Here is a 57,128-nt window from a genome sequence, read left to right on the forward strand (position 1 = left end):
TACACCGAACGTGTCCCATGGGGCGTCGTCGTCGCCATCACGCCCTGGAATGCGCCCCTTTTCACCGCCGGGTGGAACTCTGCTGCACCCCTGGCTGCCGGCAATGCGGTGATCATCAAGCCCAGCGAATTCACGCCCGCCACCACGGTGCGACTGGCTCAGTTGGCTCACGACGCCGGGCTCCCGGACGGCGTCTTCAACGTAGCTACCGGATTGGGTCAGACCGTTGGCGCAACCCTTACCACCGACCGGCGTGTCGGCAAGATCAGTTTCATTGGTTCCGTGCCTACCGGACGTCGGGTTGCCGTGGCTGCTGCTGAGGCCGGCATCCCGGCACTCCTGGAACTTGGCGGTAAGAGCGCCAACATCGTCTTCGCCGACGCCGACCTGGAGAGGGCCGCCGATGGCGCCATCTCCGCCATCTTCTCCGGTGCCGGCCAGTCCTGCGTCGCGGGCTCCCGCCTGCTGGTGGAACGAAGCGTCCACGCCAGGTTTGTCGAATTGGTTGCCGACCGGGCTGCCCGGCTCCGCGTCGGAGACCCGCTGGACTCCGATACCGAGGTGGGTCCGATCATCACGGCTCCGCAGTTCGCCACCGTTACCTCCCTGATCGAAGCCGGAATGAACGACGGCGGTCGCCGGGTTACGGGCGCGGCCCTGCCGGAGGCGCTGACAGGCTCCGGCCTTGCCGGCGGCCACTGGGTGATGCCCACCTTGTTGGATGGCGTCACCCCTGCCAACCGGTTGGAAACCACAGAGGTCTTTGGCCCGGTTGTAGGTGCAGATGCGTTTGATACGGAGGCGGAAGCCATAGCACGGGCGAACAACACCAACTTCGGCCTGGCGGGCGCCGTGTGGACTTCCGACATTTCGCGGGCGCACCACATCGCCCGCGAAGTCAAGGCCGGGACGTTCTGGATCAACTCCTACAAGACGATCCACGTAGCCGTCCCGTTCGGTGGCTTTGGCGATTCAGGCCACGGCCGCTCCTCAGGTCCGGGCGTCCTGGACGAGTACACACAAACAAAGGCGGTCTGGGTTCCCACACGGGCGGCCGGATCTCCTTTCCCGTCCCTGTCCTACTAGCAGGAATGATCATGGAAATCACCAACACCACAGCATCTGCCGACCATCTGCGCGTGGCCCTGGAAGGCGGCGTCGCGACCTGGAAGCCCAGGGTGCAGAAACTCTCAGAGAGCCTGCACGCCAACCCCGAGATCTCCTTCGAAGAAGTCCAGGCTGCCGAGGCCATAACCTCCTTGTTGGCCGAGGGTGGCTTCGAAGTCACCAAAGGAACGGCAGGCCTCCCCACCGCATTCACGGCAACCGCCGGAACAGGTGAACTGGTAGTGGCTCTGTGCATCGAATACGATGCCCTGCCCTCCGTAGGCCATGCGTGCGGACACAACCTGATAGCGGGGGCCTCAGTGGCGGCAGCGTTGGCCTTGCTCCCCCACGTCGACCAGCTCGGCATCACCTTAAAGGCCATTGGCACACCGGCGGAGGAGCATGGTGGCGGGAAAGTATTGATGCTGGAACGCGGCGCCTTCGACGGCGTTGGCCTGGCACTGATGGTCCACCCGGTTCAGGACGGTATCACCTACAACCCCGCCGGAACCACCGCCCAGGCCGTGGGCAGATACGAGGCAGTCTTCACCGGCAAGGCCGCCCACGCTGCGGCCGCCCCTCATATGGGCGTGAACGCGGGGGACGCGGCGGTGCTCAGCCAAGTGGCAATTGGCTTGCTGCGGCAGCAGATACCTGGCGATCACCGTGTAGCTTGCTATGTGGCTGAGGCCGGTCACGTTACCAACATCATTCCCGATCACGCCGTGGTGCCGTTCGAATGCCGCGCCTTCACGCTCCCCGAGTATGAGGCGTTGCTTGAGCGAGTCAAGCGTTGCTTTGAAGGGGCGGCCCTAGCCACCGGAACCACCCTAGAAATAACGGCAGCCGAGCCCCTGTACGAACCGCTGATCCAGGACGGGGACCTTGCCCGCCATTGGACGGCAGCCATGGACTCGTTCGGCAAGGACACCTCACCCGCAGCAGGCATGGGAGGCGGCTCCACAGACATGGGCAACATCTCCCAGGTCATCCCATCCCTGCATCCGTGGCTCAGCATTCCCGGAGCAAATGTCCCCATCCACTCGCATGGCTTCGCGGCCCTTGCGAACACTCCCCAGGCGTACGCCGTGATGTTCGAGGCAGCCACAGCGCTGGCATGGACAGTGGCGGGCGCCGCAACCAATCCCCAGCAGAGAGAACGCTTCGTCCAAGCGGCCTACCGCCCCGAAGCCCTGATCCAGGAAGCAACATCATGAGCACCAGCACCGAAACCGCGCGGACGGATAAAGCCGGCCCCAGGCTTACGCTTCCCATCGCCGCGCTGGCCTTTGTCATCGCCCTTGCGGTTCAGTTCATCGGCCAGGCCAAGATTGATCTTGGCATTGGCGCGATCATCATCTTCCCGATGGTTTGGGGCTTGATCCTCGGATTGCTCGTCTCCATCCAGAAATTCAAGCCTCTTGGCCTGGACCTTCAGCGGGTGGCGGCCGCCCTGGTGGGAGTGGCAGTTTTGCTCCTCGTGGCCAGGCTGGCCTTCAACATCGGCCCGAGCCTTCCCAGCCTCATCAAGGCGGGCCCGGCACTTCTCCTTCAGGAAGTGGGCCATTTGCTGGGCACCATTGTCCTGGCGCTTCCGCTTGCCGTGCTGTTGCGCATGGGCAAGGCGACTGTCGGCGCAACCTTCTCCCTGGACCGCGAACCTTCGTTCGCCATGGTTTCGGAGAAATACGGTCCTGATTCCGACCAATACCGCGGCGTCCTTGCCATGTACGTCTTCGGAACCCTGTTCGGCGCCATTTTCATCACGCTGCTGACTTCACTGGTGGCCAACTGGAAGATCTTCGATCCACTGGCCCTCGCCATGGGCGCAGGCGTCGGTTCGGGATCCATGATGGCCGCCTCGGCAGCAAGCATCATCGCCGCGTACCCGGCTGACCAGGAAGCCATTCTCGGCATGGCCGCTGTCTCCAACCTCATCACCACCATTCTGGGCGTTTACGTGGGCATCTACATTGCCCTCCCCGTGGCTGACAAGTTCTACAAGGTGCTGACCCGGAACAAAGAAGCGCAGAAGGTTACTGCCGGCACGGCGCCGCAGGTCCGGACCGAAGCAGAGCTTGCGCAGGACGAAGTCCAGGCTGAAGAGAACCGCCGCTTCCGGGAAGAAGTCGCAAAGTCATCAGCCGCCATGAAATTGCCATTGTGGCTATCCCTGTCCGTATTGACGGTGTTGGGAGTTGGCACTGCAGCCGTGGCCGCCAAGGGCCTGAGCCTGTCCATCCTGGCCGGCTACGGCATCATGCTGGCTTTGGTGCTCGTCAGCCTGTTGCTCGCCAAGATCACCAGAAAGATCTCGGCCATCGTCTTCATCACTACCATTGGCGCCTACATTTCGAGCCCCTGGTTCTTCGGCGCCGGCGTGCTGAACGAAGCGGTCAAGACCGTGGATTTCCTCTCCATTGCCACGGTGATGCTGACCCTCGCGGGTCTTTCACTCGGCAAGGACATCCCGTTGCTGCGGAACATCGGTTGGAAGATCATTCCAGTCGGCCTGGTGGCCATCACCGCTTCATTCATCCTCTCAACGGTGATCGCGGAGTTCGCCCTGGGCCTCTGGCATTGATCATTTTCTGAAACTGCGGACAGGCCTGTTTCCCCACCCGGGAAACAGGCCTTTTCGTGCCCGGCCACTCTGGCGAAGGACTGGGATCGGGACGAGAATGGGGTGGTGGTCCCTCCTCGCACCGGCGGGGGCGGCGACACCATGAATGACGCCGCCCGAAAGATCCAGCGCGTCTATCTCACCTTGACGCTGGGCAATACCATTGCGGCCTCCTTCATCTGGGGCATCAATACGCTGTTCCTGTTGGATGCCGGGCTGAGCAACCTCGAGGCGTTCGCCGCCAATGCCTTCTTCACCGCCGGCATGGTTCTCTTCGAGGTCCCCACTGGAGTCATCGCCGATGGCTGGGGCCGCAGGGTTTCCTTCCTCCTGGGCACGGTAACCCTGGCCGCATCCACGTACCTCTACTTTGTGCTCTGGCAGATTTCGGCCCCGTTTTGGATGTGGGCCGTCGTGTCGGTGCTGCTGGGCCTCGGTTTCACGTTCTTCTCCGGCGCCGTGGAGGCTTGGCTGGTGGATGCCTTGCGGTTCTCGGGCTACGAGGGTGGGCTGGAATCAGTGCTCGGCCGCGGTCAGATGGTGCAGGGCGTAGCCATGCTGCTGGGCTCTGTGGCCGGTGGGGTCATTGCCCAAGCCACCAATCTTGGGGTGCCATTCCTCCTTCGCGTTCTGGTTCTGTTGGCCATGTTTGCTGTCGCCTTTGGGCTCATGCACGACGTCGGCTTCACTCCTGAGCGTTCGACGCACCCTCTGCGCGCTACGCGCGCAGTGCTTTCGGCGTCGATCGACAACGGCTTGAAAAACCCGCCCGTGCGCTACGTGATGCTGGCCGCCCCCTTCAGCGCCGGCGTCGGAATCTATGTCTTCTACGCGCTGCAGCCGTATTTGCTTGATCTCTTCGGCGACCCCAAGGCGTATTCCATCGCGGGCCTGGCCGCGGCAATAGTCGCAGGCTCGCAAATCCTGGGAGGCTGGGTTGCCCCGCACGCCCGGCAGCTGTTCCACAAGCGCACGTCGGTGTTGATTCTTGGCGGGTTGGTGGGCGGCGTGATCCTCCTGGTCCTTGGCGTCACCCAAATCTTCTGGGTGGCACTGGCCCTGCTGGCACTCTGGGGCGTTGTGGGTTCGGCAGCGACGCCGGTCCGACAGGCGTATGTGAACGACATGATTCCATCGAAGCAGCGAGCCACTGTCCTGAGCTTCGATTCGCTGATGGGCTCCAGCGGCGGCGTGGTCATCCAACCGCTCCTCGGCCGGGGAGCTGATCTCTACGGCTATTCCGCATCCTTGGCCATGGCGGGTGTCATCGAGTTCATCGCAGTGCCGTTCCTGCTGGCCAGCCGGAAACAGGGTGCGCCGGCCGATCGGGCCAGCACCGCCGAAACCCGAACGGACACGGAACCATTGGCGTGAGCACGGTCTTCGGTGTGAGGGCGGACGGCCAGACGGCGGCTAGTTGCCAAGGGCCGGCAATGGCGCCAGCAGCGCATCCTGCAGCTGGGGACTGACACCCTGAGGAACGTCGAGCTCAACTGCCAATGCGAGCAGCGCACGGCTGAAGTAGTTCCTCGCAGCGGCAGCAAGCGTGATGTCCGCTATTTCGCGGTCACTGAAGCCTGCGTCGCGAAGTCGCTGCGCGTCGTCGTCGTTCATTCCGGCCGCATCGGTGCTTAGCTTCACGGCGTAATCCATCATGGCCACCTCCTCAGGAGGCAGCCCTGCATCCCGGTAATCACGGGCAATGGCACACAAGTGGTCCTCGTCGATGATGGTGAGCGACTTCTTGCCGTGAGCCAACCGGCAGTGGGAGGAACCAATAGCCTGGGCTGCGGCGAGGGTCACCAACTCGTAGCGCCGGAGGCCCAATGACGAACTGATGGCCCGGGTCAAGGACTCCCAGATGGCGTGAGCTTCCGGGTTCAGGCTCATGGCTTTGGTGTGGCTGGGAACATAGCCCATGGAACGGATATCGGCTTCGTAGATTTCGGCCGTCAAGCCTGTAGCCTCAGCTTCAGACGGTACGTTGAGGATCGACATGGGCGCAATTGTGGCCCTGCGTCGAACGCTTGTAAATGCCCCATCGCTGCGAATACGGCCCAAGTACGCAAGACTGGGACCAACCACTACTGAAAGCGCGGTTGGCTCGTGATCTCCCTCCAGCAGGACCCCCAAGGCTTTATCCGGATGAGCAGGCATTTTCCCGCCACCGTTTCCGTAGCCATCGTATTTGCCGATGGAACCCATGAAGTCTTCACTGGGCGGCGACTCAACGAAATTTACGATGAAGCGCTGGCGTCCTACCGCGCAGGGAATCACCTGGATGCCAAAGGATTCAGCCGAGGGCCCAAGAAGAAGGTCCAGCAAGGCATCGAATTTGTGCCTGTCACGCCAGGCATGTCCAGCTAACCGGGCTTCATCCAAACGCTGTTTCGGCTTTTTCCCGATGCGTGCTTGACGCAGAATGGCGTCCACGGCCGGGCCTCAAGCCGGCCCTCCGGAATAGCTACTGCACAGATTTCGCACAGCCCGTAACTGCCCGAGGCTATCCGCTCCAGAGCTGCGTTGATCTGATCCAGGCCAACGCGGCTCTGATCCATGAGTGCGGACGCCTGCGAGAGTTCGAATGCTATGGTGCTGCCCTCGGGATCGTGTTCGTCATCCACATTGGAGTCCTGTCGGGCAAGGCTTACCGAACTGATGTCGCTTTGCAGGGCCTTCAGCAGTTCGAGTTTGCGATCACGCTCCTCCTCAAGGAGAAGCCGAAACCGCTCGGCATCAACCATGGCGGGTCATAGTTCCACTGTGCCGCTTTCGCCCACGCTGAATCGGGAATGGGTGACCTTGGACTTAATCCATTGAAGTACCGTCGCAGCTGTTCCGCCCGGGCTGGTCCAGTATTCGGCCGATTCAGAGTCAACGCGCAGGAGGCATACTTCCGGAGTCTCCGGCCCATCCGGATACCATGCCTCCACAACCGGGTTCCACATCTCATGGATCTTTTGCCGGTCAGTGACAACCTCCGCAGTTCCAGCGACGGAGACCCACTCGGTGTTCTTGCCGAAGGAAACGTTGACCCGGGGATCTTGACGTACGTGCGCAACCTGCGAGGTTCCAAGGCCCGTAAAGAACCACATATCGCCGTCGTCCTTGACGTCCTGAACGGCCAGCGGCCGGCTGACCAGGGCGCCGGCTTCGTTGACCGTGGTCAACATGCCAATTTTGGCGTCATTGATAATGTCCACGACCTTGCTGATTCCCTGCTCTTCAGTCATGCCTCGCCTCGCTTCTCTTTCCACCGGGGACTTTCCCCAAACGGTCAGCCTATTAGTAAGCCTACTGATTTACTAGGCGGACAAGGAATGTCGGAAGCAGGCCAAAAACCAGAAACACACGTTTCCAGGGAATCATGCCGGAGCGTTGTCCGTTCTCCTTGATAGTGACATGCCGACGGCGGTCAGGCCTGCCTCTTGGGGGCGGGCGAAGCGACGGGAAGTTTGGGGACTGCCATGACGTTGAATGAAACGATCGCCCGTATCCGGGCTGCGCACCTTATGGTTCGCGACGCCAAGGAATGGGACGGACTCGCCGCCGGCCTTCTGCAGGCCTACGCAGCCAAGGACGAAGACCTGATTGAACAACTGCAGCCGCCGTTTCTCCAATCCTGGCGTACTGTCACGAGGTACGTCCTCCGTGACACCTTTGACCAAGCCGGCATCTCGGTCAGTGAGCCCAGCGACTCCTGGGGAATAGCCGTCCTGACCTCCGACGGGAGAACTGCTGAACCTCTTCTCAGCCTGGCTGACCATGCAGGGCTACAGGGAGCAGGGCTCCAGGGAACAGCCACCGCCACCCTGAATGGCCGACGACTGTTGACATTCTCGGAAACGATGACGCACTACGCGGAAAGCCTGGAGCCGCTCTTCGCCAGGCAAAGCGCTTAGCTGGTACCCGGGAACAGCCTGTCAATCTCTGGTCAGTGGACCATCGATGACCCGGGGAACGTACTCGAGCAATTGGGTCCGCCCGTCGAAGGTCCGGCTGTCCACCATGTCCAGCGCGACATCCGGGTATCCGTCGTAGATTCGCTCACGTCCGGTCTTCCCGGTGATCACGGGAAAGACAACCAGCCGATACCTGTCCACCAGTCCGGCTGCCAGCAAAGAACGACAAAGGCTCAAGCTGCCCAGCGTACTGAAGGTACCCGACCGAGTCCGTTTCAGTTCCCGCACCGCTTCCACCGCGTCGCCGGAAATCAACTCCGAGTTGGGCCACACCAAGGGTTCCTTCAGCGTGGAGGAAAAGATGATCTTGGGCATGGCAGCCAACCCCGTCAAGCTGGCCCCTTCTTCCTCCGAAAACCCCGAATTGTCTTCAGAAGCCTCCTCCGACATACTCGACATCACCCGATAGGTGTTGGCGCCCATGAGGGTAGTGAAGTCCTTCTTGCCCTCCTCCTCAAGCCACGCAAGGTATTCGGGCCCTTCCAGCCCCCACCAGCCGGGCCACCCCTCGGCGGATGCATATCCATCCAGGGAGATGATCAAGTCCACCATCAGGGTTGCCTTCGTATCACTCATCGCAGTCTCCTCGGTTTGACCGTGCGTGTTGACCCTGCGCGGAAATGCTAGCCCCGGAGTGATCAGGCATTCAAGAGGTCCACCCTAGAGGAGGAGAAGGACGAACCCCCCGAGGGTGCTTATTATGCCAACCCCGGTGAGTATCCAGCCCAGAATCAAGACGGTGTGATCGTGATGGGGTGGCCGGAGCGAGCATCGGGAGGGATGGCAGAGGTCGTAATGAACCACTACGGATCCCGAATAGGCGCTCCCGTCGTGGGCAGGGATGTCCAGCAGGACTTTTTGTTCCTCGTTCGACTGATCCAGCCATTGCACTCCCAGAAATCCTCCGGCAGCGAACTGTTCGGCGTTGGCGGTCCCCCAAGCGCACCGGCGCTTGGAAAGGATCCAGGCGCTGATCAAGAGAGGCACGCCCGGCACAAACCCCACCCATGTCATCATTTCCAGGATGGGGCCAAGAACATCCACGGATCCGGCCATACAGTCGATCCTATGTGCTGGTGGCCAGTGCCGGCAGGGGGTGCATCCGGTGACTCAGAACGTCCGGTCAACCCTGGAGCGCCACAGCAGGAACACGAAGTAAGGTGCGCCCACCAGGGCGGTCATGATGCCGGCAGGGATCTGGGCCGGCGCGATGACGGTCCTGCCGATCATGTCTGCGAACATCACGGTGCAGGCGCCAATAAGTGCTGCCACAGGCAGAACGCGCGAGTGCCGTGCTCCCACCAAGGTCCGGGCCGCATGTGGTGCCACCAATCCGACGAAGGCAATCACGCCCACGGACGAGACAGCACCCGCCGTGAGCAGGACAGCCACGGAAAGCAGGAGCAGTCGCGAACCGGAGAGTCCGATGCCGAGCACCCGGGGCGAATCGTCGTCCACCGCTATCAGATCCAGGTCGCGCCTCATACCGGCCAGCAGGGGCAGCGAAACCAGCAGCGCAAGGAGAGGCGGCAGGACGGAGGCAAAGTTGCGGCCATAGGTGGAACCTGACAACCACGTCAGCGCCTTGGTCTGGTTGAACGGGTCCGTACTCACCAACAGGACAGTGATCATCGCGGCCAATCCCGCGGAGACGCCGATGCCAATCAGCACCAATCGGTTCTGTTGAAGCCCGCCTCGGAATGCCAGCCCGAAGACCAGCAGCGCGGACAGCGCGGCTCCCCCGAGTGCGGAGCCGGTGACCACCCACGAACTGGCCGTCGGGACAGTGGTGATGACGATGATTGCTGCGAGCCCGCCACCGCCGGATACGCCAAGAATGCCGGGCTCGGCGAGGGAATTCCGGGATACCGCCTGGATCAATGCGCCGGCCAGCGCCAAGGCGGCCCCGGCAAGGACCGCAGCCACGACGCGCGGCATACGGGTTCCCAGCACGGCACTGACACGGTTTCCGGACTGGCCAGTGAGCCAATTGATGAGGTCGCCGAGCAATAGTTTCGCATCACCCAGCAAGGCCCCGGCCACCAGGAGGCCGGTCAGCAGGACCAATAGGCTTATCAGCACAGCCAGGAAGAACCGCCGCGAACGAAGCCGCGCCAATGTGTCTCCGGCAACGCTCAGTCCGGAATCGGACATCCTCATGGCCAGGATCACCAGGAAAGCAGCACCAAAAACCGTGGTTACCGCACCGGTCGGCACCTCCACACCGGCCTGTGCACCGAACAACCCACGAACCAGGACGTCAGCGCCGATAACCACGACTGCACCGGCCAGCCCGGAAATGGGAAGCAACGCCCTGTGCCTGCCCAGGCCACGGAGGCGGGAGGCCAGGAGCCGTACGATCGCAGGGGCGCAGAGGCCCACGAAACCAATCGGACCGGCGATCGTTACCGCAGCCGCAGACAGGACAACTGCAAGCACGACGGCGCCAACCCGGGCCAGGCGCGGATCCGCACCGGCCAGCCGGGAGGCGTCGTCGCCCAATCCGAGCAGGTCCATCCGGCGGGCCAAAAGAAGCAGGCCGGCGATGGCCAGAAGGATTACCGGCGTGAACTGGGCCAACTCATCGGTACGCGATTGCGCCAGGCTCCCCTGGCCCCAGGCATAAAGACCGGTGGTTTCCTGGCTGAACAACAGCAGCAGTGCACTGGTGGCGGAATGCAGGCCCAAGGCAAGGGCAGTGCCCGCCAGGACCAGCCGGATGGGGCCGCCGTTGCCGTTGGCTCCCCCGCCGGACAACGCCAGTACCAGGATCGCCGCGGCGAGGCCGCCGATGAAGGCAACACCGCCTGAAAGCAGCGACGGGAGAGTCAGCCCAAACGCAGCGATGGCCACGATGGCGAAGTGCGCGCCGGCATTGACTGCAAGGGTATCGGGAGAAGCCAGGACGTTGCGGGTGGCCGACTGCAGTGCTGCACCGGCCACCCCCAAAGCGACGCCGACCAAAAGGCCAGCGAAAAGTCGCGGAATGCGCGAGGCGACCAACACTGCGGTGTCTTGGTCCGACCCACTGCCTGTGACCAGCCCCAGCAACTGGAGAGGGCCGACGTCGGCCGTTCCCTGGGTGAGGTGGATCAACGAGAAGACAGCCAGGATAACAATCCCGAAGCCAGCCACCAGGAGCGGTCCAAAGCGGCGGCGTGACTCCTGTCCTGTCGGGGCGGCGGGCACGGGAGCACCCGCCACGGCCGTGGGAACGGTCATGGCGGGCCTCTTCACAGTGTCAGTCATGGTGCGGAGGTACTACTTGGTCAGGGAAGCGACGATGGCGTCGACGTACTGCGTCATCGAAGCAGGGCCGCCGAACATCCAGATACCGTCGGCGAGGCGGTGCACCTTGCCCGAAGCGACGAACGGAAGCGACTTCCAGACGGCGTTGTCGGTCAGCTGCTCAGTGAAGTCACCGTCGGCGCTGTTGGTGATGTAGACGAAGTGGTCGGCGTTGACGGCGGTGAGGCCTTCCACGTCCGTCGAACCCAGGCCATATGCCGGGTCACCTTCGACTGTCCAGGGGTTGACGAGTCCCAGCTCGGTGTTGATATCGGCCAGCAGGGAACCCTTGGTGAACGGGCGGATGGAGACCTTGCCATCAGCCACCCAGCCGTCGGCGAACGCTACGCGGGATCCACCCAGGCCAGCCTTTTCGAGGTCAGCCTTGCCCTTGGCGACGGCGGCATCAAAGGCTGCAATGGCTTCGTCGGCCTTCTTTTCGGTGCCGGTGGCCTTGGCGACCAGCTTGAGGTTATCCTCAGCCTGCGCGATCTGGCGGCTGCCATCGGCGGACTTCACCACAACCACCGGGGCAAGCTCTTCGAGCTGCTTGATGACGGGTTCCGTCAGGTCACTGGTGGCCACGATCAGGTCCGGATCCAGCGACGCGATGGTGTCGAAGCTGGGCTCATTGCGGGTTCCGATGTCCGTGGGGGTGCTGTCCAGCTTGCCGGCGGTAACCCAGGCGTTGTAGCCCTTGACGTCCGCAACGCCCACCGGCATGACGCCGAGGGTGGTCAGGTTCTCCACCACGTTCCATTCGGTGCCGACCACGCGCTTGGCGGGACCGTCGAGCTTGACCTCGGTGCCGCGGGCATCGGTCACGGTGATGGCTTCGCCGGCACCGGCAGTACCGGAAGCCTGGCTGGCAGGGCCTTCGGTGGTGCCGCAGCCAGTGAGCAGGACTGCCAGGGCAGCAGTTGCGGCCAGGGCTTTGTGGATCTTCATGGACACGGGGTCCCTTTCGTGTTGGGGTGCTTATGTTGTGTTGGAGGTCTTCAGCTGCCGCTGTGACGTCCGACTGCGCGGGTCCGCAGCCGTCCGGTGAGAGGGTCAGTGTGGGTCACTATGGGGATTGAATAGACGTCGCTCAAGAGCGCCGCGTCGAGCGCTTCGTGGGCGGGACCGGCCGCTGCAATCCGGCCCTCCGAGAGGACCACCACATGATCGGCCAGTGCGGCGGCCTCATCGAGGTCGTGCAGTACGACGCCGATGGCCACACCGTGGACGCGGGCGAGATAGTGCACGAGATCGAAAATTTCCACCTTGTAGCGCAAGTCCAGGTGGTTGGTTGGTTCATCCAGGAGCAGCACCGAGGTGTCCTGGGCCAGGCAACTCGCCAGCCACACCCGCTGCAGCTGGCCACCGGAGAGTTCGTGGACGCCCCGATTGCCCAGCTCGGCAACGCCAGTGAGCGCCATGGCGCGGTCGACGGCGGCAGGACCCTCAGGATCGGCAGCGCGCCATCGTCCGCGGTAAGGATGGCGCCCGAACTCGACCACGTCACGAACGCTCAGGCCATGAGGTACCGGCCGGCTCTGCGAGAGCAACGTCACATGCCGGGCGAAGTCGCTTCTCTTCATCATGAGCGCATCCGATGCCTCGCCGCTTTCGGGCCGGACCGTCACGGAACCCGACGAAGCCTCATGAAGCCGCGCGAGTGCGCGAAGCAGGGTGGATTTGCCGCTTCCGTTGGGACCCACCAGGGCGACGATGCGCCCTGGCTCAAGGCGGAGACCCGCGCCGTGCACTACGTCCCTGTCCCCATAGCGGAGGACCAGGTCTGTAGCCTCGAGCCCGGAGAGTTCACTCAGTTCAATCACAAAATGAAAGATTAGCTTAGCCTTACCTAATTTCTAAAAACGTGTCATGGAATGTCAGCGGGACCGTTGATGGCGGACACACAGAACGTGCGACCCTTGTTCCATGGACTTGGAAATCTCCCCTTCGTTGACGGTTCCCGCGTCGGAATTGGCTTGGCGGTTTTCACGTTCCTCGGGGCCAGGCGGCCAGCATGTGAACACCACCGACAGTCGGGCGGAGTTAATCTGGGATCTCGCGGCTTCCGCGACGCTGACGGATGAGCAGCGGCAGTTGCTGCTCAAGCGCCTGGGACGAAAACTTGTCGCGGGGGTCATCACCGTCACGGCCTCCGAAGAGCGATCCCAGCTGCGCAACCGTGAAATCGCGCTGGCAAAGCTCGCGGAACTCATCACAAAAGGCCTCGTCCCGGAGACCGTTCGGCGCGCTTCCAAGCCCACGCGCGGCTCGGCCCGCCGCCACCGTGCCGCCAAGGAACTCAGGTCGGCAACCAAGCAGCAGCGACGCCGGCCTTCCGCCGAATAGGCAGCGACCCAAATAGTGCAGCGGGCGGCACTGTTGGCCGAGGCCGAGCGATGGGACCATACAGGAATGGCACCCATCCAGCGCATCCGTCCGGAAGGGCTGGTCTCCAGCCCCGTCTTCAGTCATGTCGCCGTGGTTCCCCCCGGCGCAACCACCATCTACGTCGGCGGCCAAAACGCCGTTGACGCCAATGGCAAGCTCATCGGAGAAGGTGACGCTGCCGCGCAGTCAGCCCGGGCCCTCGAGAACGCCAAGACCGCGCTTGGGGCGGTGGGCGCAGGCGTCGGCGACGTGGTCCAGTGGACCGTGCTCTTCGTCGAGGGCGCCGACCTTGCAGCCGGGTACGGGGCAATTGCAGCCGAGCTCGCCTCTGACGAGCCGGCCCTGGTGACCGCGGCTTTCGTCAGCGGACTGGGCGTGCCCGGCGCCCTCGTTGAGATCAGCGCGGTAGCCGCCGTCGATCACTAAAAGTTCGGACTGTAGCCAACGCGGCTAGCCGCTGGTGGTGTCAACCCACTGCGAGCGCCATTCCGGGGCCTGGAAAGCTTCGCTCCAGTACGCCGTTTCCTTGGCAATCCGGCCGTCCCGGAACTCGAAGATGAACACTGTCTCATAGCTCGGTCCGCCATAGTCGAGCAGCGCTTCGGCTACCACCAGGTTCCCGCTGCTGAGGAGGCGACGGGGCGTGATGGTGGGGAGTTGGGGAAAGGCGTTGTAGATGCCCCTCCGGTTCTCAGCGCCGCGCACCACTTCGCCCGATTGCGGCCAGTGCATCACGGCGTCGTCGTGGAACAGCTCATCCATGACCTCGATGTGGCGATCGTTAATGCACTCGATCAGCCGTTGAACCACTGTTTCGTTGATGTTTTCTTCAGCCATGATGCGCATTGTCCTCCTGGGGGCCGGTTCGCACCACGGATTACTGGCCGTGGATCAGTTCTTCTTGACCAGGTCCATGTATGCCTGGAGATGTTCGGCCATGTCCACTGATTCGTCATAGAGCCAGGCAAGTTGGATCCCGTCCACCAATGCAGTGATTTGGCGGGCAAGGACCAATGGTGCGAAGCCCTCCCTGAGCCGGCCGGCGGCGAGTTCGCGTTCCAGCTCGGAGTGGACCGAGTCGACGAAGTCCTTGTTGCGCCGGAGGAGGAAGTCGTGGGCAGGGTGGTCGGGGCTGATGGCTTCGGCGCGCAGGGTTGCGTCAAGGTGGATGACGCCTCGGATTCCGGCGTTGTGCCGCATGACGGCAGGCACGGTTTCCAGTAGCCCCTTCTCACTGATGAGTTCCTTGCGCCACGGACCCTCGCGCTCTTCGCGGAGGACGAGTACGGCTTCCAGTAATGCTTCCTTGCTTCCGAAGTGATGAAGGAGTGCGGTGTGGCTGGTGCCGACAGCCTCCGCTATCTGCCGTATGGATAAGCCCAGGTACCCCTTTTCGGCAAAGACCTGGAAGGCGGCTTCCACCAGCTCAGCGCGCTTCTTTGCACCGTTCGCGTAGGGCGCGCGCTTGCCTGTGCGGCCCGGGGTGCGGGCGTGCTGTTCACGTGTTTCCTGATCCATGTGACGACCTCCTTGAGACGAGGCTATCAAGTTTCTTTTCCACTTTGGTAAAGAAATCTTCATGAAAGTATTCCAAAGTGGTCAATGTTTAGTTAGCGTTACAGGAAGACATCACCGGCCAAACCCCAGACGGTCCGGTTTCTGGTCACAAAGAGCCAATGGTGGCTCTGGTCCAAAGGAGGATTTACATGGGTGACCCCACAACCCAGGCACAGGTCATGGAACCTGCCGGGCGCGCAGCACCAGCCAAAACATCCGCAACAGCAGCCGCCACGCCGCCGTCGAGCGCTGCACCGCAGCAGCCGTCCACGAAAAAGACCATGGCTCTGGTCCTCGTCGCCGCGCTGGGCATGTACATCATGAGCCTGACCCTTGGCACCGCCCTCTCGTTGCGCCTCGCAGCAGTTGATCCGGCAGCCAAGGAGACCAGCTACGGCATGGCTGTTTCCATCAGTTCACTGCTTTTGCTCGTCACCATCCCGCTCACCGGCGCCCTGTCCGACCGCACCGCGGGACGGTTCGGCCGTCGTCGTCCCTGGATCATCGGCGGGCTTGTCCCTGCCCTGCTCGCTGCAGCGGTCATCGGCACGGTTCCCTCCACGCCTGTCATCGTCGCAGCGTACGTCGTCGCGTTGGTATCGGCCCAAGCTGCTTTCAATGCCTACGCGGTTATCCCCATCGAAGCACTTCCGGACAACAAACGCGCACGTGTCATGGGTGCCATGGGCATGGCCGGCGCACTGGCGATGTCTGCGGGGTCCTACCTTGCGGCGTGGCTGGTGGATGCACCGCTGCTCATGATGTGCGTCCCCGTACTGCTGGCACTTGTGTGCAGCATTCCTCTGCTGGTGCTCTACAAGGACCCGGCAAAGACCCGCGCCGAACTGCCGCCGCTGGACCTCAAGGGCCTGGCAAAGTCGTTCCTCGTGGATCCGCGAAAGCACCCCAACTTCGCGTGGGCATGGGTTTCACGGTTCCTGGCCGGTATTGCGATGACGGCATTGTTTGCCTATTTCATCTTCTTCCTGATGGACGGCCTCGGCATGCCGATCGCCGAGGCCGGCAAGAGCGCCGGCTTGCTGACCTTGATTTCGGCCCCTGTCAGCATCCTGTTCTTCACTGCATCCGGTTGGATTTCCGACAGGATCGGCCGTCGTAAGCCATTTGTGGTCGCTGCGGCGCTCCTGATGGCCACGGCTCTTGTCCTTGGTGCCACGTCAACGTCCTTTGAACAGTTCGTGGTGGCATGGATCGTCTTCGCCATGGGCCAGGCAATGTACCTCACCGTGGACCTCGCACTGTGCGCAGCTGTCCTTCCGGATGCCCGGGACACCGGCAAGGACATGGCGGTCTTCAGCCTCGCACTGAGCATTCCCAACATCATCGTTCCTGCGGCTGCCCCGGCAATCCTCGCCCTTGGCAGCGGCCACAACTATGGCTTCCTCTGGTTCGCGGCTGCCGCGCTGTGTGCCTTGGGCAGCATCACCGTCACGTTCATCAAGGGTGTCCGCTAAGTGCGGGCCGCCCATTTACAGACCCAAAAAGGAAAACACATGACCACTTCGCAGTCCTTCCCCAACGGCTTCCTCTGGGGAGTCGCCACCGCCGCACACCAGGTTGAAGGGAACAACGTCAACAGCGACACCTGGTTCCTGGAGCAACTGCCCGGCACGATCTTCGCTGAGCCTTCCGGCGACGCGATCGACCACTACCACCGCTACCGTGAGGACATCGCACTCATCGCGGGCCTTGGATTCACCACCTATCGCTTCTCCTTGGAATGGGCACGGATCGAGCCTGAGGAAGGACAATTCTCGACGGCCGCACTCAACCACTACCGACGCGTCCTGGAAGCGTGCCACGAGCACGGCCTGACTCCCGTGGTGACGTTCCATCACTTCACCTCGCCGTTGTGGCTGCTTGCCGCCGGTGGTTGGGAAGATGCGGCGACGCCGGAACGCTTTGCCCGCTATTGCCACCGCGTCACCGAGCACCTTGGTGACCTGATCGGCGTCGCCTGCACCCTCAATGAACCCAACCTTCCATGGTTGCTGAAGGAAATTGGCATCGGCGGCGGTCCTGCCGAGAACCGTGGCCAAGTGCCGATCTGGGCGGCAGCTGCGGAGCGTCTCAACATCGAGGCATCGCGGGTCGCCCCCTTCCAGTTCACGGTCTCCACAGCCGGCTTCGATGTGAAACTGGCAGCGCACCGAGCCGGACGTGATGCCATCAAGGCGCGCTACCCCGGGTTGATGGTTGGTTGGACGCTGGCCAACACGGACATTCACGCCGCAACGGGCGGCGAAGCCAACGCAGACCGTATCCGCCGCGAGGTCAACGAGCGCTTCCTGGAAGCCTCCCGCGGAGACGACTTCGTGGGCATCCAGACATACGGACGCACCGTGTTTGGAGCTGAAGGCCTGGTTCACGCCGAGGATGGAGTTCCCACAAACCAGATGGGAGAGGAAATCTACCCGGAGGGTTTGGAAGCGACCATCCGCGAGGCTGCCCGCATTGCACAGATCCCCGTCATGGTCACTGAAAACGGCTTGGCAACCGAGGACGACAACCAACGCCTGGAGTATCTCCGCACAGCGGTCGCCGGTGTCGCATCCTGTCTGGCGGACGGCATCGATGTCCGCGGCTACATCGCCTGGACTGCTTTCGACAACTTCGAATGGGTGTTTGGCTACGTTCCCAAGTTCGGCCTGATCTCGGTTGACCGGGCAACCCAGGAGCGTACGCCCAAGCCGAGCGCCCACTGGCTGGGTGGCGTGGCACAGAGCAATGGTGCCTCGATGGACCTCGCAATCCAACCGGCATAGACGGGCTGGCCTTACCCAGCCCGCAACACAACAGTACTGTCACCGAACCCGTAACAACCCTGGAGATCCACTGATGACCACCTGGCAAGCCCGCATGATCGCTGCAGACAAGGAGTTCGACGGCGCCCCGCTGCTCCGCGGCGAGTTCGATCTGGACGACGGCCACGGCGACGTTGAGTCCGCTACCCTGTTCCTCTCGGCGCTCGGCATTGTTGAGGCATGGGTCAACGGTGAACGTGCTTCCGAGGACCTGCTCACGCCGGGTTGGTCCAGCTACGAATGGCGGGTCCGGTACAGCGAGCTGGACGTCACCCACCTGATAGGCCCGACGACGGTCATTGGGCTGGCGCTCGGAAACGGCTGGTACCGGGGGCGGCTGGCGTGGTCGGGTGGATCCAAATACTACGGCGAGGAGCTCGGTGCCTTCGCCGAGCTTCGGGTTCGTTTTGCCGACGGCCATGAACAGATCATCGGAAGCGACGATTCCTGGACCGCTGGGCCCTCTGCCACCACCGCCAACGATCTCTATAACGGCCAATCCATTGACGCGCGCCGCTTCGACGACAGGTGGTTGGCGCCGGGCTTCACCTCCGGTAAATGGTCGGCGGTGCACGTGCTCGACGACGACCTCGGCCGCCTCGAGCCTTACATCGGCCCTCCGGTTCGCCGCCAGTTGGAGCTGAAACCGGTCAAGGTGTGGACATCGCCGGCCGGAAAAGTACTGGTGGACTTCGGACAGAACATGGTGGGCTGGGTGCGTGTGTCCGTGAACGGACCTGCCGGTGAGGTGGTCACCATCCGCCACGCGGAAGTCCTGGAAGAGAATGAACTGGGCACCAGGCCCCTGCGTTCGGCCGAGGCCACGGATCGGTTCACACTCTCCGGCGGCGATGACGTCTTCGAGCCGACACTTACCTTTCATGGTTTCCGCTACGCCGAAGTTGAAGGTTGGCCCGGCGGCGCCGACGCCCTTCGGGACCTGGGCGGCCTGACCGCCGTCGTTATCAGTTCGGACATGAAGCGGATCGGTCACTTCACGTCCTCTGATCCGCTCCTCAACCGCCTTCACGAGAATGCGGTGTGGGGCATGCGCGGCAACTTCGTAGATGTGCCCACGGACTGCCCGCAACGCGATGAGCGCCTCGGCTGGACCGGTGACCTGTCAGCGTTTGCACCAAGCGCCGCTTTCCTGTTCGACAGCCGGGACTTCCTTCGCGACTGGCTCCGCGACCTAGCCCTCGAACAGAAACACGACGGCGACTTGGTCCCGTTCGTTGTCCCCAACGTCCTCAAGTACATCGAACAGCCGGCCGAGTTCGGGGCCCCGGATACGGCAGCTGTGTGGAGCGATGCCGCCGTGTGGGTTCCCTGGGCGCTGTGGGCGGCTTATGGGGACAAGCGCGTGCTTGAGGAGCAGTTTGAGTCCATGACCGGGCACGCCCGTCGGCTTCGGAGCAAGCTTTCGGCCAACGGTTTGTGGGACACCGGCTTCCAGTTCGGCGACTGGCTCGATCCCGATGCTGCCCCGGACCAGCCGTGGGCAGCAAAGGCCGACAAGCATGTGGTGGCAACGCTGTGTGCGTTCCGAACAGCGTCGTTGGTGGCCGCGGCCGCAGCTGTCCTCGGAGATGAGGGCGCTGCAACCGAGTTCGGCGAAATGGCAAAGGAACTCCGGGCAGCATTCACCGAGCACTACGTTTCCGGCGGCGTGATCACCAGCGACTGCACCACTGTCTACGCTTTGGCAATCGTGTTTGGAATCCTCGGCGATGCCGGCCGTGAGTTCGCGGGGAACCGCCTGGCCGAATTGGTGGAAGAATCAGGTTTCCGCATCTCCACAGGGTTTGCAGGCACACCGTTCGTTACGGACGCGTTGACGGATACCGGCCACCTCGATGAGGCCTACCGCTTGCTGCTCCAGACCGAGAACCCGTCCTGGTTGTACTCGGTCACCATGGGCGCCACCACTATCTGGGAACGCTGGGACTCGATGCTTCCCGATGGCAGCATCAACCCCGGCGAGATGACCAGCTTCAACCACTATGCGCTGGGCGCCGTGGTGGACTGGATGCATCGGACCATCGGCGGCCTGGCACCGCTGGAACCGGGATACCGCCGTATTCTGATCGCGCCGCAGCCAGGAGGCGGACTGCAATGGGCCGAATCCAGGGTGGAAACGCCGCTGGGCTTGGCAACTGTCCGCTGGGAACTCCTGGACGGGCGCCTCGACGTCTCTGTCACGGTGCCCGACGGCAGCGAGGCCGTTCTGCGGCTTCCCGGTGCGGACGAGGAAATCATTGGACCAGGACACCACCAACGAACCGCCTCGCCGGCCACGCTCACCTTTCATTGAGTGAAAACCCCAGGCACGGCCAACGCCCGATGAGTAAAGCTTGAACCAGGTATTAATGCCGACGAAGGAAAGAAGGAACCACATGTCCCTCAGCGTCGAGGAAATGAACACAACACTTCCCGTGGCCAACACGTTGCCAGGCGAAGCCGTCCCCTATTACATGGCATCGGGCGAAGGCGCGCGGTACGAGATCAACGGCCAGTTGGTCACGGTGATCGCCCGGGCCGCGGACACTGGCGGGATCTTCAGCGCCGCGTACATCTCAGGCGGCCTGGGTGCCGAGTCTCCCTTCGTGACACATTCCATTGAACACAAGACGCTGTACGTCTTCGACGGAATCCTCCATGTCTGGCTGCCCGGTGAAAGCCGCATCCTGACCCCGGGAGACTCGGTAGTCATTCCTCCCGGCACGCCCCACGCTTACCGGGTGGCCAGCCACTACACACGGTTCCTTAACTGGATGACGCCAGGTGGCGCTGAAGCCTACTACGAGCGGGTAGGCACGCCCATCGACTCCCACGTTCCGCCCGTACGAGCCGGCCACCGGCTGACCGTGCAGGAACAAGCTGAAGTGGGCGCCGAGTTCGGGATCACTTTCCCTGACGTCGAACGCGTCCAGCCGAGCTTCCAGCAGAACGCCGGCCTGCCGTCGTCGCTGAGCCCGTACTTCCTCAGCGCTGGCGAGGGTGAGCGGCTTGTCAGCTACCAGACCATGTTCTCCTACCTCTCACGGCCGCAGAACACGGGCGATAACTACTTCGCAGTTCACACCAAGGGTGCCAAGTCCCCATACATCCCGCTGCACTTCCACTCCGAGCACACCGAGAACTTCCTCTGCACGGAGGGCCGGATGTTCCTGTACGCCAACGGACGGGAAATGCTGCTGACCAAGGGCGACTTCGTCCACGCGCCGGCCGGCACCATCCATTCCTTCGCCTTCGATGCCCACAACACCCAGATGGTGGGCTTCCTGACGCCTTCGGTCTTCAACGGCTTCTTCGAGTACTTCAACAAGCCCACCGAAGACTACATCTACACAGAAGGCGGCGAGCCGTACATGGACATGGAAGGTTTTGGCCGCGCCCAGGCCGAGATGGACCTGACCGTGGTTGGACCTCCCCCACAGCGACGTATCGCCTTGGACATCTAAGGCTGGATGCACGAAGGCCCGGATCCTTTCAAAGGATCCGGGCCTTCGTGCATTCACCTGCTTAGTTGGTGCCGTACTGATTCACCAGCGCCCGGCCGTAGTCGTTGCCGTTGGGGGTGCGGACCACAGTGTGCATGTGGAACGGCGCGGGTTCCTCGTTGTCGAGGAAAACTCCGGTGTGGTGATCCAGTTCCAGGATGGCCACTGGGCTCTGGAGGCGGAAGTAGAAGGGCTCCCCACTGCGCCAGCCGCCGATCCAGGAGAACCAGGTGTCCGCGTAGTGCTCCCGGATTTCCCGCAGGCGTGCGGCCCTGGGGCCGGCGGGCAGGTAGGCGATGGAGTCTTCCACGATCTCGTCCAGGAGTGCCAGCGCCGCCGCTGGCATGGTGCCCACCAGGATGCCCTCGTAGGGAATGACCCTGTTGTCCTGGAAGCACCCAGCCAGATGACGTTCATCCCCGGGATGCAGGCGCCCTTCAGGCATGGCCGGGTCCTGCATATGCTCGAAGATGACGGCCCCGGCACGGAGATCGTCCGACAAAGCGGCCATCAGTTCCCGGGCCCATTGGATGCGCTCCTTGAACACCTTGACGCCTTGGTGCGCCCCGTCGTCGACGATGTCTGGTTCCGCCCCGAGGAAGACCGGTGTCATCACCAACTGGCTGCCGGCCACCAGGCAGTTGAGGGCCACGTGGTGACCGAACAGCTGCCAACCCCAGGGATCCGATTCGGACGGTGTGCCGTAGAGGGCAAAGTTGTAGCTGTACTCGTTCATGAGCAGCGGCAGGTCTACCAAGTCACCGAGGAAGCCGTTGATACGCATCAGGTTCCGGGCCAGGGCATAGCCCTCTGGACTCAGGCTGGCCTCGACCACGGCCAGGGCGGCATCGCAGACGGCGGGGTCGAGTTCGTCCAGGCGCAAGCCGGTATCGTGCTGCATGAATTCCGGATTGGCCCAGCTTTGCCATTCGAGGGCGTCCACGGCGTAGTTCAGCCGCTCCCGCTGGGCGGTGGTCAACAACGCCAGCAGCTTTGCGGCTGCGGCCACCATGTCCGACGTCGGGGCCTCCTCACCGGGTTTGGCTTGGCTGAGGGGGTACAGGCCTTCACGGACGGTGCCATCGCAGGTCACCCCCACAAACGGCGCCGGGTACAGCTTCTTCCACCCCTCGATCATGGGTCCGGCAAAGGAATCGTCCTTTGCGGCCTCTGCGTAGGAGCGTGCATCCAGGCCCCGGAGCTTCGCTACGCGGGGATGGTCCCGCGCGTAGAGGTAGTCACGAAATGACGGCGTCGGCATGTGCGGCCTCCTTGGCTTTCAGTGATGCAGGCACGTTCCAGCCCGCGGCGATGCTGAGGGCGTGTGCCGCTGCTTCGGCGGACGAACCGCGCCATGCAACGTGCTGGTCGGGACGGACAAGGACAGCATCGGCGGCCCACAGCTCTGCCATGGGAATTCCGTTGCTGCCCGGTCCGAGGGCGAGCACGGTCACCGGCACATCCGGGCCGCCGGCAGTCGCCGCCACAACAGGAGCGTAGGCATCCTTCGCAGTGGCGCCAGCCAGGGATCCAGCGTCGACAAGCAGCGTGAAACCAGGACCCAGGACGTCATAGATCGAGGTTCCATCCTCCAGCCACGCATGCGGAAGCAATGCACCCGGGGAGGCAGAGGGCGTGTACCGGATGGGATCTTCGGCGGGTACAGGAGAGCCATCGGGGACCACCAGGGGCGACCCGGAATAGCTGTACCCGAGGACAAGGCCCAAAGAGTCGAACTCACTTTGCTTCACGCCCAGTGCGTCGTGGGCGCTCACCCTTGCGGCGTCACCTTCGGCTCCTTCATGTTCCAAGGCGGGATCCGCGAAGTGGTAGGCAAGGGCCTTGCCGTTGGCGGCAGCATCGGTGATGGTCCGCTCGGCAACGGGTCGCCGCTCAAGCCCATAGCTGTCAAGCAACTCCGGCCCGGCCCAGCCGTCCATCGCAGCTGCGATCTTCCACGCCAGGTTCGCGGCGTCTCCGATGCACGTGTTGAATCCGTGCCCACCCCACGGCGGGTTCTGGTGGGCTGCGTCTCCCACGAGAAAAACACCGTCCCCGCCGTAGGAAGGCGCCAGGAGCATCCGCGCTGTCCAAGGATCTGTGGCGACCACGTCAACATCGACGTCGGCCCCCACCAAGGAACGAACCAGTGCCACGGGATCCAGGTCCTCTGCACCTGCTGAACCGTCCACGCCCTGAATGATGGCCCACCACGTCTGATCCATGTCCATGCGCCCCACCATGCCTGCCGTGCCTGGGCCAAGGACCCAATACTGCACTGCGGGATCCAGGCTGATGGTGTCGGCCAGGTCTTTGGAGCGGAAAAGGATGCTGACGTTGGACAGGGCTGCCGATCCGCCTTCGAGTCGGATACCCAAGCCTCGCCGCACGGTGGACGATCCGCCGTCGGCTCCGGCCAGGAACCGGCTGCGGACCGTTCGGCCCTGACCCGCAGCGTCAACCACGGTAACGTGCTGCCCGTGCGGCGCAGCGGCGAAGGACTCCACGCGCAGTCCCGTCAGCATGGTGGCATGCGCGGAGGCAGCCACGGCTTCACGAAGTACGGACTCCAACACCGGCTGCGGAACCTGTTGCCCGCCTTCGGGTTGAGGTCCGTAGCGGCCGGCTACCAACTGGAAGGCGTTGGAAAAACGGCGGATCTCCCGGCCAGTCAACGAAGAACAGAAGATGACGTCCTGCGCGAACTCCACGGGAAGAGGTGCCGCGTTCCGCAGCGCCGATGCCAGTCCAATCCGGCGCAGATGCGTCATGGTGCGAGCATTGGTGGTCTTGGCCCGCGGACGGTCCTGGTCAAGAGAGGTTCGCGGCTCAATCACCAGGCTGCGGATCCCCCGCTGGGCCAGGTCAAGGGCCAGGAACAGTCCGCTGGGTCCGCCACCGGAGATCAGCACGGGAATCTCGTCCGGAACGTCGTGCAACCGCGCGTCCTGAATGGCGCCCATCATGCCCTCGCCCGGATGGACGGTTCACCGATGGGGGTCACCAGGGTTCCCAGCTTGTCGATCTCGACCTCCACGGTGTCGCCGGCCTGCAGGAGCCACTGCGGTGTCCTGGCATAGCCGACGCCTTCGGGCGTACCGGAGGCAATGACGTCCCCCGGGTGAAGCGTGAACGTCTCGCTGATCAGCGAAATGATGGACGGCACCGGGAAGATCATGTCCCGGGTATTGCCGTTCTGGACTTCAATGCCATTGACTCTGGTGCGGACCTGAAGGCCATCGCGCAGGTCGCCAACTTCGTCACGGCTGACCAATGGGCCGAGCGGGCCCGTGAAGTCGCCGTTCTTACCAAGTGTCCACTGGGAGGTGAGTTTCTGGGCCCGGCGGGCAGTGATGTCGTTGAAGGTGGAGTACCCGAACACGGCCTCCGCCGCCACAGACTCGTCTGCGGACTCGACGCGCTTGCCGATGTAAGCGGCCACTTCGCCTTCCCAATCCAGGCCGTCTTCGCCGCCTGGTACTGGAACGGGGAAGTTTCCTACGGACAGGGATGCCGTCCAGCGCCCGAACAGGGTGGGATACGCCGGCAGCTCCTGGTCTTTGTAGCTGCCTTCGGCTGCGTGGGCTTTGTAGTTGAGGCCAACGCAGATGACGCGGGCCGATGCAGGAACCAGCGGGACCTCGGTGACATCCTGTCGCAACTGGCCGGCTGCGGCGTCTGCGATGACGTCCGGTGCCTTCTCCTGCCAGCGGGCCGCGTCGGCCCAAAAGTCCGTGACGGACGCCAGCGGGAAAACGCGCTCGCCGCTGAGGGCCGCAACCCAAGTGCCGCCGTCGTGGTTGATGCCTATGTACTGCATAGTGGGCCTTTCAGCTTCGCCCGGAGGCGTTTATTGGTAGAAGGGCACGGCAAATTACCCCAAGGGTGCTGCCGAAACGGGTTCGTGAAACTAAGGGAGACCAGCCTGCTGCCGGAAGAACGAGACCGTGGCAGCCAGCGCCGCCTCAGCTGCCGATGAACTGCCGTCCGGAAGGGACCACATATGGTCCGCATCCTCGATCAGGAGAAGCTCGACGGCGGCACCGGCGTTGTCGAGTTCACTCGCCAGGGATTGCGACTGGGCCGCGGGAACGAAGCGATCAGCCGTGCCGTGGATCAGCAGGAAGGGCGGGGCGCCGGCGCTCACGTAACTGATGGGGCTTGCGGCAGAGGCGAGGTCCGGGTTGTCGGCCAGAACGGCGCCAACCAGCAGCTCTTCGCGCGAACCAGGATCGCTGGAGCGCGCGACGGCGTTGGGCAGCGCCTGCGCCCCCATGCGGTTCAGGTCCGTGGGCGGGTACCAAGCGGCAACTGCTGAGACACTGCTCCCTCCCTGCTGGCCGGCTCCAGCAAGACCCACAAGGCTGGCAAGGTGGCCGCCCGCTGAGTCGCCCCAGGCATAGATGCGGCCCGGGTCCACACCGTACTCATCGGCATGGTTGCGGAGCCACCGGACCGCGGCTCGGGCATCATCCATTTGTGCAGGGAAATGGGCCTCCCCGCTCAACCGATAGTCGGCGGAAGCCACCACAAAGCCTGCGCCGGTGAGGACCTCGAACGGGGTCAGCCCGAACCCATCACACACAGGACCCAGGGAGGACCGCCCACCTACGCGCCAACCGCCGCCGTGGAAATGGACGATGGCGGGCCGGTCCGTTGCGTTCTCGTGGCTGGCCGGGAAGTACAGGTCCAACAGCAGGGGGCGTGAACCGTCGTCGCCGGTCCGGGCGAATTCAACGCCCTTCAAAACGCGACCATCCGTCATCGTCGACTCCCTCTGTTGCCTTCGCCGGATCTTCAATGTTCCGGCCTGCTCATCCAAGAATGTCGGACCTGGGGCCTGACCTGAACTGGTGATTCCAATCATTGAAACCGCGTCGCTGACACCAGTTCCGCCGCGAGGAAGGCCAAGCCCCGCTGCACGATGCCCATGGCGGCAGAGTGATTGAGGTAGCCGTGGGTGGCCCCTTGCTCCAGGCGGAACTCCACAGCGACTCCTGCTCCCCGAAGACTGGCCGCGTAGAGCTCAGCCGAACCGCGCAGGTCGTCATATTCGCAGGCGAGGATTGCTGCGGGCGCCATTCCGGCGGGATCTGATTCACCGGGTACCGCATATGACGATGCCATGCCGACAGGTCCGCCGACATAGTTTTCCATCATGGCCGCGCAATCATCGGCGGTGAAACGGAGGATGCGCGGAAGGGAGGACAACACGTCCGAATGCTCCTCGAACGGCGGCAACGCCGCGTGCAGCAACGGATACGCCAGTAGCATCTTGGCTGGCTGAAGCTCTCCGATGTCCTTGAGGTACATGGCTGCTCCTACGGCCAGGTTGGCGCCGGCGCTTGCCCCTCCCAGGCACAGCCTGTCCGGATCGATTCCATAGTCACGGGCACAACGAACCGCCCAGAACCAAGCGGCGAGGACGTCTTCGTGCGGTACCGGGAAGTGCACGCCCTCCCGGGCAAGGCGGTAGTCCACGGAAAACACCAATCCACCGCTTCGCTGAGCAACTTCGCGGGCCAGCTGATCGGCCTCCCGCATGTCAAGGTCGCCGCCTGCGAATCCACCGCCGTGCAGCCACACAAGGCCGGGAACACCGGAGTCGGGATCACCGGGCTTTCCTGGAACCGCAGTTCCATAAACGCGGATGGGCACCGGACCATTCGGCCCGGGTGCGAGGACTGCATGGATAGGCATCTCCGGGACCGAATAGTCCAAACGGCCACCGCTGAAGGCCTCAAGCCTGTCGGGTCCGGATGGTATGGAAAGCAGTTCTGCGAAGGTTTCCACCCCGGCCACGTGCTCCATGACGCCTGCGAGCTCGTGATCCAGGCTCATGGCCGGGCAGAATCAGCGGATTCCGGGCTTTGTCCAGGCTCGGCAGGCCCGCCCAGGCCAAATTCGCCCCGGAAGTAATCGATGCTTGTCGCCAGGATCCGGTCCAGTTGGTCTTCGGCAAAGAAGAAGCAGTGATCAGCGCCCGCAACGGTGATGAGTTCGTGTTTGACGTTGGACTTCCTGAGCAAATCGGCCAACAGTTCACTCTGGGCCAGGGGCACCAAACCGTCGGAGTCACCGTGCACCAGAAGGAACGAGGCGGCCTCGCCGGTGACATAGTTGCTGGGGCTGGCCGCGTCCAGGGCTGCAGGGTCAGTTGAACCACCTACCAGCATGGTCTCCGGACGCACCGACACACCATCGGGCACGGCGGCCAGGAGTGCCGGTCCCATGAAGTCGTTGGCCGCGGTCATCGGGGGCATGTCGTTCAGCGAGGACACGCCGTAGAAGTCCACAACCGCGAGTACCGAACTGGGCTGGCCCTGAACTCCCAAACCACCTTCGAGCTCTTCCCGGGATCCGGTGAGTCCAAGCAACGCCGCCAAGTGTCCGCCTGCCGATTCACCCCACGCACCCATCCTGTCCGGGTCGATGCCCAGCTGGCCCGCGTGGTGCCTAAGGTACCGGACGGCGGCTTTGATGTCGTGCAGCTGGGCCGGGAATGGAGCTTCCAAGGAATGCCTGTAGTCCACAGTTGCGCATGCGATGCCTGCCTCGTTCAGAAGCCGGAACACAGAGTCGGGCTCGAAAGTTGGGGGTAGTTCCCTCCGGTCTCCCAGCTGGAAAGCGCCTCCATGGATCCACAGCACCAGCGGGACGACTGTTCCTGCCTTCTTTCGCGGAAGCCAGATGTCCATGGAGAGGCGGCGGAACCCGACGGCAATCGCATAACTAAGTTCCCGATGGACCAGCGAGTCAGCGGACACTTCCACGGGCCGGCCCGGGGAATGGAAAGCCGGAAATGGAGGTGGCGTGGGCGTACGGTGTTCAGCGGTTTCGAGTGTCAAGACGTGCTCCTGAAAGATTCGGGGATAGTGGTCGAGTCGGTCCTGGGTCCGCTCAGGCGTAATGGCAGGCAACATCCGCTTCGCCCACCCGTCGCAAGACCGGCCGCTCAGTGGCACAAAGCTCAGTGGCCAAGGGACAGCGCTGACGGAAGGGACACCCACCCGGCGTTGCTGCGACAGCCGCGGCGGTCCGGACACCGAGTGACTCGCGGACGGCGCGGCGCTCTGCCTGCTCGGCGGGCCGCGGGACAGGTGAAGCGGCCACCAGGGCCTGGGTAAAAGGGTGCTTCGGGTTCTCGGTCACGGCCGCGGCCGGACCGGACTCCATGACCTGTCCCCGGTACAGCACCACAACGCGCTGGGCGAGGAACTGGACCACGGAGATGTCGTGGGCAATGAACAGGTAGCTCAGGCCCAGCTCGTCCCGCAAATCCGCCAAGAGGTTAAGCACCTGTGCCTGCGTGGACAGGTCCAGGGCGCTGACTGCTTCGTCGCAGACCACCAGCTTGGGCTCGCAAATCAGCGCCCGGGCAACGGAAATGCGTTGCCGCTGGCCGCCCGAGAATTGACTGGGGTACCGGTCCACGGCTTCCCGTGGAAGCCCGACCCGCTCCAGCATGTCTTCGGCCTTGGTCCGGGCCTCGGGTGCCGGGACGCCGCGAACCCGCAAGGATTCGGCCAGTGAAGCTCCGATGGTCTTGCGGGGGTTCAGGGACGAGTTGGGATCCTGGAACACGGCCCGGAGCTCGCTGCCAATGGCCCTGCGCTTGGACGGATTGGCTTCGGTGATGTCCTCCCCCTGGAACGCAACGGTACCGCCGGAGGCCTTCTGCAGTCCCAGGATCGCCTTGCCGATGGTTGATTTTCCCGATCCCGACTCCCCCACCAGCCCCACAGTTTCGCCGCGCTGGATCGTGAAGCTGACACCGTCGACGGCGGGCTGTGCGGTGGCTGCCTTCCGACCGCGGCCGTAGCGGACCACCAGGTCCTGGACCTGAAGCATCGGCTGGTGCTGGACGGTGGTACCGGCGTCCTGCCTGAGTGGAGTTTCGATGCTCATGCCATGTCCTTTTCGATGATGTCCAATCGATGCCGGGCGGGAACTTCCGCCGGCACCGGGTTTACCACGGGAACGTCGGTTGCCACCCACGCCAGTCCTTCCATGGCGAGTTCGTCGGCCTTGACGCAGCGCACCCTGCCCTCGCCGGATCCTGAAGGAAGCAACGGAACCGGCACTTCGCATGCAGATCCGGCGAACTGGCAGCGTGCGGCGAACCGGCAGCCCGACGGCCAGTCCTTGGGCTGGGGCACCTGGCCTTTGATGGTGGCAAGCCGCTCAGGCATGTCGTGGGCAGAGTTCGCGTGGGGATCCGCAGCCAGGAGGGCAAGCGTGTAGGGATGCCGGGGATCGTCGAGAATACTGTCCGTTGCACCGTTCTCCACCACTTGGCCCGCGTACATGACGGCTACCTGGTCACAGATATCGGCAACAACGCCGAGGTCGTGCGTCACCATGACCACGGACATGCCGGTGTCCTTCACCAGTGAACGCAAAAGGGAGAGGATCTCCGCCTGGACGGTGACATCAAGGGCTGTGGTGGGCTCATCGGCCACCAGCAAGCGAGGCTTCCCGGACAGCGCCAGGGCGATGGCGACCCGTTGGGCCATGCCGCCGGAGATCTGGTGCGGGTAGGTTTTCAGGATGCGTGGGGCGTCAACAATGCCAACCTTCTCCAGCAAGTCCAGGGCCTCGGCCCTGGCTGCGGCCCTGCCAAAGGAGCGCAGTCGCCGGATCGCGGAGGTCAGTTGATAGCCAACGGTAAACATGGGGTCAAGGGCCCGCATCGGTTCTTGGGAGATCAGGGCAATGTCGCGTCCCCGGACAGCTTCCATGTCCTTGTCAGTAGCCGCGGCAAGGTTCTTGCCGTTCCACAGGATCTGGCCCCCGGTCACGGCGACGCCGGAGGGCAGCAACCCCATGAGTGAAAGCGCGGTCATCGTCTTGCCGCAGCCCGACTCGCCAACCAGGCCAAGGACGGTGCCGGGTTCGACGTCGAAGGAGACGTCCGTGACCAGTGGCGTGCCGCCGTCGACCCCTACCGAGAGTCCGCGAACGCTCAGCTGGCCTGCTACCGGAGGATTCTGCACGATTGGTGCTGCCGCGGCAGCGGCGGCGGCTTGGGTGGCCCTCTTCCGCCGGATGGCTGCCGAGGGCAGGTGCGACGCAGTGGCGTTGGGTGCCTTACCCAGGGCGTTGCCGATGGCGTTGGCAGAGAGCACAGTCAGTGCCAGCACCACCCCGGTCGGAACCATCAGCCAGGGGGCGTCGTAGACGTGCTGCGAAGCGCTCTGGATCATTCCACCCCAGCTGGGCTGCGGGAGGGGTGGACCGAAGCCGATGAACGCCAGACCAGCCTGGATGAGCAGGCCTACCGCGAAGATCAGTGCGGATTGCACCACGATGGTGGTGGACAGGCCCGGCAGAACGTGACGGACGCTGATGGCAAGTGGATTGAGTCCATCCACCTTGGCGGCATCCACGTAGAGCTGGTTTTGCAGGGACTTCGCCTGGCCCAGCATCACACGGTAAATACCGGCGGAGATGAGTACGCCCAGGATTCCCATGATCAGTGGAATGTTCGTACCCACGGCGCCGATGACCGCCAGGATGATCACCGTTCCGGGCAGGGACATCATGATCTCGGTAACGCGGCTGATGACGCCCTCCGCACGCTGGCTGTTCGCCGCCGCCAAAGCCATCAGCGTGCCGAGCCCGACGCCGACCATCACCGTGATGAACGAGGTCCCCAGCGTTTCGGCTGCTGAGGCGAAGATGCGGCTGAGGATGTCCCGGCCCAATTCGTCAGTGCCCAGCCAATGTGCTGCTGTTGGACCGGAAAGGACGGCAGTGAAGTCCTGGTCTTCGGTCTTGAAAGGCATCCACCACGGCGCTGTGAGGGAGGCGATGATCATGGCAGCCAGCCACACCGTGCCGGCCAGGCCCGCAGGAGATGCGAGCAAGCGATGCCCTGACAGCTTGGTGAGGGCACTCTTACGCTGGGTGGAGAGAGTAGTTGCCGGGAGTGTGGGAATCATGAGGCACGCAACTTCGGGTCAAGGAATTTGGTGGCGAGTTCGAGCACCAGGTTCACGGCGACCACCACGACGGTGGCGATGACCACCACGCCTTGTACCGCGGGGGCGTCGTGGGTGCTGACGGAGGTCTGGACGGCTTGGCCAAGGCCTGGCATGGCAAACAGCTGCTCGGCAATGACTGAGCCACCGAAAAGGCCGATGAACTGTAACGCGATGCCGGCCACGATGGGGAGGCTCGCATAACGCAGGGCGTGGACATAGAGGATTTTCCACGTGGGGGTTGCCGTGGCACGAAGGGTGCGGATGTGTTCCTGCTGCAAGGCTTCAAGCATCGATGCCCGGGTTTGGCGGGCGATGAATGCGGCACCGCCCACGGCCAGGGTGATCACGGGCAAGGCCAGGGACATCGCCCAATCCTGCGGGGAAACGTCGAACGGTACATACCCCGTGGCGGGAAAGACGGATGACTGGACGGCGAAAAGATAGACGAAAATGACGCCGATCCAGAAAGCGGGGAGGGCAACAAGGAGGCCAACGAAACCGCCGATGAGCTGGTCCAGCAACCCGCCACGCACAGCGGCCGTGACTCCGAGGACGATTCCGAAGACGGCGCTCAGGATGGTCGCTCCGGCGGCGAGGGATGCGGTGACCGGGAGCCTGTTGGCAAGATCGGTAGTGATGGACCTGCCGTCAATCAACGAGTTTCCAAAGTTTCCCTGGGCGGCATCACCCAGCCAGCGGAAGAACTGGACCAGCAACGGGTCATTCCAGCCGAGTGTCTGGTTCAACTGGTCGATGGCGTCCTGCGAGGCGCCTGCACCGAGGGACACCGCCCCCGGGCTGCCCGGCATGGCGTGGACCAGCAGGAATGCCAGCACCGCCACCACCAGCACGGTGGCAAGCGCCATCAGCAGGCGCTTGGTGATGAACATTGCCATGGTGACCTCCATTGGTCGGACCGGACGCCAATCCCCTGAAGGACTGGCGTCCGGTCTATCGGTGGATCAGTTGGTGGGGGCGTAGGACGAGAGCAGCGGGTATACGTTGGTCCCGGCAAACTTCACCTGCTGGACCTTTTTGGTGTTGTACCCCTGGTTGGTCAGGGACTCGTACAGCGGGATCATCCAACCGGACTCCACCAAGCGGGTGTTGACCTTGGTCAGGGCTGCCTTCTTGGCGGCGTCGTCCTTGGCCGCTGCGGCCTCGGCGGTTGCCGCGTTCAGCTGATCATCCGTGGCCTTCTGGACGTTGGTGAAGCCGCTGAGGATCGCCCCATACATCAGGCCGACCGGGTTGTCCCAGCCCAGCGGGGCATAACCCAGCGGGGTGGTTGCCACTGCGGCAAATGCTTCATCAGTGGAGGCTGCCAGTTTGACGTTCATGGTGATCCCGACGGCTGCCAGGTCTTTCTGGACTGCCTGCAGATCCGTCTGCGTCTGGGCGCTGGCGATGATGGTGAAGTCGAAGCCGTCGGCATAGCCTGCCTCAGCCAGCAGGCTCTTTGCCTTGGCAGGATCGTAGGCGTAGGTGGTGTTCAACTCTTCAGTGAAACCTGCCGAGTCCTTGGGCAGGGCGTTCCACGCCGGGATGTCACCCTTGTGCAGGGCATCGACCAGTGCCTGTCGATTGATGGCGTACTGGAAGGCCTGGCGGACTTTTTCGCTTGCGAAGGCCGGCGCGGTCTTGCCGGTCTTGTCGAACGAGATCATGGTCTGGACGGTTCCACCGATCTGGGATACTCCCACACCCTTGGACTTGGCGAAGTCCACCGTGGGCGAGGTCAGGGAAGCAACGTCTGCCTGCCCGGAAACCAAGGCGTTCGCCCTGGCTTGGGGATCCATGATGACGCTGAACGTGATCTTGTTGTACGGGTACTTGGAAGCATCAGCGTTCTTGTCGTTCTTGGTGAACACGTACTTGTTGCCCTTGACCGTGGTGGCGCTGTCCAGCGTGTAGGGGCCCGAGCCATCCGGGGTGGTCGCCAGGCTGGCGGTGTCAGTGACCGCGTTCTTTCCCACGATCATGCCCAACGTGGAGGTGAGGTTCTTTTCAAAGCCTGGCTGGGCCTTGGCGAAGGTGATGGCCACCTGGGTGGGAGTCACCACATCAACGGACGTAATTTCCTGCGCGCCACCCTTGGCCACGGCCGAGTAGGCGCTGAGGGCAGTGTCACTGCGGCGGTCGAGATTGGCCTTAACCAGTGCGGCATCCAAAGTGGAACCGTCGGTGAAGGTCACGCCTTCCTTGAGGGTCAGGGTGAGGACAGTGTTGTCGGCGTTGTAGCTGAATTCCTTGGCGAGTCCCGGGCCGACGCTGCCATCGGGCTGCAGCGTCATCAGGTTTTCGTACAGGCCTTCGAAGAACTGCCGCTGGGCATCTGAAACACGCAAGGGGTCGTAGCCGAACGATGCACTGTCGCTGTCTGTTGCGATGGTCAGCGTGCTCTTGTCCACGGTGGACGTGGCAGCTGTACCGCCGCCGCAGGCTGTCAGGGATCCCAAGAGGAGCGCCCCGGCCAGGACGGCCGCGCTCCGACGTGCAGGTGAGGTGAGGAGATTCATGTGCTGCGCCTTCGCATTCGTGAGAGAATCGTGAGTCGAGATGTGGGACCGGCGGCCTGAACAAGATCGGCTATGACCTGTACGGACCGATCCGTCGGCGCCCTCTCGTCAGATGGCTTCCGGTAACCGGCTTCTTCAAGAGTCGTAGACGGGCAGCACGATGCCCCCTGTGGATTTCATTGGTTGAAACAGTATTGTGGTGGAGATCACTCAATAACTTGAAAGGATTCAAGCTTCATGTCGATGGACGACGGGACCGCAGCCGACAAACCGCAGCGCGGTAAGCGGCCAAAACAAGGCGAACCCGTCATTGACCGCGCACTGAGCCTGCTCGCAGTCTTCAGCGACCGGCGTCGTGCCTTGACCCTGTCCGACATGGCGCGGTTGGCCGACATGCCGGCCCCCACCGCCCTGCGGTTGATCGCGCGACTGGTCGCATGGGGAGCGCTGGAGCGCTTGGAAGACGGCCGATATGTAGTGGGCGTCAGGCTGTGGGAGGTGGCGTCTCTTTCGCCCCGCGGCCATGGCGTCCGTGAGATCGCGCTGCCCTACCTCGAAGACCTCTACGCCGTGACACGCCATCACGTCCTCTTGGCCGTGCGCGACAAGAACGAGGCCGTCCTGATCGAGCGGTTGTCCTCCAAGGAGGCGACGGAAGTCGCCTACCGCGTTGGCGGGCGTGCGCCCTTAAGGTCGACGGCGGTGGGCCTGGTCCTGCTGTCAGGGGCTGATGCAGCATTCCAGGAGTCAGTCATCAACCAACCGCCCGACGTCGAAGCGGGTGTGGATTCAATGCCGGAAGGTCAATTGAGGCGGACGCTGTCCGACGTTCGGCGCACGGGAGTAGCGATGATCCGCCGGTCGGCGCCATCGCGGACGGTGTCGGTTGCCTCACCCATTTATGGCGCCGAGGGGACGGTGGTTGCGGCATTGTCAATCGTGGTTCCCGATGGCGCGACGCCTCCAAACGTCCTCGCGCCGGCCGTGCAAGCCGCTGCCAGGGCGGTCTCGCGAAACTTGGGCTACAACGCTGGGCCGAGCGAAAGTGTCCGGATGCGCTAGAGCGAGTCCGCAGCGTTTACGTGTTCGGGCGCCAGTAGCGCGCGGGCCAGTCGGCGTGCGTAATCCCGGATGGCCGCCACCAGATCCAGTTCGCCGCCGGAAAGCACCCATTGCAGCTGCAGCCCATCACTGACGGCAATGATCTCGCGGGCACAAAGGCCCACATTGGTGTCCGTCCTCAGGAAACCGCGCTCGACGCCGAATGCCAACAGTTGGGAAGTTTCCCCCACCGCCCGTTCATACCAGGTGGCATATAGCTGGTGCGCCGGTGTGGAGGCATCCGCTGCTTCGGCCGAGATCAGGACGAACAACTCAATGAGGCCCGGCTCCCGCACCAGTTCACGGGTGGATTCGACCATGGTCGTGAAAACTTCGAGCGGGTCATCGCCGTCGTCCCGCCGCTGGGAACTCCACCACAAAGCCGTTTGCTCCAGTCGACGTTCCGCGACGCCCAGGAGCAGGTGCTTCTTGGAACGGAAGTGGTGGAGCAGGCCGCTTTCACTGAGTCCGACATCTGAGGCGATCTGCGAAAGCGGCACCTTGTGGTAGCCGGACGTCGCAAACAGGAGCGTGGCGGCCTCCAGGATTTCGGCCCGCTTGGCCCGCCCAACTTCGTAGCTTCCTGTCTTCCGCCTTGTTCGCACATTCTCAGGGTAGCTTTACCGCCCCCGAATAAAAACAGTGTGCACTCTGTTTTTATGGTTTAGCATTGGCACAACGTCCAGGCCAGGCCGTCCAGCCCCAGAGGAGTCCCCTTGAATGACCACGAGTTCCCCGATTCCCCCAGCGAAGCCCTGCGTCACGCCTCCTGGATATCGCCCTCAGAGACACATCCTGCTGAACTACATCCGACCAAAGCAGGCACCCGGCCCGCGTACTGGCTGCGAAGCAGCTTCGCTTGGTCTCCTGCCCAGGGGACTGCGACGGTCACCGCTACAGCCCACGGCATCTATGAACTGTTCATCAACGGCACCCGCGTGGGAGACGAAGAGCTGACCCCTGGTTTCACCTCCTACCGCAAGCGCCTCCAGGTGCAGGAATGGGACATCACGGACCTCCTGGTTGAGGGAATGAATGCCATCTCTGCCCTGCTTTCCGACGGCTGGTTCCGGGGCCGGCATGGCTTCGAGCGTCGGGCCGACGGCTTTGGCACGGAGACTGCCTTCCTCGCCTCCGTTTGCTCACCCGCGGGGGTGCTGGCAGCAAGCGACGAAACCTGGGAGTCAAGCGAAAGCCACATCACCAGGGCAGACCTCATGGACGGACAAACGGTGGACTTCCGGCGCTTCCGCAGCCAAAGCGACACCACGACGGCGGATGGCTGGCTTCCGGTCGTCGCCCGCCACGGTGGGCTCTACGACAACCGCGATCGCCTGGTGCGGCCGGTTGCTCCGCCCGTCCGGCGCACTGAGGAACTCAGCCCCGTCAGCATTGCCGCACCCGCCCCAGGTGTGACGGTGGTGGATTTCGGCCAGAACATCAACGGGTGGGTCCGTTTGGGAGGACTCGGTCCGGAAGGCACCCGGACGACACTGCGGCATGGTGAGGTCCTTGACGACTCCGGCCTGTTGTCCACCACGAACATCCAAGCTTTTGACTTCGCCAGCAAGGCTCCCCTGCCCGCGGGCCAAATCGACGAGGTGATCTCCGCAGGACGCCCCAGTGATGTGTTCGAGCCACGGCACACAACGCATGGCTTCAGGTACGTGCAGATTGAAGGCAGGGCAGGACCCATCCCCCCGGAGGACATCACCGCGGTGGTGGTCCACACGGACCTCAAGCGCTCGGGGACGTTTGAGTGCAGCGATCCCCGGCTGAATTCCCTTCACGACGCCATCCTCTGGAGCTTCCGGGGAAATGCCTGCGATGTTCCTACGGACTGTCCACAGCGCGAACGGTCCGGCTTCACCGGTGATTGGCAGGTCTTCGTCGATACTGCCGCCCTCATGTTCGATGTGTCCGGTTTCAGCACCAAGTGGCTGCGTGACCTGGTCGCTGATCAGTGGCCGGACGGCCGTGTTCCCACGGTTGTGCCCAATCCTGCCGGCGACGGACCGTCAGGAAACGTCTTCGAAGACCTCGCTACCGGCTCGGCCGGTTGGGGCGATGCTGCGGTGTTCGTCCCGTGGTCGCTGTGGCGGGCCTACGGTGACCGGGAAATACTGGCGGAGGCGTTTCCGTCCATGTGCGCCTGGGTCGATTACGCCGCCAGCTCCGCAGCCGACGGACGCCACCTTGACCGGTCAGCCGAGCGGCCCATCCCCCTGCCCCACGAGCAATACCTGTGGGACACCGGATTCCACTTCGGCGAATGGCTCGAGCCCGATACCCCACCGAATCCCGACCCCTCCCGCGATCATGGCATCGTTGCCACTGCTTTCCTCTACCGATCCGCGACACTGTTGGCGCGGACAGCGACCGTACTCGGCGATTCCCGGGCCGAGACCCGCTACGCAACACTGGCCGGCCACGTGCTCGCCGCGTGGCAGGCAGAATACCTGGACAGCAAGGGCCGCCTCAGCGAAGAATCCCAAGGACACTACGTGCGGGCGCTCGCCTTTGGATTGGTTCCGCCCGCCCTCCAACCCTTGACCGCCGCCCGGCTCGTGGAACTGATCCGGCAAAATCACAACCGCCTCGGCACAGGGTTCCTCGCCACCGGCCTCCTCCTGCCAACCCTGGCCGACCACGGCTACCCCGATGTCGCCTATGAACTGCTGCTCACGGGCGGCACACCATCCTGGTTGGGAATGCTCGACGCCGGCGCCACCACCATGTGGGAGTGGTGGGACGGGATCACCAGCGGCGGGGCACGGGGTTCCCTCAACCACTACAGCAAGGGTGCGGTGGGTTCATTCCTGTACACGCACGTGGCCGGAATCCGCCTGCCGGAGAACCCGGATGTTACTGGGACTGCCTACCGAACAGTGACCATTGCCCCACAACCAGGCGGGGGCATCACCTCGGCGTGTGCCGCCGTCGAGACGCTACATGGCCGCATCAGCATTGCCTGGCAGATCGAACGCGGTAAATTCACCCTGCAGGTCGGCATCCCCCGCGGCGTAGCGGCCACCATCGAACTGCCCGATGGAACAAGGCACACGGCATCGGCCGGTACGCACCACTTCATCTCTGCCACCGGGTAGCGCCAAGGGCGAACTTAGGGTCTGTTCCACGCGTGCCCGGCCCGGACGCCGATAGAGTCATTCCAATGGACAGTAAACTGAGAAATTCGCAGCGGCCCGTTCCCCACCAGCCGACCCCACAGTTTGCAGACCCTGAAGATGGCTTCGTCAGAGTCCGGGGAGCCCGCGAGAACAACCTCCGCACCGTGGACGTGGACGTCCCCAGGGATGCAATCGTCGCCTTCACCGGAGTCTCCGGCTCAGGAAAATCCTCCCTCGCCTTCGGCACCATCTTCGCCGAAGCCCAGCGCCGCTACTTCGAATCCGTGGCCCCCTATGCCCGCCGGCTCATCCAACAGGGCCACAATCCCAAGGTGGAGTCCATCACGGGGCTGCCACCCGCCGTCGCACTCCAACAACGCCGCGGCACGGCGACCGCGCGCTCCAGCGTCGGCACAGTAACAACGCTCTCCAACTCCCTGCGCATGCTCTTCTCCCGCGCCGGAAGTTACCCGGAAGGCGTCAGCCAGCTGGACTCTGACGCCTTCTCCCCCAACACGGCCGCCGGAGCCTGTCCCGAGTGCCACGGCCTGGGCGTCGCACACACAGTCAGCGAATCATCCCTGGTGCCCGACCCATCCCTCAGCATCAGGGACGGCGCGATCGCCGCCTGGCCCGGAGCCTGGCAAGGCAAAAACCTCCGTGACATCCTCACCCACCTGGGCTACGACGTGGAAACACCCTGGAAGAAGCTGCCGAAGAAAGACCGCGACTGGATCCTCTTCACCGAAGAACAGCCAGTGGTGGAAGTGACACCCCAGCGTGACCGTGTAGCCAAGCCCTACAAAGGCCGGTTCTGGAGCGCCAAGAGCTACGTCCTCCACACCCTCGCAGACTCCAAGAGCACCACCATGCGGGACCGGGTGCTGCGTTTCATGGAGACCGGCCGGTGTCCGGGATGCGAAGGCAGCGGACTCAGGCCCGAAGCGCTCGCAGTCACCTTCGCCGGAAAGACCATCGCCGAACTCAATGCCCTGCCGATGACCGAACTGGCGGCGGTCATCCGGCCCACTACAGAACTCACCAGCGCCGGGACGGCTTCCCGCTCCCACACTTCGGGAGAAAGCAACGAGGTTGCCGTCGCCATCACCCGGGACCTGCTCAACAGGGTCACCGTGTTACTTGATTTGGGCTTGGGCTACCTGGCGCTTGGGCGTGCAACACCAACTCTCTCCCCCGGGGAGATGCAAAGGCTCAGGATCGCAACGCAACTGCGCTCCGGCCTCTTCGGCGTCATCTACGTCCTCGACGAACCCTCCGCCGGGCTTCATCCAGCTGATGCCGAGCCCCTGCTTGACGTCCTGAATCAGCTCAAGGTCTCCGGGAACTCCGTCTTCGTGGTGGAGCACAACATGGACTTCGTCCGGGCCGCTGACTGGTTGGTGGACGTGGGACCCCAAGCGGGCGAAGGTGGCGGGCAGGTCCTCTACAGCGGCCCCGTGGACGGGCTGGAACATGTGCACGGTTCCGTGACCAAGCCATTCCTCTTCCCAGGCAATGGGAGAAGAACTCACCGCAGTCCTCGATCCTGGACTGAGTCGCTGGACGTTCGAGGGGTCACCCGGCACAACCTCCGCGATCTGGGGGTCGAGTTCCCCTTGGGCGTGCTCACGGCCGTGACCGGCGTTTCCGGCTCGGGTAAGTCCACGCTGGTCAGCCAGGTCCTGGCCGACCTTGTGGGGGCAAAACTGCATCCGGAATCAACAGACGCCGAGGCTCCCACCACGGCAACGGACGCCGGGTCCGTGTCAGGACTGCACCGGCTCGACCGGCTCGTGAAAGTTGACCAGAAGCCCATCGGCCGCACGCCGCGCTCCAACCTGGCCACCTACACGGGCCTCTTCGACGGTGTGCGGAAGGAATTCGCGGCTACGGACGGCGCCCGTGCCCGGGGATTCGGCGCAGGGAGATTCTCCTTCAACGTCGCCGGAGGCCGCTGCGAAACGTGCCAGGGCGAGGGATTCGTGGCGGTTGAATTGCTCTTCCTGCCAGGAAGCTACGGCCCCTGTCCCGAGTGCGATGGTTCCCGGTTCAACCCGGACACTTTGGAAGTCACCTACCGTGGCCGGAACATCGCCGAGGTCCTGGGGATGACCGTCACCACAGCCGCTGGCTTCCTCGCCGACCTCCCGTCCGTCTCGCGAAGCCTCCAGACCCTGGAGGAAGTTGGGCTGGGTTATCTCAGGCTGGGACAGCCTGCCACGGAGCTCTCAGGCGGGGAAGCGCAACGCATCAAACTCGCCACCGAATTACAGCGCATTCAGCGTGGCCACACGCTTTACCTGCTGGACGAACCCACCACCGGCCTGCACCCCGCTGACGTCCAACTGCTGATGAAGCAGCTCAACAGGCTCGTCGATGCCGGCAACACCGTGATCGTCGTGGAACACGGGATGGACGTCGTGGCGGGTGCTGACTGGGTGATTGACCTGGGACCCGGCGGTGGCGACGCCGGCGGCACGGTAATCGCCGCTGGCCCGCCCGCCGTCGTCGCACGCTCAAAGGCAAGCCGGACGGCACCATACCTCGCCGCCTCGCTCGGGCAGTGAGCTAGCGCCGCGGAATGTTGCGCAGGTTGCTTCGCGCCATGCTCACAGCCTCGCCCGCGCCCCGGTTCAGGACCACCTTGGACATGGCAGTAGCGAACCCAATGACCTGCGATCCCGAGATTTTCGGCGGAATGGACAGCGCGTTCGGATCCGTCATCAGTTCCACCAACGACGGTCCGGGGTGGGCAAAGGCCTCCTTGTACGCCGCCTCGATGTCCTCCGGGTCCGTGACGCGTACGGCGTGGAAGCCCAACGCCTTGGCTACCCCGGCGTAGTTGGCGTCCGGGACATCCACTCCAAAGTCGGGAAGTCCGTCCACCAGCATCTCCAGCTTGACCATGCCCAAGGTGGAGTTGTTGAACACCACCACGTTCACTGGCAACTTGTGCGCCGCAACGGTGATGAGCTCGCCCAGCAGCATGGACAGGCCGCCATCGCCGGAGACGGAGACCACCTGGCGGCCGGGATAGGCCACTTGCGCCCCGATCGCATGCGGAAGGGCGTTGGCCATGGAGCCGTGCAGGAAGGAACCGATCAGCCGACGAGTACCCAACGGGTTGATGTACCGGGCTGTCCAGACGTTGCACATGCCGGTATCGGCCGTGAAGATGGCGTCTTCGGCTGCAACCTGGTCCAGCAACGAGGCAGCATATTCGGGGTGGATCGGCTGCTTCTTCTCTACTTTGCGGGTGTAGGCGCCCACTGCTTTATTCATCAGGCGATCGTGCTTCTTGAGCATCTGATCGAGGAACCGGCGGTTCTTCTTGGGCTGCACCAGGGGCAGCAGCGCCTTGAGCGTCGGCAGCACGTCACCATGGACGGCAATGTCGACGTCGGTCCGCCGCCCCAGCCGCTGCGCCGCCCGGTCCACTTGGGCTGTCCGGGTATCGGGCAGGAATTGGTCGTACGGAAAATCGGTACCCAGCAGGATCAACAGGTCCGCGTCCTCGATGCCCTCCGCTGCGGCGCCATAGCCGAGCAGTCCGGTCATGCCGATGTCGAACGGATTGTCGTACTGGACAAAGTCCTTGCCCCGGAGGGAATGGCCAATGGGCGCATTGATCAGTTCGGCCAGCGCCATGAGGTCCCCGTGGGAGCCCTCGACGCCGGCACCGGCGAAAATGGCGACCTTACCGGCGTCGTTAATGGCTTCAGCCAGTTCCTGGACGCTGTCAGGGTCGGGGACCAGGCTGGCGCGCCGGAACGTGGCTGGCAGGGGTGTGGGGGCTGTGGCTTCGAGGCCGGCAATGTCACCGGGGAGGGTAACCACAGCGACTCCCCCAAGGCCAATGGCGTTCTGGATGGCGCTGTGCATCACGCGCGGCGCCTGCTCGGCCGTACTGACCAGCTCCGAATACACCGAGCACTCATTGAAGAGCCTGTCCGGATGCGTTTCCTGGAAGAATCCGGATCCAATCTGCTTGCTCGGGATGTGGGAGGCAATGGCCAGAACGGGGGCCCCGGTGCGGTTGGCGTCATACAGGCCGTTGATCAGATGCAAATTGCCGGGACCGCAGGATCCTGCACATACTGCGAGCTTGCCGGTTAGTTGCGCCTCCGCAGCGGCGGCGAACGCGGCCGCCTCCTCATGGCGTACATGGATCCAGTCGATGCCTCCGTTCGCAGAACCTCCGGTTTGGCGCACAGCGTCCACGATCGGGTTGAGGCTGTCACCGACGATTCCGTAGATCCGCTGCACGCCGGCAGCCTGGAGTTGTTCGATGAGCTGGGTGGCGAGTTCCTTGGCCATAGTGTGCAGACTCCCTCAGTTTGTGGTGGTGGGCTGACACGGCCAAATATAGTCGGCTTGGCTTTGCGTCGGCTGGATGGCTGCTAGGCCGCCAAACGCGTCTCGAAGAGGCGTTCGGCCATGGTCAACAGGTGTCCCGGGACGCAGGTGTCCTCACCGTTGATTGCATGTCCGAGGAAGACGGCGTCGCCACTGACGGTGTCCTCAATCTGGAGGCCCGCTTCGCGGATCAACACCTCTGCGCGCGGGTTGAGGGGCAGGGGAAGGAACTTTGCCTCATCATTCAGGAGAACATGCCAGCCCCTGCCATTGATTGTTTCCACATTTCCTTTTACCAGTTTTTGCCGGAAATCAAGGTCATGCTCGATCCACTCCACACGAATTGGCAGGAAGATCCGTGCAGGAACAATAATTGCCGAGACTTTTTGTTTCATTTATGCGCTTTCATAAACTCATCGATTAATCAATCACGACTAATACGCCCCGAGGACTTGCCTGGCGTCAACAGCTAGGGTTGCGGACGGCTTAAAACCCCACCGTCACACCGCGGCTGCCCATGGCTACCGCTGGTTCTTTCGCGGTTTCGAGAAGACATTTTCGCTACCCTCAGCTTTTGCCCTCTTTTCCGCCCGCTTCTCCAGGATGGTCTTTCCAGACTTTTTCGACTTTGCTCCGCTTGGGGATTTTCCTGACAATTCCATCACTCCGTTCGTTGGTGCTTTACCATCACCATACCTACTTATATTTTAAATGCCAGTTCGGGAATTCCGGGGCGTGCGGGTGTGCCATTGAACCACTTTTTGTTCAGTTCCTCTGGCTGGGACAGCTGTTCGTTGCTAGCGTGACCGCATGAGCCCCTCCAAGACCCCAGCGGAGATCCTCGACGTTGACGGCGCCGAGGTTCGTATCTCGAATCCGGACAAGGTGGTTTTTCCCGAACCCGGGCTGACCAAACTCGATCTGGTCCGCTACTACCTTGCTGTCGCAGAAGGCGCGCTCCGTGGGGCCGGTGGCCGGCCAATGGTCCTCAAGCGCTTTCCCAAGGGCATCGACGCTGAGCCGTTCTTCCAAAAGCGCGTGCCCGAAAACCACCCGCCCTTCATCGACACCGCAACCCTGCACTACTCATCAGGGACATCGGCCGAAGAGACCGTCATCCGGGACGCAGCAGGGTTGGCTTGGGTGGTCAATCTTGGCTGCCTTGACCTCAACCCACATCCCGTCCGCGCCGAGGACCTGGACCACCCGGACGAGCTTCGGGTGGACCTCGACCCTATGCCGGGCGTGGACTGGTCGCAGATCGTCGACACCGCATACGTCGCGCAAGAGGTCCTCGACGACGTCGGGCTGGTGGGGTGGCCGAAGACCAGCGGCTCGCGAGGACTCCACATCCTGGTCCGGATCGCCCCGGAATGGTCATACCGCGACGTCCGGCTCGCCGCCGAAACCCTTGCCCGCGAAGTGGAAAACCGCGCCCCCGGCCTCGCCACCGCACGGTGGTGGAAGGAGGAACGGGGTGAAAGCGTCTTTGTCGACTTCAACCAGAACGCCAAGGACCGAACCGTCGCCTCCGCCTACTCGGTCCGCTCACTGCCGGATGCCCGCGTCTCAACACCGCTCACCTGGAATGAAGTGCGCACGGCACGGCCGGACCAGTTCACCGTGCGTACCGTGCCCGACCGCTTCTCAGACGTCGGCGATCCGCACGCCGGCATAGACGACGCCGCAGGTTCGCTCGATGGGCTGCTGGCATTGGCGGCCGAACTGGGCCCCGCCGAGAAGGCGCCCAGGAGCGGGGATGGCTCCGGCCGCAGGATGTCCATGATGCCGCTCATCGAGGTGGCCCGGACCAAGACCAAGCCCGAGGCCCTCACTGCTTTGGAAGAATGGAAAGCGAGGCACCCGGCTCTCGTATCGGCATTGCACCCGGCTGACGTCCTTGTTGACGGAATGAGGGGCTCCAGCTCGCTTTGGTACAGGGTGCGCGTGAACCTGCAGCATGTTCCGGAAGGCGAACGCCCGGGACAGGAAGAACTCCTTGCCGACTACGACCCGTGGGCCGGCAAGGAGTGGCCAGGGCGGCCGGGGTCCTGACATGCAAGGCCTGTCCGCGTCGTTGGTCCTGATCGCAGCACTGGCTGTTGTAGCACCCATTGCCGTCCGGTTACTTGATCCCGTAATCAAGGTGCCCATCGTGGTGTTCGAGATTCTCCTGGGAATCCTGCTGGGCCCCAGCCTTTTGGGCTGGATCCAATCCACCCCGTTCACTGACACTTTGGCGGACTTCGGCCTGGCCATGCTCTTCTTTGTCGCAGGAAACGAGATCGATTTCACGGCAATCCGTGGCCGCCCCATCAAACGAGCCTCGGCAGGCTGGGTCATCTCCTTGGCGGCCGGGGTGGGCGCCGGATTTGTCCTGGCTCCCGCTCCGGAGGCTGCCGTCATCATCGGCGTAGCCCTGTGCTCCACCGCCCTGGGCACTCTGCTTCCCATCATCCGCGACGCCGGCGAATCCAAGTCGCCAACGGGGATTGCCGTTGCAGCCCTGGGTGCCGTTGGAGAGTTTGGTCCGCTGATTGCGATCTCGCTGTTTTTCACCGGCAAGCAGGTGGGCACCGCGTCAGCTGTGCTGCTGGGCTTCGTTCTCCTGACCGGTGTCGCCATCTTCTACGCCTCACGGGCGAAGCACACGTTGTTCCATGCCCAAGTCACCAGGACCCTCCACACCAGCAGCCAATTCGCCATGCGGTCCATCATGCTGATTCTCAGTTCACTGGTTGTCCTGAGCATGGTGCTGGGGCTCGACATGTTGCTGGGTGCCTTCGCCGCAGGTGTCCTCTGGCAGGTCATCATTGCACGGGCACCTGAAGTTGACCGGCGGGTCATCGAGACAAAAATCGACGCCGTTGCCTTCGGCTTCCTGGTTCCAGTCTTCTTCATCGATACCGGCATTGATTTTGATCTCGGCGCTCTGACATCAAGCCCGGCAACTCTCGCGCTGGTCCCCCTGTTCCTGGTCCTCCTGGTGGTCATCCGCGGCCTGCCATCCTTGCTTGCCGCTCCCCGCGGCTCGACCAGGGCCGCCAAACGATCCCTGATGCTGTTTGGAGCAACAGGCCTGCCGATTATCGTGGCCGTGACCACCATAGGCCGGGAGCACGGCTTCATCACCAGCGGAATCTCGTCGGCATTGGTTGGCGCAGGAATGCTTTCCGTACTGCTGTTTCCGTTGCTGGCACTTCGACAGCTGCAGCACAAGGAAGGACGGCTTCCCAACCTTCCGCATCCGCTCGAAAGCAGCCCACCCCAGGCGCACCAAGCTCACGACGGCGACCTCCCGCCGTCGGACGCTTCTCCCACCGGCGGGAACTAGGCACTCACCTCAGGACTTTGCAGACGTATCCCTGCATGCCTAGGGTGGAATCGTAAGCTTCCTTAGCTTGTGGTGCGCGTTACCAGTAGACACGCCTTTTCCGTAGACAACAGGAGGACCACTATGACCGATCAGTACACGTTCCGAAACCCTGTCACCGCCTACGAGCAAATTTCGCCACCGAAACAGCACCAACCCGAACCCGGGCTGGATGCGGAGCTGACACCCAAGGCGGACCTCGGCGAAGAGAGCTACCGCGGGACCGGCCGCCTGGAAGGACGCAAGGCGATCGTCACGGGGGCAGATTCGGGGATCGGCGCCGCTACGGCCATTGCTTTCGCCCGGGAGGGAGCGGACGTCGTACTTTCCTACCTGCCCGAAGAGGAAGAGGACGCGGCCCGAATCGCAGGCATCATCGAAGCTGCCGGCCGAAAGGCGGTCAGAGTGCCCGGCGACCTCAAAGACCCCGCGACGTGCCGGGAAGTGGTGGATACCGCCGTCGCTGCCCTGGGCGGAGTCGACATCCTGGTCAACAACGCCGGCAAGCAAGTGGCACAGGAAAAACTCGCGGACATCACAGACGAGCAATTCGACCACACACTGAAAACCAATGTCTACGCGATGTTCTGGCTGACCAAGGCCGCCCTTCCCCATCTGCCCGCGGGCTCCACCATCATCAACACCACGTCCATACAGGCCTACAACCCGTCCCCCACGCTGGTGGACTATGCAACCACCAAGGCCAGTATCAACAACTTCACCAAGGGGTTGGCCCAGCAGCTGGCGCCCCAGGGCATCCGGGTCAACGCCGTAGCACCCGGACCCATCTGGACCCCCTTGCAGGTGAGCAGCGGCCAACCCAAGGAAGCGCTGCCGGAGTTCGGACACTCCACTCCCCTGGGCCGCGCGGGACAGCCCGCGGAACTGGCCCCGGCTTACGTTTTCCTTGCCTCACCCGAATCCAGCTATGTGGTTGGGGAAACCCTGAACGTCAACGGCGGCAGTCCTACGCCGTAGCCGGCATTCAGGTCATAGGGGGCTACCTTTATGGAGATGGACCCGGTGAAGGTGCACACCGTCACGGGAGCAAGCGGCGTCCCCATCAGCGTTTACGAGACCGGCGATCCCGGCTCCCCCGCAATGGTGCTGTTGCACGCGCTGGGTGAAAACGCCGCGGACTGGTCCACCGTGGCTGCCGCCCTCTGCCCGGACTTCCATGTGTTTTCCCTGGACCTTCGCGGCCACGGAAACAGCGGTCGGAGCGGGCAGTACACCTTTGAGCTGATGCGCGATGACGTGGCTGCCGTCATGGATGCCCTCGACCTTCATGACATTGCCTTGGTGGGGCATTCGATGGGTGGGGTGGTTGCCTATCTCCTTGCCCAGGCCCAGCCCGGCAGGATTGCCCGCCTGATTGTCGAGGACGCGCCTCCGCCTTATCCACGGGACCGGGCCCTGCCCGAACGACCGGAAGGCGGGCTGTCTTTCGACTGGGCAGCCGTCCCGGCCATCGCAGGGCAGATCAACGACCCGTCACGGCGGTGGTGGGCGTACTTGCCTGATATCACGGTTCCAACCTTGCTGATCGGCGGCGGAGCAAGCAGTCACATTCCCCAAGGGTTGCTTGAGGAAGTTGCGACGCTCATTCCGGACTGCGCCCTGGTCACACTGAATGTCGGGCACAACATCCACAGGATCGCACCGGCGGAATTCATCCAGGCTGTCTTGACGTGGCTGGATGGCTGGCCTGCGTAACGCATCCTTCCTCAGGCCGGTCCCTTGAGGATCAGGTACCAATGGCAGGAGGTCCCTGCTCCGGGTCGCCGGGCCCCACTTTGGTGTTGGACTTTCTGGTGATGAGCCACGTGATGAACCAGAGCACAATTCCGATGGCCATCAGCCCACCGGCCACCTGGTATTGGATGGGGTTCCTGCCCACCCACGGACCAGCAAGGAAAGCGCAGAGAACGGCAGCCACCAGCGGCAGTTGCCCTGGCGAGGTGAAGAAGACCTTGCGGTTCGGGTCCCTCTTGCGGCGGAGCACAACGCAGGCCACGTTGACCACAGTGAAGACGCACAACAGCAGAAAGGCCGTGGTCCCGGACAGGTTGGCCACGATGTTGCTTCCCGGATCGCTGCTGACGTACAAGATCAATCCCAAAGCCAGAATGGTGGAGAACGTGATGCCGGCCCACGGTGAACGGCGGCCCGGCAATACCTTGCCCAGGCCTCGTGGCAGGACGTTCTGGCGGGCCATTCCGTAGATCAGGCGGCTGGCCATCAGCATGTTGATCAGCGCCGTGTTGGCCACCGCGAACACTGCCAGGAACGGGAAGATTTTGTCGATGGGGAAATCCGGGGAACCCTTGTGGACGACTTCAAGGAGGGCCGCCCCTTCGGATTCCCTGATCTCGCCGAGCTCCGCGGGGGACAACACGCTGACAACAGACACTGCCACCAGCATGTAGAGGAGCACGGCGATGCCAAGGCCCGTCAGCATGGTGCGTGGAAAGATCCGCTCCGGGTTCTTGGTCTCCTCCACCATGTTGACGGAGTCCTCGAACCCGACCATCGCGAAAAAGGCTATGGACGTGGCAGCCGTGACGGCCAGGAATAATCCTTTGTCCTGGTAGTCCGTGAAAACAGTGATTTCCTGGATGTTCCCGGTTCCCTGGGCCATCACGAAGAAGCCGACCCCGATCACGATGCACAAGGCGACGACCTCGACCAACGTCAGCACGACGTTGAACTTCACGCTCTCGCCGACACCGCGCAGGTTGATCACTGCGAGCAACAGCATGAAGCCAAGGGCAACAGCTGTAATCAGCCCCCTGTCCGGTGCGCCCATCCAGCCGTTGACCTCCAAACCTCCGAACAGGTTCTGGGCAAGGACGTTGGCGGATGTGGATGCGCTGGTGATGCCGGAACAGACGACGGCGAACGCTACAAGGAACGTGACGAAGTGGATCCCGAATGCTTTGTGCGTATAAAGTGCCGCACCCGCCGCTTGGGGATACTGCGTCACCAGTTCCAAATAGGAGAATGCAGTGAGCGTCGCGACGATGAAGGCGAGAAGGAATGGGAGCCATACGATGCCCCCGACTGTTCCGGCCATGGTCCCGGTGACTGCGTAGACGCCCGCTCCAAGGATGTCACCGACGATGAACAGGAGCAGCAGTTTCGATCCCAGAACGCGTTTAAGCTGCGGTTCTTCGTCTGAGGTTGGTGCTTGGTAGACGTTGTCGGAAGTGGTGCTCATGGTTGACCTCCACGGCGGCTGCACGGTTCCCTGATCGTGTTCGTGACCTGACGTATCCCACTGTGATCCTGTGGCTTTGGTTTGGCAACACTGTTTGGACTGGCACTGCCCTTCCTGGCAAGTGCTCCCGTGCAATAATCTGGGCCCACCAGCCTGCGGCGCAAGGCGGACAGCAGGACCCTTATTTTGGCGGAAAGGACCACCCATGCTGATCTGCGCGGCTTGTGCCGTTGAGCGTGACGAAGCCATCCCGGAGCTCTGCCCCATTTGTACCGATGAACGGCAGTATGTGCCCGACGAAGGACAAAAATGGCTCAGCCTGGAGGAGCTGATGCTGGCTGGCCAGAGAATAACGTTGGAGGAGACCGAGCCGGGACTTATCGGGATCAGTACTGAACCAAAAGTCGGAATCGGCCAGACTGCCCAGCTGGTGGTGACATCCGTGGGTTCGTTGCTGTGGGACCCCGTGGGATACGTCGACGACGACGCCGTGAAGGCGGTACTTGAGCGGGGTCCTGTACTGGCGGTCGCCGCCAGCCATCCCCACATGTTCGGCGTGCAGGTCGAATGGTCACGGAGGCTTGGGGGCGTCCCTGTGCTGGTGGCCGATGCAGACCGTCAATGGCTGGGACGCGATGATCCGAACATAAGCTATTGGTCAGGGAGCAGGCCTATCGCCGAAGGGATAACGCTTCAGCAGACAGGAGGGCACTTCCCAGGCAGTGCGGTGGCCCACTGGCCCGCAGGTGCAGACGGGAAGGGGGTTCTGCTTACCGGCGACAGCGTGTTTCCCAATCCCGATCGTCGCTCGATTTCATTCATGCGCAGTTACCCGAATCGCTTGCCGCTGTCCGGCGCTGTGGCATTGCGGATCGCCGCGCAGTTGGGCGGGCTCGCGTTTGACCGCATCTACGGCAATTTCAACAACGTCATCGCGTCCGGTGCCAAGGCAGCACTTCACGATTCGGCTCAGAGGCACGCTGCCTGGGTGCGGGGCGATTTCGACCACCTGACCTGAATCAACAACGAACAGAGACCCCCTAACGGTGACAGTGTGAGCTGGAACCGAATCGTGACGCGCTTTCTCCGAGATTCTTTATAGAGTGAAAGACATGACTGCAGGGGGCACGGCCACCGAGCCGCTGGTTCACATCAAAGACTTCAGGATGGATTTCGGGGAGACAACGGTCATCAAAGACCTCTCCTTCGATGTCCAGGCCGGGGAAACATTTGGGTTCCTGGGCAGTAATGGCTCGGGAAAAACCACCACGCTCAGGGCGCTTCTGGGCATCTACCAGCCCACCGCCGGGACCCTGCACATTGATGGAAAACCCTTCGAACCCCGTGACGGTGCCCGGCTGGGTTACCTGCCGGAAGAACGCGGCCTGTACAAGAAGGAACACGTCCTGGACGTCATGGTCTACTTCGGCAGGCTCAAAGGCCTGTCCAAAGCAGAGGCGCGTACCTGGTCCCTGGAGTATCTGGAGCGGGTGAAACTGGCGGACAAAGCGAACCTGAATGTGGACAAGCTTTCCGGTGGCCAGCAGCAGAAGATCCAACTGGGTGTAACCATCATGAACAACCCGGAGCTCCTCATCCTGGACGAACCGACCAAGGGGTTCGACCCCGTGAACCGGCGCTTGCTGATGGACATCATAGAAGAACAAAAACTCGCCGGGGCGACCGTCATCATGGTCACGCACCAGATGGAAGAAGTGGAACGCCTCTGTGACCGGGTGATCCTCCTCAAGGACGGCACCTCACGCGCCTACGGAACGGTTTCGGAGGTCCAGGACCAGTTCGGTGGCACTATATATCGGCTGTCTTTTGAAGGAGCCCTGCCAGCTTCCGACCTCTTCGAGATCGTCTCCCACGGTCCGGGGACGGCAGACCTGGCCCCCAGGGACGGCGCCACGGAGACGGCGGTGCTGCGGGAGCTCATCTCTTCCGGCGTTGGAGTCCGCAGCTTCACCACCGAACGGGTTTCCCTGGAGGACATCTTCATCAGCGTCTACGGCGAACAAAACACCTTGGCGGAGGCCTGAGATGAGTACCACCACCAAACCTTCGCCAGCCATTGCTCCCGCACCCACCAAGCGCTCTCCCCTGAGCCGCCACAATCTCGGCACCGTGGTCGGCTTCGAGTTCACCAGAACGGTGAAAAAGCCACGCTTCTGGATCGCAACCCTCGCCATACCTGTGGTGATGGCCATCATCTTCGTACTGATCTTCGCCAGCAACACGTCCACGTCCGCCACTGCCCAGGCCCAAAAGAACGCGTCCCTGAACTTCACCTACACGGACGAGTCAGGAATCATCTCCGAGGCGGCTGCGGCAGCCATGGGCGGCAGCAAGGCGTCCGATCCTGACACCGCGCTTTCCGCCGTCAGGGCCGGCACCAGCGATGCGTACTTCGCATACCCGGCCAACCCGGCCACTGATACCGTCAAGGTCTACGGCACCGACAGAGGCGTGTTCGCCAACAACACCTACGAGGCGGTCGCAAAACAACTATTGGCTGTTGCGGCGCAAACCACCATCAACTCCCCCGAACTCACGGCCGCCGCCGGCGGTGAAGTCAAGGTCCAGACCGAGACGTTCCGGGATGGGAACGTTTCGGGAGGATTCGGCTCCGCGTTGCCACCCCTGATGTTCCTGCTGCTGTTCTACGTTGTCATCCTGCTGCTCTCCAACCAGATGCTGAACAGCACCCTTGAAGAGAAGGAAAACAGGGTCACCGAGATGATCCTGACCACCCTTAACCCGACCACGCTCATTGTCGGGAAGATCATCTCCCTGTTCCTGGTAGGCCTCGTACAGGTTTCGGTCTTCCTGGCCCCAGTCGTTGTCGGTTACGTCTTCTTCCGAGACCGGCTGGCCATGCCCGACTTCGATCTGTCCTCACTGACTTTCGAACCCGGCCCGCTCATCATCGGCGCACTGCTGCTCCTCAATGGGTTTACCCTGTTCACCGCAGTGCTGGTCGCCATCGGAGCGGTCATGCCCACCGCGAAGGAGGCCGGTGTCATCTTCGGCCCGCTGATGGCATTGATCTTTGTCCCGTTCTACGCGATCAGCCTGATTCTTTCGGACCCTACCGCGCCCATCGTGCAGGTGTTCACCTACTTCCCGCTCTCCGCGCCGGTCACCGCAATGCTTCGAAACGGATTTGGAACCCTGGGCACCGGGGAAGCGATCTTCATCATTGCCATGCTTTTCATCCTCGGCGTCCTGATCCTGCGGTTGGCCGTTCACCTGTTCCGCTACGGATCCATCCAGTACTCCAGCAAGCTCTCCATCACCAAGACCCTGAGGCGGCGACCGGCCGAACTCACCGGGAAATAGGACCCGGACCGCCGATGGCACGGCTACCGCTTCGATCACGATGCAGGAGATGATTGCTGCCGCGAGTTCTCAAGTACTCGCTATCCTTCCCGGGCTTTTCGGGTTGCAGCGTCATTGGCCTTTTGCAGGGCCTCCACCAGTTCATCCTTGTCCATTGTCGAACGTCCCTTGATATCCAACTCGCGGGCCCGCTGATAGAGGTGCTCTTTGGAAGCATTGGCATCCACTCCCCCAGCCGTGGGCGCATCTGAGTTGATTCCTTCTTCGGCCCGCTTATCCGAAGGGCCTCGTTCTTCCTTTGCCTCCCAGTGGTCGCCCACCTTCTCGTAGCTGTGTTTCAGCGAAGCGAAAGCGGTACGGGCGGCCCGGCTCTCATCGCCATCGTAGGAATCCATAGCCGAATCGTAGGTCTTGGCGAACGTGTCCTGGGCTTTCTGGTCCGAGCGCTGAAGGGTCGAAGGTAACTCGTCCTTCCGGGCATGATCGTTCTTGCCGGTCTTGGGCATTGCACTCACACTCCTGAGGTAAGGGACCTATCCAGCATGTGTCATCATCCGGGTCGTCCTCAAGCAGTCGCGGCCACCGGCCTCGGTCGAACCTGGATTTTTTCCCCAAGCGCTGCCGTTCGGTTCTGGATGAAGGTACCTGGTGTGTCCGCCTGTTTGGCAAGGTCCGCCGCCGTCAGGTTGTCGCTGCCATGTCATCGCCGTTGACCAGGAGGTTCATGGTGGCGGCATAGCGCGCGAAAGAGTCCACGTCCACCCAGTCGGCAAGCTCGGCGTCGAATTCCCCATCACTGGCCTCTGACAGCCACTTGAGGAAATCGACCACAGGCTGAAGGTCTTCCGAGTCCTCCCGGTTCAGTTGCTTGAACTGCTCCTCATACGTTTCCAAATCATCGCCCTGGTAGCTGAAGCTGGATTCTGCATCGGATTTGTAAAGCACCCCGGCGTTGCCAAAGAGGGAGTCTGCGTAGGATTCGTCGGGATTCTCCACCAGCAAGCGGGTTTGGGTGGCGCTGCCGTTCACGGAATAGGTGGTGGTGTAGGCGTAGCGCTGGGTGGCCTGACCGGTCGATGCTGTCAGCGCCAACGCCAATGCTTCGTTAAGTACCGGTGACCCCGGGCGCAAAGAGAGCTGCGTCAACCCCTCATAGGTCTGGCCGTCAACGTACTTGTCGAAGTCGATGAGCAGGGGAAGCGATTCCGGAACGTTGGCGGAAATGCCGTCCGAAGATCCCGTTCCACCGGCAGGACCCCTATCGCCGTCCCCACTCAAACTCCGCAATGTCGAGTTGCCCTTGAGGCGGACACCAACGCCGGACATAAGTGTCCCGTCAATGGTGATGTCAGCCTTGATCCACTCCTTTGAGCCGTTCGCTTCGTATGCTGCGATCATGGCGGCGTAGTCGGTCTCGTCCCAGACGACATTGACCTCATGGGTGGCGCCATCGGCAAAGAGGCCAGTTCCCGCCGTCGTGCTTTGACTGATCCCAGGGCTGGCCCCGGAGGGCTGGGCCGTGCCGCTGCTGGAGGCAGCTGGACTGATGGCCGCAGTCGTGGCGCATCCGGTCAGACCGAGGGTAACAGCGAGGAATGACGACGAAAGGATGAGGGACGCGGAGCGTTGCATGAACCGTCTGCTTTCAAGCCAGGAATTGGTTCAACCAACGATTCCCGTAGCACCTGTGCGCATACTGTGCCTGATCCATGCTGCACGTGTGCAAATGGCGGGGGCGTAGGGTGGAAGGTGGACGAAAGGAGCACCTCATGAAGAAAATCCTCATGGTACTAACCAGCGTTTCCGAGCTCGGCGATACGGGAGAGAAGACCGGCTACAACGTAGCCGAAGCTGCGCATCCCTGGAAGGTCTTCAAAGATTCAGGCCACTTCGTCGATTTTGCTTCCATTAAGGGCGGCCAGCCTCCGCGCGATGAAGTGGACCCCGATGATCCCATCCAGGTTGCCTTTACGACGGACGAGACAACACGCGCCGGGCTCTACAACACTGCCCGCGTGGATGTCATCGACCCCGGGCAGTACGACGCCGTCTACCTCGTTGGAGGCCACGGCACCATGTGGGACTTCCCGGACAGCGAAGGCCTGCAGAACCTCGTAGCCAGTGTCTACAACGCCGGCGGCCTGGTGGGCGCGGTCTGTCACGGGCCGGCAGGCCTGTTGAACGTGGAATTGGAGAACGGATTCCGACTGGTCGAAGGCAGGGACATTGCGGCGTTCACCAATGACGAGGAAGTGGCAGCGGGGAAAGACAAGGTCATCCCGTTCTTCCTGGCAGACCGCCTTGAGGAACAGGGAGCACACCATGTCTCCGCCGGCGTCTTCGAAGAGAAGGTGGTGGTGGACGATCGGCTGGTGACCGGCCAGAACCCTGCCTCAGCAGCCGGGGTGGCCAAGGAAATGGAGAAGCTTTTCGCCGAAGTAATCCACCAGGAAAAGGCCGAGGAGCAGCACGAGGCTGAGGCTTTGCGGGCAGAGAAGGACGCCGGGAAAACTGCCCGGAAGCAGGCAGCGGCAGACGCCGAACACTAGTGTCCAGCTGTGGGTAGCCACCCATCAGAAGGAGATGAAGGCAATGTCCACCATCACTGTTTTCGAGAGTGTCACCCTCGACGGCGTTATGCAGGGTCCCGGCCGCGCCGACGAAGACACGCGCAATGGGTTTGCCCACGGAGGGTGGGCCGACGGATACCAGGACGAAGTATCGATGAAGTACGCCGGCGAGGGAATGAGTACTGGAGGCGGACTCCTGTTTGGCCACCGCACCTACGACGACGTACTGGGATACTGGACGTCCGTCGGCTCCAACCCGTTCGTCGACGTCCTGGTGGGCTCGGACAAGTTCATCGCCTCGCGCAGCGCTGACAGCGAACTGCCCTACCCGAACAGCGAACTCCTCGTCGGGGATGCCGTATCGACAGTGGCCTTGCTCAAGAACCGGTACCCCCGCGACCTCATGATCATGGGGAGCGGTAACCTGGTTCGACAACTCCACGCCGCAGGCCTGATCGATCGGTACACACTTTTGGTGCACCCCATCGTACTCGGAGCAGGAACCCGCCTCTTCCCGGATGGAACGCGTACCGACCTGAAGCTGGAACGCAGCATCCCCACTTCCACCGGCGTGATCATTTCCGAATACAGCGTCAGGCCGGTGTGGATAAACCCCACTCCGGCCGGGGCATAGTTCGGGACGCTCTCCTTTCTACGGGACCGCTACGGTACCGGTCTGGATGCCACCTTCACGGTGGGTCTGGACTGACTGAAGAAACAGCGGGATCAAGGGGTTTTGGGCCTCGAGGAGCCAAGCAGTCCCGATGCTCCAACTGGCGGAGTCGAGGCCTATGGGGATAAGTTGCACACCGTCGGGAACGATAGCCGAGGCGCTGGCGGGCACCACCGACGATCCAGCTCCTGCAGCGACGAGGGCCAATACTGTCAGCAAGTCCGAGGTCTGGTACATGGTGGCTGGGCTGCACCCCAGATCGGAGAACAGTTTGCTGGTTTGAGCGGTTAAACCAGGACCTCGGGCCGGAACAAGGCGAATCAAAGGACGGTCCTGGAGCCACGTCCGCAAACTTCTGCGATCGGGCTCAGGAATCTTTTCGCCGGTTGGGACAGCGAGGGCAAGCCGGTCCCGACGAACAACCCGCGTGGCAATGTCCGTCGGAGCTGGAAGACGGACGAATCCAATGCCTAGAGAACCGTTGCGGATGGCGGCGAACTGCGCGGACGAGGACATGTCTTCGAGCCTGATATCAATCCGGGGGTAACTGGTCCTGAACGTGGCGACCGCCCGCGGGGCTACGTCGATCGCCGACATCCCAAACCCCACGTTGAGCACACCTTCAGCGCCCGTCGCCACGCGCTCCATTCGCTGGGCCAGGGCGTCTGCCCTGCGCACCAGGTCAACCGAATCGACCAGCAACGCCTCACCCGCCGGGGTCAGCGCTGCACCGTGCCGTCCACGGTAGAACAGTGTGGTTCCTGCCTGCCGTTCCAGGACTTGGATCTGTTTTGTGAGGGCGGATTGGGTAGTCAACAGCGCCTTGGCAGCGGCACCGAAGTTCCGGTTTTCGGCGACCGCGATAAACGAGCGCAACAGGCGAAGTTCCATTCCACAATGCTATCGAAGACGCGTTACGCATTCCTCCAGTTGATGTGACAGTCCCTCACTAAGTATTCCTCAATGGAATCAAATACGGTCAAATATTCATTGGACAGCATGTATCACTACCGCCAGCATTGGAGGGTCACAACCAAGGAGACCCAATGCCCAACGATTCACAGCCAATCCTCCGCGCCTCAACGGTGCAGTTCGAAGCGGTCCCGGACCGACCGGACCTCAATCTCGAGACCATCCGTCGGCTGGCAACCATGGCGAGCAAAGACGGAACACAACTGGTGGTGTTCCCGGAAATGTGCCTGCTCGGCTACTGGCACCTTCGCAGGCAAACAACCAAGCGATTGGAGGAGCTTGCCGAGGCCACGGACGGCCCGAACATCCAGGCGGTCCGCAGGCTCGCCCGCTATTTGGGGGTGGGCATCGGCGTCGGCTACTTGGAGGCCGGTGGTGACGGCAAACTCTACAACTCCTACACGGTTTGCCTTCCGGACGGAGCCCACCATACACACCGGAAAATCCATGCTTTCGAACACGAGGCCATCGAAAGCGGCTCACAATTCACAGTGTTTGACACCCCATGGGGAGTCAAGATCGGAATCCTGATTTGCTGGGACAACAACCTCGTCGAAAACGTCCGCGCAACCGCACTGCTCGGCGCGACAGTTCTGCTGGCACCTCACCAAACCGGTGGAACGGACTCCCCA

Annotated in this window: 52 protein-coding genes (2 of these 52 only partly in view); 25 read left to right on the top strand and 27 right to left on the bottom strand. The window is 62.7% G+C overall.

Features of this window, described 5'->3' with window-relative positions; translation table 11 throughout:
• The 4 genes from GVL04_RS01475 to GVL04_RS01490 all read left to right on the top strand — a co-directional run.
• Positions 1-1,086: the 3' portion of an aldehyde dehydrogenase gene (locus GVL04_RS01475; RefSeq protein ID WP_159698453.1), read on the top strand. Its footprint begins 462 nt before the window's first position; the window shows 1,086 of its 1,548 coding nt (coding positions 463-1,548); the start codon falls outside the window, past its left edge; its stop codon occupies positions 1,084-1,086.
• Between the two features lie 11 nt (positions 1,087-1,097).
• A complete protein-coding gene (locus GVL04_RS01480; protein WP_159698456.1) occupies positions 1,098-2,324 on the top strand; it encodes an amidohydrolase in 1,227 nt (408 codons plus the stop codon).
• Positions 2,321-3,691, top strand: a complete 1,371-nt coding sequence (locus GVL04_RS01485; RefSeq protein ID WP_159698459.1) for a DUF3100 domain-containing protein — start codon at positions 2,321-2,323, stop codon at positions 3,689-3,691. Before GVL04_RS01480 ends, GVL04_RS01485 begins: the two co-directional genes overlap by 4 nt.
• 141 nt (positions 3,692-3,832) lie before the next feature.
• Positions 3,833-5,104, top strand: coding sequence for an MFS transporter (locus tag GVL04_RS01490; protein WP_200846729.1), 1,272 nt, complete (start codon positions 3,833-3,835; stop codon positions 5,102-5,104).
• A gap of 39 nt (positions 5,105-5,143) precedes the next feature.
• Here GVL04_RS01490 and GVL04_RS01495 read toward each other — a convergent pair whose 3' ends face one another.
• Positions 5,144-5,728: a carboxymuconolactone decarboxylase family protein gene (locus GVL04_RS01495; RefSeq protein WP_200846708.1), complete on the bottom strand. Its 585-nt coding sequence runs from the start codon at positions 5,726-5,728 to the stop codon at positions 5,144-5,146.
• A 108-nt stretch (positions 5,729-5,836) separates the two neighbouring features.
• On the opposite strand from GVL04_RS01495, the gene GVL04_RS01500 reads away from it, so the two are divergent.
• Positions 5,837-6,097 (top strand): hypothetical protein, encoded by a 261-nt coding sequence (locus GVL04_RS01500; protein WP_159698465.1) that lies wholly within the window; start codon positions 5,837-5,839, stop codon positions 6,095-6,097.
• Here the strand turns inward: GVL04_RS01500 and GVL04_RS01505 are convergent.
• Positions 6,094-6,474 carry a TraR/DksA C4-type zinc finger protein gene (locus GVL04_RS01505; RefSeq protein WP_159698468.1) on the bottom strand — a complete coding sequence of 127 codons (381 nt, stop codon included), beginning with the start codon at positions 6,472-6,474 and terminating at the stop codon, positions 6,094-6,096. The two genes, GVL04_RS01500 and GVL04_RS01505, sit on opposite strands and share 4 nt — an antisense overlap.
• A gap of 6 nt (positions 6,475-6,480) precedes the next feature.
• Positions 6,481-6,963: a pyridoxamine 5'-phosphate oxidase family protein gene (locus GVL04_RS01510; RefSeq protein WP_159698471.1), complete on the bottom strand. Its 483-nt coding sequence runs from the start codon at positions 6,961-6,963 to the stop codon at positions 6,481-6,483.
• A gap of 234 nt (positions 6,964-7,197) precedes the next feature.
• Between GVL04_RS01510 and GVL04_RS01515 the strand changes: the two genes are divergently transcribed.
• Positions 7,198-7,632 carry a hypothetical protein gene (locus GVL04_RS01515; RefSeq protein WP_235036118.1) on the top strand — a complete coding sequence of 145 codons (435 nt, stop codon included), beginning with the start codon at positions 7,198-7,200 and terminating at the stop codon, positions 7,630-7,632.
• 21 nt (positions 7,633-7,653) lie between these two features.
• On the opposite strand, the gene GVL04_RS01520 is transcribed toward GVL04_RS01515, so the two are convergent.
• The 5 genes from GVL04_RS01520 to GVL04_RS01540 form a co-directional block, all read right to left on the bottom strand.
• Positions 7,654-8,268, bottom strand: coding sequence for a dihydrofolate reductase family protein (locus tag GVL04_RS01520; protein ID WP_159698474.1), 615 nt, complete (start codon positions 8,266-8,268; stop codon positions 7,654-7,656).
• An 84-nt stretch (positions 8,269-8,352) separates the two neighbouring features.
• The gene (locus GVL04_RS01525) at positions 8,353-8,748 is read right to left on the bottom strand and encodes a hypothetical protein (RefSeq protein ID WP_159698477.1); all 396 of its coding nucleotides are present in this window, start codon (positions 8,746-8,748) and stop codon (positions 8,353-8,355) included.
• 54 nt (positions 8,749-8,802) lie between these two features.
• Complete coding sequence (locus GVL04_RS01530) at positions 8,803-10,941, bottom strand: iron ABC transporter permease (RefSeq protein WP_159698480.1); 2,139 nt, start codon at positions 10,939-10,941, stop codon at positions 8,803-8,805.
• 12 nt (positions 10,942-10,953) lie between these two features.
• On the bottom strand, positions 10,954-11,934 hold the full coding sequence (locus tag GVL04_RS01535) for an ABC transporter substrate-binding protein (RefSeq protein WP_159698483.1): 981 nt from the start codon (positions 11,932-11,934) through the stop codon (positions 10,954-10,956).
• 44 nt (positions 11,935-11,978) lie between these two features.
• Positions 11,979-12,803 carry an ABC transporter ATP-binding protein gene (locus GVL04_RS01540; protein WP_200846710.1) on the bottom strand — a complete coding sequence of 275 codons (825 nt, stop codon included), beginning with the start codon at positions 12,801-12,803 and terminating at the stop codon, positions 11,979-11,981.
• 103 nt (positions 12,804-12,906) lie between these two features.
• Here GVL04_RS01540 and arfB point away from each other — a divergent pair, with 103 nt between their 5' ends.
• Positions 12,907-13,326 carry an alternative ribosome rescue aminoacyl-tRNA hydrolase ArfB gene (gene arfB, locus GVL04_RS01545; protein WP_159698486.1) on the top strand — a complete coding sequence of 140 codons (420 nt, stop codon included), beginning with the start codon at positions 12,907-12,909 and terminating at the stop codon, positions 13,324-13,326.
• A 66-nt stretch (positions 13,327-13,392) separates the two neighbouring features.
• Positions 13,393-13,794: a RidA family protein gene (locus GVL04_RS01550; protein WP_159698489.1), complete on the top strand. Its 402-nt coding sequence runs from the start codon at positions 13,393-13,395 to the stop codon at positions 13,792-13,794.
• Between the two features lie 24 nt (positions 13,795-13,818).
• Here the strand turns inward: GVL04_RS01550 and GVL04_RS01555 are convergent, their stop codons facing one another.
• Both GVL04_RS01555 and GVL04_RS01560 read right to left on the bottom strand, forming a co-directional pair.
• Positions 13,819-14,205 carry a nuclear transport factor 2 family protein gene (locus GVL04_RS01555; RefSeq protein WP_200846711.1) on the bottom strand — a complete coding sequence of 129 codons (387 nt, stop codon included), beginning with the start codon at positions 14,203-14,205 and terminating at the stop codon, positions 13,819-13,821.
• Positions 14,206-14,259: 54 nt separating this feature from the next.
• A complete protein-coding gene (locus tag GVL04_RS01560; protein WP_159698495.1) occupies positions 14,260-14,886 on the bottom strand; it encodes a TetR/AcrR family transcriptional regulator in 627 nt (208 codons plus the stop codon).
• Positions 14,887-15,074: 188 nt separating this feature from the next.
• Between GVL04_RS01560 and GVL04_RS01565 the strand changes: the two genes are divergently transcribed.
• From GVL04_RS01565 to GVL04_RS01580, 4 genes are all read left to right on the top strand, one after another.
• A complete protein-coding gene (locus tag GVL04_RS01565; protein ID WP_159698498.1) occupies positions 15,075-16,400 on the top strand; it encodes an MFS transporter in 1,326 nt (441 codons plus the stop codon).
• A gap of 39 nt (positions 16,401-16,439) precedes the next feature.
• Entirely contained in the window at positions 16,440-17,711 is a 1,272-nt protein-coding gene (locus GVL04_RS01570; RefSeq protein WP_159698502.1) for a glycoside hydrolase family 1 protein, read from the top strand.
• Between the two features lie 73 nt (positions 17,712-17,784).
• The gene (locus tag GVL04_RS01575) at positions 17,785-20,064 is read left to right on the top strand and encodes a family 78 glycoside hydrolase catalytic domain (RefSeq protein ID WP_159698505.1); all 2,280 of its coding nucleotides are present in this window, start codon (positions 17,785-17,787) and stop codon (positions 20,062-20,064) included.
• A gap of 82 nt (positions 20,065-20,146) precedes the next feature.
• Entirely contained in the window at positions 20,147-21,214 is a 1,068-nt protein-coding gene (locus GVL04_RS01580; protein ID WP_159698508.1) for a quercetin 2,3-dioxygenase, read from the top strand.
• Between the two features lie 61 nt (positions 21,215-21,275).
• Here GVL04_RS01580 and GVL04_RS01585 read toward each other — a convergent pair whose 3' ends face one another.
• The 10 genes from GVL04_RS01585 to GVL04_RS01630 form a co-directional block, all read right to left on the bottom strand.
• Entirely contained in the window at positions 21,276-22,514 is a 1,239-nt protein-coding gene (locus GVL04_RS01585) for a DUF3500 domain-containing protein (RefSeq protein WP_159698511.1), read from the bottom strand.
• A complete protein-coding gene (locus tag GVL04_RS01590) occupies positions 22,492-24,219 on the bottom strand; it encodes an FAD-dependent monooxygenase (RefSeq protein WP_327785609.1) in 1,728 nt (575 codons plus the stop codon). The genes GVL04_RS01585 and GVL04_RS01590 overlap by 23 nt, the downstream gene beginning before the upstream one ends.
• The gene (locus GVL04_RS01595) at positions 24,216-25,073 is read right to left on the bottom strand and encodes a fumarylacetoacetate hydrolase family protein (RefSeq protein WP_159698514.1); all 858 of its coding nucleotides are present in this window, start codon (positions 25,071-25,073) and stop codon (positions 24,216-24,218) included. Before GVL04_RS01595 ends, GVL04_RS01590 begins: the two co-directional genes overlap by 4 nt.
• A gap of 90 nt (positions 25,074-25,163) precedes the next feature.
• Positions 25,164-26,018, bottom strand: a complete 855-nt coding sequence (locus GVL04_RS01600; protein WP_159698517.1) for an alpha/beta hydrolase — start codon at positions 26,016-26,018, stop codon at positions 25,164-25,166.
• A 98-nt stretch (positions 26,019-26,116) separates the two neighbouring features.
• Positions 26,117-27,094 carry an alpha/beta hydrolase gene (locus tag GVL04_RS01605; RefSeq protein WP_159698520.1) on the bottom strand — a complete coding sequence of 326 codons (978 nt, stop codon included), beginning with the start codon at positions 27,092-27,094 and terminating at the stop codon, positions 26,117-26,119.
• The gene (locus tag GVL04_RS01610; protein WP_235036120.1) at positions 27,091-28,101 is read right to left on the bottom strand and encodes an alpha/beta hydrolase; all 1,011 of its coding nucleotides are present in this window, start codon (positions 28,099-28,101) and stop codon (positions 27,091-27,093) included. Before GVL04_RS01610 ends, GVL04_RS01605 begins: the two co-directional genes overlap by 4 nt.
• Before the next feature lie 52 nt (positions 28,102-28,153).
• Positions 28,154-29,161 carry an ABC transporter ATP-binding protein gene (locus tag GVL04_RS01615; protein ID WP_159698526.1) on the bottom strand — a complete coding sequence of 336 codons (1,008 nt, stop codon included), beginning with the start codon at positions 29,159-29,161 and terminating at the stop codon, positions 28,154-28,156.
• Positions 29,158-31,197, bottom strand: coding sequence for a dipeptide/oligopeptide/nickel ABC transporter permease/ATP-binding protein (locus GVL04_RS01620; RefSeq protein ID WP_159698529.1), 2,040 nt, complete (start codon positions 31,195-31,197; stop codon positions 29,158-29,160). Before GVL04_RS01620 ends, GVL04_RS01615 begins: the two co-directional genes overlap by 4 nt.
• Complete coding sequence (locus tag GVL04_RS01625) at positions 31,194-32,147, bottom strand: ABC transporter permease (protein ID WP_159698532.1); 954 nt, start codon at positions 32,145-32,147, stop codon at positions 31,194-31,196. The genes GVL04_RS01620 and GVL04_RS01625 overlap by 4 nt, the downstream gene beginning before the upstream one ends.
• Positions 32,148-32,201: 54 nt before the next feature.
• Positions 32,202-33,758, bottom strand: coding sequence for an ABC transporter substrate-binding protein (locus tag GVL04_RS01630; RefSeq protein WP_159698535.1), 1,557 nt, complete (start codon positions 33,756-33,758; stop codon positions 32,202-32,204).
• Between the two features lie 237 nt (positions 33,759-33,995).
• On the opposite strand from GVL04_RS01630, the gene GVL04_RS01635 reads away from it, so the two are divergent.
• The gene (locus GVL04_RS01635; protein WP_159698538.1) at positions 33,996-34,820 is read left to right on the top strand and encodes an IclR family transcriptional regulator; all 825 of its coding nucleotides are present in this window, start codon (positions 33,996-33,998) and stop codon (positions 34,818-34,820) included.
• On the opposite strand, the gene GVL04_RS01640 is transcribed toward GVL04_RS01635, so the two are convergent.
• Positions 34,817-35,464 carry a TetR/AcrR family transcriptional regulator gene (locus GVL04_RS01640; protein WP_159698541.1) on the bottom strand — a complete coding sequence of 216 codons (648 nt, stop codon included), beginning with the start codon at positions 35,462-35,464 and terminating at the stop codon, positions 34,817-34,819. The two genes, GVL04_RS01635 and GVL04_RS01640, sit on opposite strands and share 4 nt — an antisense overlap.
• A 111-nt stretch (positions 35,465-35,575) precedes the next feature.
• Here GVL04_RS01640 and GVL04_RS01645 point away from each other — a divergent pair, with 111 nt between their 5' ends.
• Positions 35,576-37,966, top strand: coding sequence for an alpha-L-rhamnosidase (locus GVL04_RS01645; protein ID WP_159698544.1), 2,391 nt, complete (start codon positions 35,576-35,578; stop codon positions 37,964-37,966).
• A 65-nt stretch (positions 37,967-38,031) separates the two neighbouring features.
• Positions 38,032-40,554 carry an excinuclease ABC subunit UvrA gene (uvrA, locus tag GVL04_RS01650; RefSeq protein WP_159698547.1) on the top strand — a complete coding sequence of 841 codons (2,523 nt, stop codon included), beginning with the start codon at positions 38,032-38,034 and terminating at the stop codon, positions 40,552-40,554.
• A gap of 1 nt (position 40,555) precedes the next feature.
• On the opposite strand, the gene GVL04_RS01655 is transcribed toward uvrA, so the two are convergent.
• Both GVL04_RS01655 and GVL04_RS01660 read right to left on the bottom strand, forming a co-directional pair.
• Positions 40,556-42,304, bottom strand: coding sequence for a pyruvate dehydrogenase (locus GVL04_RS01655; RefSeq protein WP_159698550.1), 1,749 nt, complete (start codon positions 42,302-42,304; stop codon positions 40,556-40,558).
• A gap of 83 nt (positions 42,305-42,387) precedes the next feature.
• Positions 42,388-42,738, bottom strand: coding sequence for a DUF3846 domain-containing protein (locus GVL04_RS01660; RefSeq protein WP_159698553.1), 351 nt, complete (start codon positions 42,736-42,738; stop codon positions 42,388-42,390).
• A 415-nt stretch (positions 42,739-43,153) separates the two neighbouring features.
• Here GVL04_RS01660 and ligD point away from each other — a divergent pair, with 415 nt between their 5' ends.
• The 4 genes from ligD (at position 43,154) to GVL04_RS01680 (ending at position 47,432) form a co-directional block, all read left to right on the top strand.
• Positions 43,154-44,398, top strand: coding sequence for a non-homologous end-joining DNA ligase (ligD, locus tag GVL04_RS01665; RefSeq protein ID WP_159698556.1), 1,245 nt, complete (start codon positions 43,154-43,156; stop codon positions 44,396-44,398).
• A gap of 1 nt (position 44,399) precedes the next feature.
• A complete protein-coding gene (locus GVL04_RS01670) occupies positions 44,400-45,677 on the top strand; it encodes a cation:proton antiporter (RefSeq protein WP_159698559.1) in 1,278 nt (425 codons plus the stop codon).
• Positions 45,678-45,800: 123 nt separating this feature from the next.
• Positions 45,801-46,694, top strand: a complete 894-nt coding sequence (locus tag GVL04_RS01675) for a glucose 1-dehydrogenase (RefSeq protein ID WP_159698562.1) — start codon at positions 45,801-45,803, stop codon at positions 46,692-46,694.
• 30 nt (positions 46,695-46,724) lie between these two features.
• Positions 46,725-47,432: an alpha/beta fold hydrolase gene (locus GVL04_RS01680; RefSeq protein ID WP_200846712.1), complete on the top strand. Its 708-nt coding sequence runs from the start codon at positions 46,725-46,727 to the stop codon at positions 47,430-47,432.
• Between the two features lie 31 nt (positions 47,433-47,463).
• Here the strand turns inward: GVL04_RS01680 and GVL04_RS01685 are convergent, their stop codons facing one another.
• Entirely contained in the window at positions 47,464-48,936 is a 1,473-nt protein-coding gene (locus GVL04_RS01685; protein ID WP_159698565.1) for an APC family permease, read from the bottom strand.
• Positions 48,937-49,141: 205 nt separating this feature from the next.
• Between GVL04_RS01685 and GVL04_RS01690 the strand changes: the two genes are divergently transcribed.
• The 3 genes from GVL04_RS01690 to GVL04_RS01700 all read left to right on the top strand — a co-directional run bounded on the left by GVL04_RS01690 (position 49,142) and on the right by GVL04_RS01700 (position 52,281).
• Positions 49,142-49,954, top strand: coding sequence for a hydrolase (locus tag GVL04_RS01690; RefSeq protein ID WP_159698568.1), 813 nt, complete (start codon positions 49,142-49,144; stop codon positions 49,952-49,954).
• A gap of 94 nt (positions 49,955-50,048) precedes the next feature.
• Positions 50,049-50,981 (top strand): ABC transporter ATP-binding protein, encoded by a 933-nt coding sequence (locus GVL04_RS01695; protein WP_159698571.1) that lies wholly within the window; start codon positions 50,049-50,051, stop codon positions 50,979-50,981.
• A gap of 1 nt (position 50,982) precedes the next feature.
• On the top strand, positions 50,983-52,281 hold the full coding sequence (locus tag GVL04_RS01700) for an ABC transporter permease (RefSeq protein WP_159698574.1): 1,299 nt from the start codon (positions 50,983-50,985) through the stop codon (positions 52,279-52,281).
• Positions 52,282-52,361: 80 nt separating this feature from the next.
• Here the strand turns inward: GVL04_RS01700 and GVL04_RS01705 are convergent, their stop codons facing one another.
• Both GVL04_RS01705 and GVL04_RS01710 read right to left on the bottom strand, forming a co-directional pair.
• Complete coding sequence (locus GVL04_RS01705) at positions 52,362-52,787, bottom strand: ChaB family protein (RefSeq protein WP_159698577.1); 426 nt, start codon at positions 52,785-52,787, stop codon at positions 52,362-52,364.
• A 175-nt stretch (positions 52,788-52,962) separates the two neighbouring features.
• Positions 52,963-53,913: a CotH kinase family protein gene (locus tag GVL04_RS01710; protein WP_159698580.1), complete on the bottom strand. Its 951-nt coding sequence runs from the start codon at positions 53,911-53,913 to the stop codon at positions 52,963-52,965.
• A gap of 137 nt (positions 53,914-54,050) precedes the next feature.
• On the opposite strand from GVL04_RS01710, the gene GVL04_RS01715 reads away from it, so the two are divergent.
• Both GVL04_RS01715 and GVL04_RS01720 read left to right on the top strand, forming a co-directional pair.
• Positions 54,051-54,830, top strand: a complete 780-nt coding sequence (locus GVL04_RS01715) for a type 1 glutamine amidotransferase domain-containing protein (protein ID WP_159698583.1) — start codon at positions 54,051-54,053, stop codon at positions 54,828-54,830.
• Positions 54,831-54,873: 43 nt separating this feature from the next.
• Complete coding sequence (locus GVL04_RS01720) at positions 54,874-55,485, top strand: dihydrofolate reductase family protein (protein WP_159698586.1); 612 nt, start codon at positions 54,874-54,876, stop codon at positions 55,483-55,485.
• 18 nt (positions 55,486-55,503) lie between these two features.
• On the opposite strand, the gene GVL04_RS01725 is transcribed toward GVL04_RS01720, so the two are convergent.
• The gene (locus GVL04_RS01725; protein WP_159698589.1) at positions 55,504-56,415 is read right to left on the bottom strand and encodes a LysR family transcriptional regulator; all 912 of its coding nucleotides are present in this window, start codon (positions 56,413-56,415) and stop codon (positions 55,504-55,506) included.
• Positions 56,416-56,570: 155 nt separating this feature from the next.
• Between GVL04_RS01725 and GVL04_RS01730 the strand changes: the two genes are divergently transcribed.
• Positions 56,571-57,128, top strand: partial view of a nitrilase family protein gene (locus tag GVL04_RS01730; protein WP_159698592.1) — the 5' portion only. Its footprint extends 501 nt past the window's final position; only the first 558 of its 1,059 coding nucleotides appear in the window; it begins with the start codon at positions 56,571-56,573; its stop codon lies beyond the right edge, outside the window.

It is taken from the genome of Arthrobacter sp. 18067 (assembly GCF_902706295.1).
In the GTDB taxonomy this organism is placed as follows: Bacteria; Actinomycetota; Actinomycetes; order Actinomycetales; family Micrococcaceae; genus Arthrobacter.

Bases quoted from the DNA above. Each gene is read 5' to 3' on its own strand.
- GVL04_RS01555 (WP_200846711.1), bottom strand. From the start codon at position 14,205: ATGGCTGAAGAAAACATCAACGAAACAGTGGTTCAACGGCTGATCGAG.
- ligD (WP_159698556.1), top strand. From the start codon at position 43,154: ATGAGCCCCTCCAAGACCCCAGCGGAGATCCTCGACGTTGACGGCGCC.
- GVL04_RS01655 (WP_159698550.1), bottom strand. From the start codon at position 42,304: ATGGCCAAGGAACTCGCCACCCAGCTCATCGAACAACTCCAGGCTGCC.
- GVL04_RS01685 (WP_159698565.1), bottom strand. From the start codon at position 48,936: ATGAGCACCACTTCCGACAACGTCTACCAAGCACCAACCTCAGACGAA.
- GVL04_RS01680 (WP_200846712.1), top strand. From the start codon at position 46,725: ATGGAGATGGACCCGGTGAAGGTGCACACCGTCACGGGAGCAAGCGGC.
- GVL04_RS01710 (WP_159698580.1), bottom strand. From the start codon at position 53,913: ATGCAACGCTCCGCGTCCCTCATCCTTTCGTCGTCATTCCTCGCTGTT.
- GVL04_RS01715 (WP_159698583.1), top strand. From the start codon at position 54,051: ATGAAGAAAATCCTCATGGTACTAACCAGCGTTTCCGAGCTCGGCGAT.
- GVL04_RS01550 (WP_159698489.1), top strand. From the start codon at position 13,393: ATGGCACCCATCCAGCGCATCCGTCCGGAAGGGCTGGTCTCCAGCCCC.
- GVL04_RS01575 (WP_159698505.1), top strand. From the start codon at position 17,785: ATGACCACCTGGCAAGCCCGCATGATCGCTGCAGACAAGGAGTTCGAC.
- GVL04_RS01525 (WP_159698477.1), bottom strand. From the start codon at position 8,748: ATGGCCGGATCCGTGGATGTTCTTGGCCCCATCCTGGAAATGATGACA.
- GVL04_RS01580 (WP_159698508.1), top strand. From the start codon at position 20,147: ATGTCCCTCAGCGTCGAGGAAATGAACACAACACTTCCCGTGGCCAAC.
- GVL04_RS01595 (WP_159698514.1), bottom strand. From the start codon at position 25,073: ATGCAGTACATAGGCATCAACCACGACGGCGGCACTTGGGTTGCGGCC.
- GVL04_RS01700 (WP_159698574.1), top strand. From the start codon at position 50,983: ATGAGTACCACCACCAAACCTTCGCCAGCCATTGCTCCCGCACCCACC.
- GVL04_RS01635 (WP_159698538.1), top strand. From the start codon at position 33,996: ATGTCGATGGACGACGGGACCGCAGCCGACAAACCGCAGCGCGGTAAG.
- GVL04_RS01495 (WP_200846708.1), bottom strand. From the start codon at position 5,728: ATGTCGATCCTCAACGTACCGTCTGAAGCTGAGGCTACAGGCTTGACG.
- GVL04_RS01670 (WP_159698559.1), top strand. From the start codon at position 44,400: ATGCAAGGCCTGTCCGCGTCGTTGGTCCTGATCGCAGCACTGGCTGTT.
- GVL04_RS01570 (WP_159698502.1), top strand. From the start codon at position 16,440: ATGACCACTTCGCAGTCCTTCCCCAACGGCTTCCTCTGGGGAGTCGCC.
- GVL04_RS01510 (WP_159698471.1), bottom strand. From the start codon at position 6,963: ATGACTGAAGAGCAGGGAATCAGCAAGGTCGTGGACATTATCAATGAC.
- arfB (WP_159698486.1), top strand. From the start codon at position 12,907: ATGGACTTGGAAATCTCCCCTTCGTTGACGGTTCCCGCGTCGGAATTG.
- GVL04_RS01560 (WP_159698495.1), bottom strand. From the start codon at position 14,886: ATGGATCAGGAAACACGTGAACAGCACGCCCGCACCCCGGGCCGCACA.
- GVL04_RS01720 (WP_159698586.1), top strand. From the start codon at position 54,874: ATGTCCACCATCACTGTTTTCGAGAGTGTCACCCTCGACGGCGTTATG.
- GVL04_RS01705 (WP_159698577.1), bottom strand. From the start codon at position 52,787: ATGCCCAAGACCGGCAAGAACGATCATGCCCGGAAGGACGAGTTACCT.
- uvrA (WP_159698547.1), top strand. From the start codon at position 38,032: ATGGACAGTAAACTGAGAAATTCGCAGCGGCCCGTTCCCCACCAGCCG.
- GVL04_RS01600 (WP_159698517.1), bottom strand. From the start codon at position 26,018: ATGACGGATGGTCGCGTTTTGAAGGGCGTTGAATTCGCCCGGACCGGC.
- GVL04_RS01695 (WP_159698571.1), top strand. From the start codon at position 50,049: ATGACTGCAGGGGGCACGGCCACCGAGCCGCTGGTTCACATCAAAGAC.
- GVL04_RS01515 (WP_235036118.1), top strand. From the start codon at position 7,198: ATGACGTTGAATGAAACGATCGCCCGTATCCGGGCTGCGCACCTTATG.
- GVL04_RS01590 (WP_327785609.1), bottom strand. From the start codon at position 24,219: ATGATGGGCGCCATTCAGGACGCGCGGTTGCACGACGTTCCGGACGAG.
- GVL04_RS01485 (WP_159698459.1), top strand. From the start codon at position 2,321: ATGAGCACCAGCACCGAAACCGCGCGGACGGATAAAGCCGGCCCCAGG.
- GVL04_RS01630 (WP_159698535.1), bottom strand. From the start codon at position 33,758: ATGAATCTCCTCACCTCACCTGCACGTCGGAGCGCGGCCGTCCTGGCC.
- GVL04_RS01725 (WP_159698589.1), bottom strand. From the start codon at position 56,415: ATGGAACTTCGCCTGTTGCGCTCGTTTATCGCGGTCGCCGAAAACCGG.
- GVL04_RS01690 (WP_159698568.1), top strand. From the start codon at position 49,142: ATGCTGATCTGCGCGGCTTGTGCCGTTGAGCGTGACGAAGCCATCCCG.
- GVL04_RS01565 (WP_159698498.1), top strand. From the start codon at position 15,075: ATGGGTGACCCCACAACCCAGGCACAGGTCATGGAACCTGCCGGGCGC.
- GVL04_RS01480 (WP_159698456.1), top strand. From the start codon at position 1,098: ATGGAAATCACCAACACCACAGCATCTGCCGACCATCTGCGCGTGGCC.
- GVL04_RS01605 (WP_159698520.1), bottom strand. From the start codon at position 27,094: ATGAGCCTGGATCACGAGCTCGCAGGCGTCATGGAGCACGTGGCCGGG.
- GVL04_RS01620 (WP_159698529.1), bottom strand. From the start codon at position 31,197: ATGATTCCCACACTCCCGGCAACTACTCTCTCCACCCAGCGTAAGAGT.
- GVL04_RS01505 (WP_159698468.1), bottom strand. From the start codon at position 6,474: ATGGTTGATGCCGAGCGGTTTCGGCTTCTCCTTGAGGAGGAGCGTGAT.
- GVL04_RS01585 (WP_159698511.1), bottom strand. From the start codon at position 22,514: ATGCCGACGCCGTCATTTCGTGACTACCTCTACGCGCGGGACCATCCC.
- GVL04_RS01625 (WP_159698532.1), bottom strand. From the start codon at position 32,147: ATGGAGGTCACCATGGCAATGTTCATCACCAAGCGCCTGCTGATGGCG.
- GVL04_RS01520 (WP_159698474.1), bottom strand. From the start codon at position 8,268: ATGAGTGATACGAAGGCAACCCTGATGGTGGACTTGATCATCTCCCTG.
- GVL04_RS01615 (WP_159698526.1), bottom strand. From the start codon at position 29,161: ATGAGCATCGAAACTCCACTCAGGCAGGACGCCGGTACCACCGTCCAG.
- GVL04_RS01530 (WP_159698480.1), bottom strand. From the start codon at position 10,941: ATGACTGACACTGTGAAGAGGCCCGCCATGACCGTTCCCACGGCCGTG.
- GVL04_RS01660 (WP_159698553.1), bottom strand. From the start codon at position 42,738: ATGAAACAAAAAGTCTCGGCAATTATTGTTCCTGCACGGATCTTCCTG.
- GVL04_RS01675 (WP_159698562.1), top strand. From the start codon at position 45,801: ATGACCGATCAGTACACGTTCCGAAACCCTGTCACCGCCTACGAGCAA.
- GVL04_RS01490 (WP_200846729.1), top strand. From the start codon at position 3,833: ATGAATGACGCCGCCCGAAAGATCCAGCGCGTCTATCTCACCTTGACG.